The 57,312-nt window shown below is 66.0% G+C and carries 52 protein-coding genes (1 of these 52 only partly in view); 35 read left to right on the top strand and 17 right to left on the bottom strand.

Going from position 1 to position 57,312, the window contains the following annotated elements; all coding sequences use genetic code 11:
* On the bottom strand, positions 1-594 hold the beginning of the coding sequence (gene desA, locus HZR81_RS16935; protein ID WP_500128785.1) for a delta-9 fatty acid desaturase DesA. It extends 597 nt beyond the left edge of the window; 594 of the gene's 1,191 nt are visible here — the first part of the coding sequence; the start codon lies at positions 592-594; its stop codon lies off the left edge, out of view.
* Positions 595-910: 316 nt separating this feature from the next.
* On the opposite strand from desA, the gene HZR81_RS16930 reads away from it, so the two are divergent.
* From HZR81_RS16930 to HZR81_RS16885, 10 genes are all read left to right on the top strand, one after another.
* On the top strand, positions 911-3,868 hold the full coding sequence (locus HZR81_RS16930) for a PAS domain S-box protein (protein WP_500128784.1): 2,958 nt from the start codon (positions 911-913) through the stop codon (positions 3,866-3,868).
* Positions 3,869-3,918: 50 nt separating this feature from the next.
* Complete coding sequence (locus HZR81_RS16925; protein ID WP_063540303.1) at positions 3,919-4,305, top strand: response regulator; 387 nt, start codon at positions 3,919-3,921, stop codon at positions 4,303-4,305.
* A 75-nt stretch (positions 4,306-4,380) separates the two neighbouring features.
* Positions 4,381-6,792, top strand: coding sequence for a PAS domain S-box protein (locus tag HZR81_RS16920; protein WP_500128783.1), 2,412 nt, complete (start codon positions 4,381-4,383; stop codon positions 6,790-6,792).
* The gene (locus tag HZR81_RS16915) at positions 6,792-7,178 is read left to right on the top strand and encodes a response regulator (RefSeq protein ID WP_500128782.1); all 387 of its coding nucleotides are present in this window, start codon (positions 6,792-6,794) and stop codon (positions 7,176-7,178) included. Before HZR81_RS16920 ends, HZR81_RS16915 begins: the two co-directional genes overlap by 1 nt.
* On the top strand, positions 7,171-8,808 hold the full coding sequence (locus tag HZR81_RS16910; RefSeq protein ID WP_500128781.1) for a diguanylate cyclase: 1,638 nt from the start codon (positions 7,171-7,173) through the stop codon (positions 8,806-8,808). Before HZR81_RS16915 ends, HZR81_RS16910 begins: the two co-directional genes overlap by 8 nt.
* 132 nt (positions 8,809-8,940) lie before the next feature.
* A complete protein-coding gene (locus tag HZR81_RS16905) occupies positions 8,941-11,817 on the top strand; it encodes an ATP-binding protein (RefSeq protein ID WP_500128780.1) in 2,877 nt (958 codons plus the stop codon).
* Complete coding sequence (locus HZR81_RS16900; RefSeq protein ID WP_156245654.1) at positions 11,814-12,203, top strand: response regulator transcription factor; 390 nt, start codon at positions 11,814-11,816, stop codon at positions 12,201-12,203. The genes HZR81_RS16905 and HZR81_RS16900 overlap by 4 nt, the downstream gene beginning before the upstream one ends.
* On the top strand, positions 12,200-13,336 hold the full coding sequence (locus HZR81_RS16895; protein WP_500128779.1) for a YaiO family outer membrane beta-barrel protein: 1,137 nt from the start codon (positions 12,200-12,202) through the stop codon (positions 13,334-13,336). Before HZR81_RS16900 ends, HZR81_RS16895 begins: the two co-directional genes overlap by 4 nt.
* Positions 13,326-14,450, top strand: a complete 1,125-nt coding sequence (locus HZR81_RS16890) for a HEAT repeat domain-containing protein (protein WP_500128778.1) — start codon at positions 13,326-13,328, stop codon at positions 14,448-14,450. The genes HZR81_RS16895 and HZR81_RS16890 overlap by 11 nt, the downstream gene beginning before the upstream one ends.
* Positions 14,447-15,850 carry a glycosyltransferase family 2 protein gene (locus tag HZR81_RS16885; RefSeq protein WP_500128777.1) on the top strand — a complete coding sequence of 468 codons (1,404 nt, stop codon included), beginning with the start codon at positions 14,447-14,449 and terminating at the stop codon, positions 15,848-15,850. Before HZR81_RS16890 ends, HZR81_RS16885 begins: the two co-directional genes overlap by 4 nt.
* Before the next feature lie 101 nt (positions 15,851-15,951).
* Here HZR81_RS16885 and HZR81_RS16880 read toward each other — a convergent pair whose 3' ends face one another.
* Positions 15,952-17,445, bottom strand: a complete 1,494-nt coding sequence (locus HZR81_RS16880; protein ID WP_500128776.1) for an aldehyde dehydrogenase — start codon at positions 17,443-17,445, stop codon at positions 15,952-15,954.
* A 188-nt stretch (positions 17,446-17,633) separates the two neighbouring features.
* Between HZR81_RS16880 and aptA the strand changes: the two genes are divergently transcribed.
* The gene (aptA, locus tag HZR81_RS16875; RefSeq protein WP_500128775.1) at positions 17,634-18,959 is read left to right on the top strand and encodes an omega-aminotransferase AptA; all 1,326 of its coding nucleotides are present in this window, start codon (positions 17,634-17,636) and stop codon (positions 18,957-18,959) included.
* Between the two features lie 132 nt (positions 18,960-19,091).
* On the opposite strand, the gene znuA is transcribed toward aptA, so the two are convergent.
* Positions 19,092-20,147, bottom strand: a complete 1,056-nt coding sequence (gene znuA, locus HZR81_RS16870; RefSeq protein WP_500128774.1) for a zinc ABC transporter substrate-binding protein ZnuA — start codon at positions 20,145-20,147, stop codon at positions 19,092-19,094.
* 64 nt (positions 20,148-20,211) lie between these two features.
* Between znuA and zur the strand changes: the two genes are divergently transcribed.
* From zur to HZR81_RS16850, 4 genes are read left to right on the top strand one after another with little or no spacing between them, the layout of a single operon-like run.
* Positions 20,212-20,697, top strand: a complete 486-nt coding sequence (gene zur / locus HZR81_RS16865) for a zinc uptake transcriptional repressor Zur (RefSeq protein ID WP_063540294.1) — start codon at positions 20,212-20,214, stop codon at positions 20,695-20,697.
* Positions 20,694-21,467, top strand: coding sequence for a zinc ABC transporter ATP-binding protein ZnuC (znuC, locus tag HZR81_RS16860; protein ID WP_253751333.1), 774 nt, complete (start codon positions 20,694-20,696; stop codon positions 21,465-21,467). Before zur ends, znuC begins: the two co-directional genes overlap by 4 nt.
* An 8-nt stretch (positions 21,468-21,475) precedes the next feature.
* Positions 21,476-22,261, top strand: a complete 786-nt coding sequence (znuB, locus tag HZR81_RS16855) for a zinc ABC transporter permease subunit ZnuB (RefSeq protein ID WP_500128773.1) — start codon at positions 21,476-21,478, stop codon at positions 22,259-22,261.
* A 4-nt stretch (positions 22,262-22,265) separates the two neighbouring features.
* The gene (locus HZR81_RS16850; protein ID WP_101276617.1) at positions 22,266-22,778 is read left to right on the top strand and encodes a M48 family metallopeptidase; all 513 of its coding nucleotides are present in this window, start codon (positions 22,266-22,268) and stop codon (positions 22,776-22,778) included.
* A 42-nt stretch (positions 22,779-22,820) separates the two neighbouring features.
* Here HZR81_RS16850 and HZR81_RS16845 read toward each other — a convergent pair whose 3' ends face one another.
* Both HZR81_RS16845 and katE read right to left on the bottom strand, forming a co-directional pair.
* Complete coding sequence (locus HZR81_RS16845; protein WP_125897956.1) at positions 22,821-24,308, bottom strand: DASS family sodium-coupled anion symporter; 1,488 nt, start codon at positions 24,306-24,308, stop codon at positions 22,821-22,823.
* A 202-nt stretch (positions 24,309-24,510) separates the two neighbouring features.
* Positions 24,511-26,646, bottom strand: a complete 2,136-nt coding sequence (gene katE, locus HZR81_RS16840; RefSeq protein WP_500128772.1) for a catalase HPII — start codon at positions 26,644-26,646, stop codon at positions 24,511-24,513.
* 266 nt (positions 26,647-26,912) lie between these two features.
* On the opposite strand from katE, the gene HZR81_RS16835 reads away from it, so the two are divergent.
* From HZR81_RS16835 to HZR81_RS16825, 3 genes are read left to right on the top strand one after another with little or no spacing between them, the layout of a single operon-like run.
* The gene (locus HZR81_RS16835) at positions 26,913-27,920 is read left to right on the top strand and encodes a methionine ABC transporter ATP-binding protein (protein WP_500128771.1); all 1,008 of its coding nucleotides are present in this window, start codon (positions 26,913-26,915) and stop codon (positions 27,918-27,920) included.
* Entirely contained in the window at positions 27,920-28,585 is a 666-nt protein-coding gene (locus HZR81_RS16830) for a methionine ABC transporter permease (protein WP_063540288.1), read from the top strand. The genes HZR81_RS16835 and HZR81_RS16830 overlap by 1 nt, the downstream gene beginning before the upstream one ends.
* A gap of 58 nt (positions 28,586-28,643) precedes the next feature.
* Positions 28,644-29,417, top strand: coding sequence for a MetQ/NlpA family ABC transporter substrate-binding protein (locus tag HZR81_RS16825; protein ID WP_110778603.1), 774 nt, complete (start codon positions 28,644-28,646; stop codon positions 29,415-29,417).
* Positions 29,418-29,481: 64 nt separating this feature from the next.
* On the opposite strand, the gene HZR81_RS16820 is transcribed toward HZR81_RS16825, so the two are convergent.
* From HZR81_RS16820 to pbpG, 3 genes are all read right to left on the bottom strand, one after another.
* Positions 29,482-30,099: an eCIS core domain-containing protein gene (locus HZR81_RS16820; RefSeq protein ID WP_500128770.1), complete on the bottom strand. Its 618-nt coding sequence runs from the start codon at positions 30,097-30,099 to the stop codon at positions 29,482-29,484.
* 83 nt (positions 30,100-30,182) lie between these two features.
* Positions 30,183-32,252 (bottom strand): maltose alpha-D-glucosyltransferase, encoded by a 2,070-nt coding sequence (gene treS, locus HZR81_RS16815; protein WP_500128769.1) that lies wholly within the window; start codon positions 32,250-32,252, stop codon positions 30,183-30,185.
* Between the two features lie 403 nt (positions 32,253-32,655).
* The gene (gene pbpG / locus HZR81_RS16810) at positions 32,656-33,594 is read right to left on the bottom strand and encodes a D-alanyl-D-alanine endopeptidase (protein WP_500128768.1); all 939 of its coding nucleotides are present in this window, start codon (positions 33,592-33,594) and stop codon (positions 32,656-32,658) included.
* Between the two features lie 261 nt (positions 33,595-33,855).
* On the opposite strand from pbpG, the gene HZR81_RS16805 reads away from it, so the two are divergent.
* Positions 33,856-34,161: an ElaB/YgaM/YqjD family protein gene (locus HZR81_RS16805; protein ID WP_102839134.1), complete on the top strand. Its 306-nt coding sequence runs from the start codon at positions 33,856-33,858 to the stop codon at positions 34,159-34,161.
* 13 nt (positions 34,162-34,174) lie between these two features.
* Positions 34,175-34,786 (top strand): NAD(P)-dependent oxidoreductase, encoded by a 612-nt coding sequence (locus tag HZR81_RS16800; RefSeq protein WP_063540282.1) that lies wholly within the window; start codon positions 34,175-34,177, stop codon positions 34,784-34,786.
* 78 nt (positions 34,787-34,864) lie between these two features.
* Here HZR81_RS16800 and aroE read toward each other — a convergent pair whose 3' ends face one another.
* On the bottom strand, positions 34,865-35,677 hold the full coding sequence (gene aroE, locus HZR81_RS16795) for a shikimate dehydrogenase (RefSeq protein ID WP_500128767.1): 813 nt from the start codon (positions 35,675-35,677) through the stop codon (positions 34,865-34,867).
* Positions 35,678-35,719: 42 nt separating this feature from the next.
* A complete protein-coding gene (gene hemF / locus HZR81_RS16790) occupies positions 35,720-36,637 on the bottom strand; it encodes an oxygen-dependent coproporphyrinogen oxidase (RefSeq protein WP_500128766.1) in 918 nt (305 codons plus the stop codon).
* A gap of 153 nt (positions 36,638-36,790) precedes the next feature.
* On the opposite strand from hemF, the gene HZR81_RS16785 reads away from it, so the two are divergent.
* Positions 36,791-37,768, top strand: a complete 978-nt coding sequence (locus HZR81_RS16785; protein ID WP_500128765.1) for a quinone oxidoreductase family protein — start codon at positions 36,791-36,793, stop codon at positions 37,766-37,768.
* Between the two features lie 54 nt (positions 37,769-37,822).
* Here HZR81_RS16785 and tsaC read toward each other — a convergent pair whose 3' ends face one another.
* The 3 genes from tsaC to HZR81_RS16770 all read right to left on the bottom strand — a co-directional run bounded on the left by tsaC (position 37,823) and on the right by HZR81_RS16770 (position 40,736).
* Complete coding sequence (gene tsaC / locus HZR81_RS16780) at positions 37,823-38,380, bottom strand: L-threonylcarbamoyladenylate synthase type 1 TsaC (RefSeq protein ID WP_500128764.1); 558 nt, start codon at positions 38,378-38,380, stop codon at positions 37,823-37,825.
* Positions 38,381-38,520: 140 nt separating this feature from the next.
* Positions 38,521-39,624: a DNA-processing protein DprA gene (gene dprA, locus HZR81_RS16775; protein ID WP_500128763.1), complete on the bottom strand. Its 1,104-nt coding sequence runs from the start codon at positions 39,622-39,624 to the stop codon at positions 38,521-38,523.
* Positions 39,625-39,710: 86 nt separating this feature from the next.
* Positions 39,711-40,736 carry a LysM peptidoglycan-binding domain-containing protein gene (locus tag HZR81_RS16770; RefSeq protein WP_500128762.1) on the bottom strand — a complete coding sequence of 342 codons (1,026 nt, stop codon included), beginning with the start codon at positions 40,734-40,736 and terminating at the stop codon, positions 39,711-39,713.
* Between the two features lie 148 nt (positions 40,737-40,884).
* Between HZR81_RS16770 and def the strand changes: the two genes are divergently transcribed.
* From def to HZR81_RS16725, 9 genes are all read left to right on the top strand, one after another.
* Complete coding sequence (def, locus tag HZR81_RS16765) at positions 40,885-41,391, top strand: peptide deformylase (RefSeq protein WP_045632452.1); 507 nt, start codon at positions 40,885-40,887, stop codon at positions 41,389-41,391.
* Positions 41,392-41,443: 52 nt separating this feature from the next.
* A complete protein-coding gene (fmt, locus tag HZR81_RS16760) occupies positions 41,444-42,388 on the top strand; it encodes a methionyl-tRNA formyltransferase (protein WP_500128761.1) in 945 nt (314 codons plus the stop codon).
* A complete protein-coding gene (gene rsmB / locus HZR81_RS16755; RefSeq protein WP_161612300.1) occupies positions 42,385-43,707 on the top strand; it encodes a 16S rRNA (cytosine(967)-C(5))-methyltransferase RsmB in 1,323 nt (440 codons plus the stop codon). The genes fmt and rsmB overlap by 4 nt, the downstream gene beginning before the upstream one ends.
* A gap of 75 nt (positions 43,708-43,782) precedes the next feature.
* Positions 43,783-45,156: a Trk system potassium transporter TrkA gene (gene trkA / locus HZR81_RS16750; RefSeq protein ID WP_063540273.1), complete on the top strand. Its 1,374-nt coding sequence runs from the start codon at positions 43,783-43,785 to the stop codon at positions 45,154-45,156.
* Positions 45,157-45,493: 337 nt separating this feature from the next.
* Complete coding sequence (ehuB, locus tag HZR81_RS16745) at positions 45,494-46,351, top strand: ectoine/hydroxyectoine ABC transporter substrate-binding protein EhuB (protein ID WP_063540272.1); 858 nt, start codon at positions 45,494-45,496, stop codon at positions 46,349-46,351.
* A 121-nt stretch (positions 46,352-46,472) separates the two neighbouring features.
* Entirely contained in the window at positions 46,473-47,132 is a 660-nt protein-coding gene (ehuC, locus tag HZR81_RS16740; protein ID WP_200596956.1) for an ectoine/hydroxyectoine ABC transporter permease subunit EhuC, read from the top strand.
* Positions 47,129-47,788 (top strand): ectoine/hydroxyectoine ABC transporter permease subunit EhuD, encoded by a 660-nt coding sequence (ehuD, locus tag HZR81_RS16735; protein ID WP_102839122.1) that lies wholly within the window; start codon positions 47,129-47,131, stop codon positions 47,786-47,788. The genes ehuC and ehuD overlap by 4 nt, the downstream gene beginning before the upstream one ends.
* Positions 47,785-48,621 (top strand): ectoine/hydroxyectoine ABC transporter ATP-binding protein EhuA, encoded by an 837-nt coding sequence (ehuA, locus tag HZR81_RS16730; protein WP_500128760.1) that lies wholly within the window; start codon positions 47,785-47,787, stop codon positions 48,619-48,621. The genes ehuD and ehuA overlap by 4 nt, the downstream gene beginning before the upstream one ends.
* Before the next feature lie 145 nt (positions 48,622-48,766).
* Positions 48,767-49,084: a tetratricopeptide repeat protein gene (locus HZR81_RS16725; protein WP_014818499.1), complete on the top strand. Its 318-nt coding sequence runs from the start codon at positions 48,767-48,769 to the stop codon at positions 49,082-49,084.
* A 7-nt stretch (positions 49,085-49,091) separates the two neighbouring features.
* Here the strand turns inward: HZR81_RS16725 and HZR81_RS16720 are convergent, their stop codons facing one another.
* The 3 genes from HZR81_RS16720 to HZR81_RS16710 all read right to left on the bottom strand — a co-directional run bounded on the left by HZR81_RS16720 (position 49,092) and on the right by HZR81_RS16710 (position 50,945).
* Positions 49,092-49,358, bottom strand: a complete 267-nt coding sequence (locus HZR81_RS16720) for a PilZ domain-containing protein (protein ID WP_063540267.1) — start codon at positions 49,356-49,358, stop codon at positions 49,092-49,094.
* A 33-nt stretch (positions 49,359-49,391) separates the two neighbouring features.
* On the bottom strand, positions 49,392-50,279 hold the full coding sequence (locus tag HZR81_RS16715; RefSeq protein ID WP_125867581.1) for a lysophospholipid acyltransferase: 888 nt from the start codon (positions 50,277-50,279) through the stop codon (positions 49,392-49,394).
* 108 nt (positions 50,280-50,387) lie between these two features.
* Entirely contained in the window at positions 50,388-50,945 is a 558-nt protein-coding gene (locus HZR81_RS16710) for a DNA-3-methyladenine glycosylase I (RefSeq protein ID WP_482739168.1), read from the bottom strand.
* 108 nt (positions 50,946-51,053) lie between these two features.
* Between HZR81_RS16710 and glyQ the strand changes: the two genes are divergently transcribed.
* The 5 genes from glyQ to HZR81_RS16685 are packed head-to-tail and all read left to right on the top strand — an operon-like array spanning position 51,054 to position 56,763.
* Positions 51,054-52,001, top strand: coding sequence for a glycine--tRNA ligase subunit alpha (gene glyQ / locus HZR81_RS16705; RefSeq protein WP_003284253.1), 948 nt, complete (start codon positions 51,054-51,056; stop codon positions 51,999-52,001).
* Positions 51,998-54,052: a glycine--tRNA ligase subunit beta gene (gene glyS, locus HZR81_RS16700; RefSeq protein WP_500128759.1), complete on the top strand. Its 2,055-nt coding sequence runs from the start codon at positions 51,998-52,000 to the stop codon at positions 54,050-54,052. Before glyQ ends, glyS begins: the two co-directional genes overlap by 4 nt.
* Positions 54,053-54,056: 4 nt before the next feature.
* Positions 54,057-54,599 carry a D-glycero-beta-D-manno-heptose 1,7-bisphosphate 7-phosphatase gene (gmhB, locus tag HZR81_RS16695; RefSeq protein WP_500128786.1) on the top strand — a complete coding sequence of 181 codons (543 nt, stop codon included), beginning with the start codon at positions 54,057-54,059 and terminating at the stop codon, positions 54,597-54,599.
* On the top strand, positions 54,596-55,345 hold the full coding sequence (locus HZR81_RS16690) for a lysophospholipid acyltransferase family protein (RefSeq protein ID WP_500128758.1): 750 nt from the start codon (positions 54,596-54,598) through the stop codon (positions 55,343-55,345). The genes gmhB and HZR81_RS16690 overlap by 4 nt, the downstream gene beginning before the upstream one ends.
* A 47-nt stretch (positions 55,346-55,392) precedes the next feature.
* A complete protein-coding gene (locus tag HZR81_RS16685) occupies positions 55,393-56,763 on the top strand; it encodes a GGDEF domain-containing protein (protein WP_161612296.1) in 1,371 nt (456 codons plus the stop codon).
* A gap of 68 nt (positions 56,764-56,831) precedes the next feature.
* On the opposite strand, the gene HZR81_RS16680 is transcribed toward HZR81_RS16685, so the two are convergent.
* A partial coding sequence (locus HZR81_RS16680; RefSeq protein ID WP_500128757.1) for an FAD-dependent oxidoreductase occupies positions 56,832-57,312 on the bottom strand: 481 nt, incomplete at its 5' end.

The following is a 57,312-nucleotide window of genomic DNA, read 5'->3' as shown; positions in this document are numbered from 1 at the left end:
GATGCCCCAGGGTACGAGATTGGTCGCGGCATCACGGCATTCGAAGTTGCGGTAGCCGACCGCGTGACCCAGACCGTTGACCACACCGGCGGCCCAGAACGGGATCCAGATCATCTGCACCGCCCACACCGTCAGGCCGAGGGCGCCGAACAGGGCCAGGTCGATGGCCAGCATCAGCACGATGCCGAGGTTGGGGAAGCGCGAGTAGAGGTTGCGCTCGATCCAGTCGTCCGGACAGTTCTTGCCGTAGATGCGCAGGGTCTCCCCGTTCTTCGCCTCGGCCATGTACAGCTCGGCGCCCTTGCGCACGACGGTCAGCAGCCCCTTGTGCACCGGGCTGTGAGGATCATCCGGGGTTTCGCATCTGGCGTGGTGCTTGCGGTGGATGGCGGTCCACTCGCGGGTATTCATCGCCGTGGTCAGCCACAGCCAGAAACGGAAGAAGTGTTTGAGCGCCGGGTGCAACTCCAGCGAGCGGTGGGCCGAGTAGCGATGCAGGTAGACCGTGACGCTGACGATGGTGACGTGAGTCAGCAGCAGCGTGGTCGCGATGAGTTGCCAGACCGAAATGTCGAGTAAACCGGTGTGCCACATGATAACGGGGTGCCTCTTGCAGAACGGTGCGCCAACGACCTCCGCTGACGTTCACCTGGCCTCAGCCTAACACCAGGCGTCGGCGAGTCTAGGAAACGGCCCGACCGACCGTCTAAAAGCTGGTGATTTTTTAGCCAGATTCGGCTGCAATCGCTACGCTTCGGTACGTAGCGCAAGGCTGACGTGCGTTCCCGAAAGACGCTACCGGCCGCACTAGCATAGAGCTATCATTGTTTCTTTTTTGCCCTGGAAAGTTGCGGCTAATGCAAACGTCGTACAGCGAGCGCAGCACCTCGCGCCACTGGCCGGCCCGCCGATGACGAACGCCGGCATCACCACCCCCCACTGGATCTTCGCGCTCGGCAGCCTGCTGCTGGTGCTGCTGTTCGGCAGCCTGGCGTTCAACGATTACCGCGCGCGCGATGCCGCCTGGCACCTGGAAATCGACACCCACGGCGAACTGCAGAGCCTCGCGTTGCAGAGCGCGCAGCTCAATCAGCGGCGTCAGGCCGACATGGTCGCCACTGCGCTGGCTGGCAATGCCGAAGTGCTGCGCCAGTTACGCCAGATCGATACGGCGCTACGCGATGGCAGGGCCATGGACGATGCGCGCATCGAACTGGCACGCCAGCGTCTGCGTGCCGCGCTGAGCCCGGCCTGGAGCGCCATGCAACGCCACGGCGCACTGCAGTTGCAGATCTTCTGGAGCGACGCCGGGGTCGCCCTGCTGCGCATGCAGCAACCGGAGCGCTTCGGTGACGCAATGGCGGCGCAACGCCCAATGCTGCGCCGCGCGATAAGCGAAGGCAGCATGCAGTACGGCATGGAGGTCAATGCGCTCGGCGCCAGCAGTCGTGCCATCGTTCCGTTGCGTGCAACCGACAGCGAGTCCGGCGAGATCATCGGCGCCCTGGAAGTCGGCTACAACGTGCTGCCGGAACTGCCCGAGCTGGGCGACCAGCTGGCCGCCGGACTGGCGCTGATGGTCAATCGCCAGGCACTGCAGGCAGCCGACGTGGAAGCCCCCAGCGGCGTGCAACTGCGCAGCGACGGCGACTGGCTGCTGATCGAGCATTCGGCGACGCAGATTCTGCACTGGGCGCAGCAAGGCATGCTGCCCGAGCCGGAGATCGGCCTGGCCTTGCGCCTGCTGAGTGCCGACGGTCGCACCTATATGCTCAACCAGATTCCCCTGCACAGCGAACGCCGGACCCAGCCATCGACGCCGCTACTGGCGGCGGCACTGGTCTGGCGCGATATCAGCGCGATGCAGCAGGAGCACCAGCAGGCCGAACGCCGACTGTTGCTCAAATGGAGTCTGGCCTGGCTGATCGCCGAGGCGCTGCTGCTGACCCTGGCGGTGCTGCTGCAACGGCGCATCGGCGCGCAGCTGCAGCATCAGTTCAGCCAGCAACAGCAGGGCCGCCGCCGCCAGCGCCTGCTCGATCGCGCGCAGAAAATCGCCAGCCTGCTGCCCGGCGTGGTGTTCCAGCTCAAGCGGTTCGCCAACGGCCGCTATGCCTTCCTCTATGCCAGCGAGGGCGCACGTGACCTCTACGGTATCGACCCACAGCGACTACTGGTAGATGCTGCCCAGGCGCTGGCGCACGTTCATCCGCAGGATTTGCCACGGCTGAAAGCTGCGCTGCTGCGCCTGGCCGCGCAGTCGACGACCGGCTCGGTGGAATTCCGCATCCAGCATCCGCAACGCGGCCTGCTCTGGGCGGAAGGACGTGCCACCGCCGAACGTCGCCCTGACGGCACCGTGCTCTGGCACGGCTTCGTCACCGAGATCACCGAACTGATGGAAGCCACCCGCGCGCTGCAGAAGAGCGAGAGCCGCTACCGCGCCATGGTCGGCAACCTGCCGGGCGTGGTCTACCGCTGCCGCAACGACGGCCGCCGGCGCATGAGCTATCTGAGCAACGGCATCGAACGCCTGACCGGCTACCCGGCCAGCGATTTCATTGGCGACCGCATGCGCAGCTACGCCAACCTGATCCACCCAGACGACCTCGAGCTGGCCCGGCAACACGCCGAGCAGGACACCTTCGAGGGCATCTACCGGCTCATCAATGCCGAAGGCCGGACCGTCTACGTGCGCGAAAAGGCCCGCGTACTGCGCGAACGCGACGACCCGGTCGGCTGGTGCGACGGTTTCATCTGGGACGTCACCGACCAGGCACTGGCCAAGGAAGAGATGCAAGAGCGCGAACGCTACCTGAGCATGCTGATCGACAACGTGATCGACGCCATCATCATCATCGACGCGCGCGGCATCATCGAGACCTTCAACCACGCCGCCGAGCAGATCTTCGGCTACAGCAGTGCCGAAGTGATCGGTCGCAACCTGTCGATGCTCATGCCCGAACCGGACCGCTCCGCTCACGACGGCTACCTGGAGCATTACGCCCGCCGCGGCACCTCGCGCGCACTCGAACAGAACCGCGAGCTCACCGCCCTGCGCCGCACCGGCGAGACCTTCACCATTGAGCTGCGGGTCTCGCAGATCAGCCACCACGGCGAATGCAAATTCATCGGCCTGGTCCGCGACATCACCGAACGCAAACGCATCGAGCGGATGAAGAGCGAGCTGGTATCCATCGTCAGCCACGAACTGCGCACACCGCTGACCTCCATTTCCGGCGCGCTCGGCCTGATCGTCGGCGGCGCGCTGGGTGAGACGGCGCCGAACATGCGCCAGATGCTCAGCATCGCCCATCAGAACAGCCTGCGCCTGGGCCGCCTGGTGGACGACCTGCTGGACATGGACAAACTGGTCGCCGGCAAGATGACCCTTGACCTGCGCGCCCTCGCAGTGCCCGCGCAGCTGCAGCAGGCGATCGCCGCCAACCAGGGCTACGCCGCCAAGCACGACGTCACTCTGATTCTGCAGCAGGCGCCCGACGTAGAACTGGTGGCAGACGACGACCGGTTGCAGCAGGTACTGGCCAACCTCATCTCCAATGCGGTCAAATTCTCGCCGCCGGGCGGCAGCGTCTCGCTCGGCAGCGAGTGCCGCGGCGCCTGGGTGCGAATCTGGGTGCGCGACCAGGGCCCGGGCATCGCCCCCGAATTCCACACGCGGATCTTCCAGAAATTCTCCCAGGCCGACTCTTCCGACAGCCGTCAGAAGGACGGTACCGGCCTTGGTCTGGCCATCAGCAAGGAGCTGATCGAACACATGCACGGCCGGATCGGCTTCGATTCCGAGCCGGGCGAAGGCGCCTGTTTCTGGTGCGAACTGCCGATCGCACCGGCGGTGCAAGATTAACCCTGATGCTTCCGTGAGCGCGGACGCGTACGCAATCTTCTGGAGGCACAATGGCCGAGCTCAGGCGCATCCTGCACATCGAAGACGATCCGTCGATCCAGGCGGTGACCAAACTGGCGCTGGAAGCCATCGGCGGCTACGAGGTGCTGTCCTGCTCCTCCGGTGCCCAGGCGCTGGAGGAAGTCGAAGCCTTCGCCCCCGACTTCATCCTGCTTGACGTGATGATGCCCGGCATGGACGGCCCGCAGACGCTGCTCAGGCTGCGCGAGCGAATCGACCTGGAGCGGATTCCGGTAACATTCATGACCGCCAAGGTGCAGCCGAGCGAGATCGAACACCTGCGCAAGCTGGGCGCGCGCGACGTGATCGTCAAGCCGTTCGACCCGATGCAGCTGGCCGAGCAGATTCGCAGCATCTGGCTGAGTGGCCGATACTAGGCAGAACTGCTTAATCCCCCGGTCGTGAAACGCTGCCGACCCGGACGCCCCCCACCGAACCAGCAAGGCGCGACGATGGAGTCACCGCAACAAAGCACGACGCCGATGCCATCCACCGTCCAGCCGCGCGAGCTGTCACGCCTGGCGGCGTTACTGCGCTACGAAATCCTCGATACGCCGGAAGACTCGGTCTTCGACGACTTCACCAAACTGGCCTCACAGATCTGCGACACGCCCATCGCGCTGATTTCACTGGTCGACGATCGCCGCCAGTGGTTCAAGAGCCGCGTCGGCCTCGACGTCAGCGAGACCCCGCGGGAAATCTCCTTCTGCACCTACACCATCGCCGGCGAGGAGATCTTCGAGGTACCGGATACGCTGCAGGACCCGCGTTTTAGCAACAACCCGCTGGTGCTCGGCGACCCGCATATCCGCTTCTACGCCGGCACGCCACTGACCACGCCGGACGGCTACAACCTTGGCACCCTGTGCGTGATCGACCGCCAGCCACGTCGCCTCAGTGCCGAGCAACGCGAAATCCTGGAGCGCCTCGGCCGCCAGGTGATCCGCCTGTTCGAACAGCAGCTGCTGGCGCACCGCCACGCCGAACAGGCGGCACTGCAACAGGCCATCCTCGACAGCGCCTCCAGCGCCGTGCTGGTGACCCGCCCCGACGGTGTCGTCACCAGCGTCAACCCGACCGCCGAACGGCTGCTCGGCTACAGCGAACAGGCGCTGGTCGGCCATCCGCTGACCGCCGCGCTGTTCCGTCCGGAAGCGCTGCAGCGCCGGGCGCTGTTGCTTTCCAGCGAATTGCAGATGCCGCTCGAGGCCGATTTCTCGGTACTGACCGCGCCGCTGCACCGCGGCCGGCGCGACATGTCCGAATGGCGCCTGCGTCACCAGAACGGCAACGAGGTGCCGGTGCTGCTGGGCGTGACCGCGATCCATGACGAGCAGGAGCACCTGCGCGGCTACCTGGTCAATGCCTACGACCTGGCCTATCAGGAGCAGTTGCAACTGCGCCTGCAGCAGATCGCCGCGCAGGTCCCGGGCATGCTCTTCCAGTTCCATTGGCGCGCCGATGGACCGGCGTGCTTTCCCTATGTCAGTGAAGGGGTCGAGCAGATCTACGGGCTCAGCCCGGCGCAGCTGGCCAGCAGCTTTGCGCCGATCGTCGGCCGGGTCCACGGCCCCGACCGCAGCGCCCTGTTGCTCAGCATCCGCCAGGCGGCTCGTGAACTCACGCCCTGGCACAGCGAGCACCGTGTCGAGCACCCGCACAAGGGGCTGATCTGGGTCGAGGCGCGGGCAACCCCGCTGCAGCAGGTCGACGGCTCGGTGCTCTGGCACGGCTTCGTTACCGATATCACCGCGCGCAAGGCCGAGCAGCTGGAGCTGGACAAACAGCAGGAGATGAACCGGCGCCTGCTCGAGGCGCTGAGTGAAGCGGTGATCGCCTGCGATGCCGAAGGCAATCTGACCCTGTTCAACGAGAAGGCCAAGCAGTGGCATGGCGCCGATGTCGCCCCGTTATCGCCGAGCGAATGGGCCCGCCATTACCGGTTGTACCGCGCCGATGGCGTTACCCCGCTGGAACCCGAAGAGATTCCGCTGCGCCGCGCCCTCAATGGCGAGCACGTCATCGACCACGAGATGGTGCTGCTGAGCAATGGCGCACCGCGGCACGTACTGTCCAACGCCGACCCGCTGTACACCTCCGATGGCCAGCGAATGGGCGCGGTCGTCGTGTTGCACGACATCACCGAACGCAAGCGCATCGAACGCCTGCAGCGCGAGTTCATCTCCACCGTCAGTCATGAGCTGCGCACGCCGCTGACGTCCATCACCGGCGCGCTGGCGCTGATCTGCTCGAACGTCATGGGCGAAGTGCCCGAGTCGATGCACGAACTGCTGGAGATCGCCCAGCAGAACAGCCAGCGCCTGAGCGCCCTGATCGACGACCTGCTGGACATGGACAAGCTGCACGCCGGCAAGATGCGCTTCGACATGCTCGAACAACCGCTGCAGCCGCAGCTGGAGCTGGCCCTGCGCAGCAACGGCAGCTATGCCGAACGGCATGGCGTGCAGCTGCACCTCGGCGCCTGCCCGGCAGTGAGCGTGACGGTCGATGCTATGCGCCTGCAGCAGGTATTGAGCAACCTGCTGTCCAATGCAGCGAAGTTTTCCCCTGCCGGAGAACGGGTCGATCTGTCGGCGCGGGTCAGTGACGGCAAGGTTCGGGTCAGCGTCCGAGACCAGGGCCCGGGAATTTCCGATGAATTTCGTGCGCGGGTATTCCAGAAGTTCGCCCAGGCAGACTCGTCCGACAGCCGCCAGCAAGGCGGAACCGGGCTGGGCCTGGCGATCAGCAAGGAGCTGATAGAGCACATGGGCGGGCAGATCGGCTTCGAATCCGAGCCCGGCCAGGGCGCCTGCTTCTGGTTCGAACTACCCGCACAAGACCAGGCCAAGGAGAGCCCGTGATGAAACAGCTCAAGCGCATCCTGCACGTCGAAGACGTACCGTCCATCCAGGTAGTGACGCGCATCGCCCTGGAAAAGCTCGGCGGCTTCGAAGTGCTCAGCTGTCAGTCAGGCCAGGCCGCGCTCGACCAGGTGCAGGGCTTCGCTCCGGACCTGATCCTGCTCGATGTGATGCTGCCGCAGATGGACGGCATCGAGCTGGTTCGCCAACTGGCCGATCTGGTCGATCTGCAGCAGACGCCCGTGGTGTTTCTCACCGGCCACCTGCAGCCCGAACGGCTGCAGGAGCTGCGCCAGCTCGGCGTGCGCCAGGTGCTGGGCAAGCCCTTCGACCTGCTGCAACTTGCCACCCAGTTGCGGCAGATCTGGGAGGCCGAGCATGGATGATCGCACCCGCCTGGCGCTGCAAGAGCAGCTGGCGCAGCTGGAACAGCAGTTCGGCGAGCGCCTGCTGGCCGACCTGACCGACCTCGCCACGCTCACCCAGGATCTGCAGCAGACCCGTGCCACCGCCAGCCGCCGGCTGGTGATGCTGAGCATCCGCGAGCGCCTGCATCGGCTGGCCGGCGCCGCCGGCACCTTCGGCTTCGCCAAGCTCGGGGAGCGCGCCAGGCAGTTGGAGCAGCGGGCTGACCGCTGGCTGGATTCGGCCAAGCCGGGCAGCCGCGCCGCCGAGGCCTTCGCCCGCGCGGTGCTGCAGTTGGCCGGCGAAACCCCTGGCCAGGAACGCGACGGCGCGGCGGAACTGCCGGAGCACCACGAGGAGCCTGCACCCGGCTGTCGCATCTACCTGATGAAGGCCGATCCGGTCGCGGGCGCCAGCATGGCGGTGACCCTGCGCAACTTCGGTTATCTGGTCAGCCAGTGGCCCAACTTCGCCGCACTGCAAGCGGCCGTGGCCGATGAACTGCCCGACGCGCTGATCGTCAGCGTGCAGCAGGACAGCGATTTCGACGCGCTCGCCGCTCTGCAGCAAGGCCTCGAGCAGCCACTGCCGCTGCTGGTCATCCATGACCGGGCCGATTTCGCCAGCCAGCTGGCCGCGGTGCGTGCCGGCGCCCAGGGCTTCTTCGTCCGCCCGCTGGATATCACCCAGCTGGAGAACAGCCTGGAGCGCTGCCTCGATCGGCAGCAGGGCGAACCCTTCCGCGTGCTGATCGTCGATGACGACGCCGAGCTGGCCGCACGCTACAGCCTGGTGCTGCGCAACGCGCAGATGCAGGTGCAGATCCTTACCGAACCGACCCGCGTGCTGGAGACCATGCGCAGCTTCAACCCCGAGGTGTTGCTGCTGGACGTCAACATGCCGGACTGCTCCGGGCCGGAACTGGCGCAGATGATCCGCCTGCATGACGAATGGTTGCGGGTGACCATCATCTACCTTTCCGCCGAGACCGATACCCACCGGCAGATGGCGGCGCTGCTCAAGGCCGGCGACGATTTCATCACCAAGCCGATCAGCGATACCGCGCTGGTGGCCGCGGTGTATTCCCACGCCCAGCGTGCGCGCTCGCTGAGTACGGCGCTGGCCCGCGACAGCCTGACCGGCCTGCTAAAGCACGCCGATATCAAGGAACAGCTGGCGTTGGAAGTGCAGCGCACCACCCGCACCGGAAAACCCGCCAGCGTGGTGATGCTCGACCTCGACCATTTCAAGCAGATCAACGACACCTACGGGCACGCCGCCGGCGACAACGTCATCCGCGCCCTGGCCAACCTGCTACGCCAGCGCTTGCGGCGTATCGACAGCCTCGGCCGCTACGGGGGCGAGGAGTTCGTCGCCGTGTTGCCCGAATGCTCGGCCCTGCAGGCCCGACGCATTTTCGACGAAATCCGCGTGCGCTTCGCTGCGCTGAGCTTCAATGCCGGCGACCAGGAGTTCCGCGTGACCTTCAGTGCCGGCATCTGCGAGACCGACGGCCACAGCGCCTCCGGCCTGCTGCTCGAGCATGCCGACCAGGCGCTGTACGTGGCCAAGCACAACGGCCGCAACCAGGTGCAGATCGCCCAGCGCTGAGCGCCCGGCCCTTTCGGCGGCGAACCGCTGTGGTTCGTGCAGGTCTGACTACACTGAGTTCATCCCGGTGACCACGCGGTAGCGAGGCAACTGGGGATTCTGTGCAGTCATCCCCGGCGGAAGGAGTCCGATTTGCCCGCAAGACTCGCGATCGGTTGGCATTCAATCGCCTTTCTCGCTGCGTTTCTGTTGCTCGTCGCGCTTGGCTGGCAAGGCAAGCGCACGCAGGAAGCGCTGTTGCAGACCAATCGCTCGGTCAGCCACAGCCTGGAAATCATCACCTCGGTCCAGGCGATCTTTTCTTCGTTACAGGACATCGAAACCGGTTCGCGCGGTTTCATCCTCACCGGCGACCCCACCTATCTCGAACCCTACGAGCGTGGCCTCAGACAACTGGAAGGCAACCGACGCAGCCTGCAGCGCCAGGTCGAAGGACGTGATTATCCCGACCGACGCTGGTTCCGGACCCTCGATGCGACCATCGCCGACCGCCTCGAAGTTGCCGCCGGCAACATGCAAACCCGCCGCGAGGCCGGGCTGCAGGCTGCCGTGGAGCGTCTGCGCGAGGCCGGCGGGCACCTGCTGATGGACCGCCTGCGCGCACGGCTCAACGCCGTCGAGCAGCACGAGCGCAGCCACCTGGCCGCCGCCAGCGCAGCCGTGGCACGCACCACCGAGCGCGCGCAGCAACTGGCACTGATCGGCACGCTGGTGGTGATCGGGCTGTTTCTGGCGGCCTTCTGGGCCTTGCAGCGGAATCTGCAGATTCGCCAGCAGCTCGCCCGCAGCGCCCAGGCCGGCGAGGCACGCCTCGGGGCGCTGCTGCAGGCCATCCCGGACCATCTCTACGCGGTCGATAAGCGGCAGCAGGTGTCGAGCATTTCGCGAGGCACCCCGCGCCGCGCACCGCCGCCGGAAGCGATCGAACCCTTGCTCATCGAGCTGCTCTATCAGACCGACGAAGGCGCGCTGCGCCAGAAAACCTGGTGCGAGGTGCAGACCCAGCGCACCTTCGAGGTTCGTCTGATGCCCACCGGGCTGGGCGATCATCTGGCCATCGCGCGCGACGTTAGCGAACTGCAGCGCAACCGCGACAGCCTGCACGACCAGCAGGTCTTTCTCCGCCGCGTGGTCGACACCGACGATAACCTGATCTTCGTTCGCGACGCCCAGGGCCGCTTCCTGCTCTGCAATTCGGCGCTCGCGGCCCTGCTGGACGTGCGCCCGCAGGACATCGAGCAGCGCCGCCCCGACGAGGTGCCGTCTGCCGTGCGGCTGCAACCGCTGCTGCTGGGTGACGAAGAGCTGGCCGAACTGGCGGGAGGCAGCGGCGATCTGCGCAGCACCGAGGTCGCGCTGACCGACGCCCATGGCGCGGAGCACTGGTTCCAGGTGGTCAAGCGCCCGCTGCGGATCTCGACACGTACCTGTCATGTGGTCACGGTGGCGGTGGACATCTCCCTGCGCCGACGCATGGAGCAGATGAAGACCGAATTCATCTCCACCGTCAGCCACGAGCTGCGCACGCCGCTGACCGCCATCCGCGGCGCCCTCGGTATGCTGATCGGAGGCATTGCCGGACATATCGGCGACGACGCCCGCCCGCTGCTCGGCATCGCGCACAAGAACAGCGAACGGCTGGTGCGCCTGATCAACGACATTCTCGACATCGAAAAGCTCGAAGCCGGCCGCCTGGCCTTCAACTTCGCTCGCCACGACGTGCGCGCGCTGGTGCAGCAGGCGCTGTCGGACATCACGCCATACGGCCAGGATTACGGCGTCAGCCTGGAATTTCTGGATGATCCAGAGCTGCCGACCAGCGAGGCGACCCTGGACCCCGACCGCTTCGCCCAGGTGATGGCCAACCTGCTGTCCAATGCGATCAAGCACTCGCCAGCCGGCGGCTGCGTGACGGTGGAGCTGCGCCACAGCGGCGAAATGCTGGAGATTGGTGTGCAGGATCGCGGGCCCGGCATTCCGGAAGCCTTTCGCTCGCGCATCTTCGAGCGTTTCGCCCAGGCCGACTCCTCCGACGCCCGCCAACGCGGCGGTACCGGGCTGGGGCTGGCCATCACCCGCTCGCTGGTGCAGCAGATGCACGGGCAGATCGGCTTCGACTCACAACCCGGTCAGGGCAGCCGCTTCTGGCTGCAACTGCCGCTGGAGAGCAACGAACAGGCGGCTCGGCCACAGACCCCGGTCCAGCCAGTCGGCGCGGCGTCGCCAGCGGAGCAGGCCACGCCGATCCTGATCCTCGAACCCGACAGCCATGCCGCCGAGCAGCTGGCCGAGGCGCTGCACCAGCACGGCTATGCCACGCTGATCGCACACGCTGCCGCCGAAGCACGCGAGCTGCTCGATCGACACCGAGTGCAGGCGCTGACCCTCAGCCCGGCGCTGCACGACGAGAACAGCGTGGCCTTCCTGCAGAGCCTGCGCAGCCAGCACCACTACCGCAATCTGCCAGTGCTCATCGTCAGCCTGCAGCCGCAGCGTCGGGACGAGGATGACGGCTTGCTGCGCGGCGGCGCGGTGGGCGTGATCGACTGGCTGCACAAGCCGATCGACCCGTCGCGGGTCATGGAAGTGATCCACGCCTGCCTGCAGCTCGGCGGGTCGAAGCCGCGCATCCTGCACGTGGAGGATGACGACGATCTGCGCGTGCTGCTCGCTCGACAGATCGCCATGCTGGACGTCGAGCTGGTCGGAGCGGCTACCCTGCATGAGGCCCGCCAGCTGATCGCAGCGCAGCCGTTCGATCTCGCGGTGATAGACCTGATGCTGCCGGATGGCGAGGGCACCGAACTGTTCGATCAACTGGCATCGAGCGTTCCGCCGCCCCCCGTGATCATCTTTTCCGCACTCGACACCCCGATCCAGGACAGCCGTTTGGCGCTGCGCCAGCTGGTGAAATCTCGTCACGACGGCGACGAACTGGCCAGGCTGATCCAGCACCTGTTGCAGCACTGGCCACCGGGCCACACACATTCTGACGAGGTTCATGCATGAGCGAATCCGCCAGCCAGCGCATCCTCATGGTGGAAGACGAAGAAGACATCGCCTTCCTCATCCGTTACATGCTCGAACGCCACGGCTTCGTCGTCGAGCATGCCGCCGACGGCCGCCAGGCCCTGGAGCACTTCGCCCAGGCCGAGCCGCCGGACCTGACTCTGATGGACATCATGCTGCCCTATCACGACGGCCTCGAGCTGATCGAACGGCTGCGGGCGCAACCCGGCTGGGACAGCGTGCCGGTGCTGATGCTGACTGCCAAGGCGCGCGAGGTGGACATCGTTCGCGCTTTGGAACTGGGCGCCGACGACTACGTGACCAAGCCCTTCCAGCCGGAGGAACTGCTGGCGCGTATCCGTCGCCTGCTGAGGGGCCGCCGATGAAGCGAGCGGTCATGCTGCTTGCCCTGGCGCTGCCTTGCGGAGCGGCGCTGGCGGATGTCGCCACCGCCGAGCGGCAGGTCCAGGCGCAGCGACTGGACGCGGCCGAAGCGACCCTGCGCGCGCACCTGGCGCAGCGCCCGGATGACGCCGAAGCAAAGTTCCTGCTGGCCCGCGTGTTGAGCTGGCAGGGCCGGCCGGAACAGGCCTTGCCGATCTATCGGCGATTGCTGCGCCAGCAGCCGGACAATGCCGACTACCTGCTCGGCGAGGGTCAGGCGCTGCTCTGGGCCGGTCATCCGCAACGCGCCCTGGTCGCGCTGGAGCGTGCCGCGACACTCGCGCCGGACTATGTCGAAGTACAGCAGGTGATCCAGCAGGCCCGCGCCGCGCTGACCGTGCCCAGCACCGCGGCGGCGCCCGTGCCGGTGGTCGACGCCGCGACCAGGCGCCGTCACGAGCTGGAGATCTCGGCGCGTCAGGACTGGCTCGATAGCGGCTTCGACAACTGGCGCAGCCAGCGCCTGGACTACGCCTCGACGAAGCCGGAGAGCCTTGGCTGGTATGGTGCGCTCACCCGCGAGCAGCGCTTCGGCGAGTGGGACGAGGGCGTCGAAGCCGGTGCGGTGATTCCGCTCGACGACAACTGGACGCTGCAGCCAGAGGTCGGCTATCAGCCTTCACCCTATTTCCTGCCCGAGTGGCATGCCGATCTGCGCCTGCAGCGGCGGCTGCCGGACGGCTACCTCGGTGCCGTCAGCGTTCGCCGCACCGAGTACGAGACCACCCGCGTCGACCGCCTTGCGCTGAGCGCCGAGCGTTACTGGAACGCCTGGCGCGCCGGCTACACCCTGAACGTGACCGACGTGGCCAACGCCGGCACGCCGATCGGCCACGACCTGGCGCTGGACTACTACTACCGGGGGCTGAGCTACGCCGGCCTGCGCTTGACCGTGGGCGAGGAAGAAGCGGTGGAAGAGCAGCAGCTGATCACCAGCGACGTGCGCGCCATCAGCCTGCAGGGCCGTCACTGGTTCGACAGCCGCTGGGCGCTGAGCTGGGAAGTCGGCTATCACCAGCAGGGCAGCTACTACGACCGACAGTGGCTGCAGATCGGCCTGCGCCATGCGTTCTGACCTGCTGGCCGGCTGCCCGCCCTGGCTGTGCGAGGCGCCCGCTCGGCTCTGGCTGCACGTCTGGCCGGAAGACCGCATGTTGCAGCTGGCGCTGTACTGCGCCTTCGGCCTCGGGGCGTTGACGCTGCTGGTGCTGCTGCAGGTGCTGCTGCTCGGCGAGCTGTCGCGCCGGCGCGCCGTGCGCCGGCAGCAGTTCAACGAACAGTGGCGGCCCTACTTCGCCCTCTGCAGCCTCAGCGATGAACTGCCAGCCAGCCATGCGCCGCTGCCACGACGGCATCAGCTCTGGTTCCTGCTGCAGTGGAACCGTACCCAGCTGCAGCTGCGTGGCGCCGCGCGCGAGCGCATGAACCGCGCGCTGGTCGCGCTGGGTATGGATCGTCAGGCGCTGCTCCTGTTACGGGGGCGGGTGCGCAGCAAGCTGATCGGCCTCACCTGCCTGCGCCATCTGGCCGACCCCACCCATTGGGACGCGGTGCAGCCGCTATTGCTCAGCCGCAACGCCATCGTCGCCCTGGCCGCCGCGCAGACGCTGGTGGCCATGGACCCGGCAAAGGCCATGCAGCTGATCCTGCCGGCGGCGGTGGAACGCCCCGACTGGGCGTTGCCGCGCCTGGTCAGCCTGTGCCAGCAGGCCGGTGAGCAGGCAGTGACCACGCCGCTACTGATCGTGCTGTCCAGCTCGCCAGACCCGCGCCGCGAGCGACTGGTCGGCCTGCTGGTGCATGGCGACCCGCGCCATGCCGCGCCCTGGGCGCGGGCACGGCTGGACCAGGGGGCGCCTGTCGAGCAGCTGCAGGTGGCGCTGCGCTGCCTCAGCGAGCTTGGCGACCCACGCGACCGCCCACGCCTGCTGCGCGCCCTCGGCCACGAACAGGAGGGCGTGCGCCTGGCCGCCCTGCTGGCGCTGCACAAGCAGGCACGCCGGGAAGACAGCGAGCTGTTCCTGCCGCTGCTCGCCGACCGCAGCTGGTGGGTGCGCCAGGCCGCCGCCGATAGCCTGGCGACGTTGCCCGGCGCATCCCCGGACGCGCTGCAGCAGCTGCTCGAGCAGGTGCACGACCGCTACGGCAGGGACGCCCTGCGCCGGGCCATCGCGGAGGTGCGCCGGTGACGGTCGACTGGCTGTGGTGGCTGCAGGTCGCCTTCATCCTCTATTTCCTGCTGCTCAACGGCATGTACCTGCTGCTCAACCTGCTGTCGATGGGCAGCCTGATGGGTTACATCCGCCAGCGCGCAGAAACCGGCGAGCTGGCGCCTTATCTCGGCGTCGAACCGCCGGTGTCGGTGCTCATGCCGGCCTTCAACGAAGAGGCGACGATCCGCACCTCGGTGCGCTCGATGCTGCAGCTGCAGTACCCCGAATTCGAGATCGTGGTGATCAACGACGGTTCGAAGGACCGCACCCTGGCCGTGCTGATCGAGGAATTCGACCTGGTGCCGCACCCCGAGCCGTTGCGCCAGGCCGTCGCCCACCAACCGGTGCAGGCCATCTACCGCTCGCGCCGCTACGCCAACCTGCGCGTGGTCGACAAGGCCAACGGCGGCAAGGCCGATGCGTTGAATGCCGGTATCAATGCCGCGCGCTATGGCCTGTTCTGTGGCGTCGACGCCGACTCCATCCTGCAGCGCGACAGCCTGCTGCGCGTGGTCCAGCCGTTCCTCGAAGACGAGCGCACCATTGCCGCGGGCGGCACGGTGCGCATCGCCAATGGCTCGCAGGTACGCGGCGGCTTTCTGATCCAGGCCGGGCTGCCAGGCAACTGGCTGGCGCGCTTCCAGATCGTCGAGTACCTGCGCGCCTTTCTCTTCGGCCGCCTCGGCTGGTCGCCGCTCAATGCCGTGCTGATCATCTCCGGCGCCTTCGGCCTGTTCGATCGCGAGCGGGTGATGGCGGTCGGCGGCTATCGCACCGATACCGTTGGCGAGGACATGGAGCTGGTGGTGCGGCTGCACCGTTATCACCGCGAGAAGCGCATCCCCTACCGCATCCGTTACCTGCCGGACCCGATCTGCTGGACCGAATGCCCGGAAGACCTCGGCACTCTGGGCCGCCAGCGCAGCCGCTGGCAACGCGGCCTGGCCGAAAGCCTGAGCCGGCATGCGCGGCTGGCCTTCAGCCTGCGTGGCGGCACGCCGGGCTGGCTGGCCTGGCCGTTCATGGCGCTGTTCGAATGGATCGGCCCGCTGATCGAGCTGGTCGGCTACGGCTTCATGCTCGCCGGCTTCGCCTTCGGTGCGGTGTCCTACGCGGCGCTGGCGGCCTTCCTGCTGGTGGCGATCGGCATGGGCATCCTGCTGTCGGTCAACGGCCTGCTGCTGGAAACCATGTCGTTCCGCGTCTACAGCCGTCGGCGCGACATGCTGCAGCTGTTTCTGATGGCCGTGCTGGAGAACTTCGGCTACCGCCAGCTGAATACCGTCTGGCGCTGCCGCGGCCTCTGGCAATGGTTCTCGCGACGCAAGCACCAGTGGGGGGTGATGCGCCGCAGCGGGCAGTGGGGGCAAAGCTAGCTGAACGCTCAAAAAACCGTAGGGTGGATCACGCTTCATCGATCCACCATGGCTGTGCAACAAGGTGGATGTAAAAGGCGACATCCACCCTACGGATGTCGTCAGAGCTGAATCCAGGTCGCCTTGAGCTCGGTGTACTTGTCGAAGGCATGCAGCGACTTGTCGCGGCCGTTGCCGGACTGCTTGAAGCCGCCGAACGGCGCGGTCATGTCGCCGCCATCGTACTGGTTGACCCACACGCTACCGGCGCGCAGCGCCCGGGCGGTGCGGTGCGCCTTGGACAGGTCGGCGGTCCACACCGCGGCAGCGAGGCCGTAGGGGGTGTCGTTGGCGATCGCGATCGCTTCCTCGGCGCTGTCGAAGGTGATGACCGAGAGCACCGGGCCAAAGATTTCCTCCTGGGCAATCTTCATCGCGTTGCTGACGCCATCGAAGATGGTCGGCTCGACGTACAGCCCGCCGGTTTCCTCCAGCGTACGCTGACCGCCGATCAGCACCTGCGCGCCGGCCTGGCGCCCGGCGTCGATGTAGCCGAGCACGGTGTTGAGCTGTTGGCTGTCCACCAGGGCGCCAACGTTGGTCGCCGGGTCCAGCGGATTGCCCGGCTTCCAGCCCTTGAGCGCCTCCACCACCATGGGCAGGAAGCGCTCCTTGATCGATCGCTCCACCAGCAGCCGCGAACCGGCAGTGCAGACCTCGCCCTGATTGAAGGCGATCGCACCAGCCGCCGCCTGGGCAGCCGCCTGCAGGTCGGGCGCATCGGCGAAGACGATGTTCGGGCTCTTGCCGCCCGCCTCCAGCCAGACGCGCTTCATGTTCGACTCGCCGGCGTAGATCATCAGCTGCTTGGCCACCCGCGTGGAGCCGGTAAAGACCAGCGTGTCGACGTCCATGTGCAGCGCCAGCGCCTTGCCGACGGTGTGGCCGTAGCCTGGCAGGACATTGAGCACGCCGGCCGGAATGCCGGCGTCGATCGCCAGCTGGGCGATGCGGATGGCGGTCAGCGGCGACTTCTCGGACGGCTTGAGCACCACCGAGTTGCCGGTGGCCAGTGCCGGGCCGAGCTTCCAGCAGGCCATCATCAGCGGGAAATTCCACGGCACGATGGCCGCCACCACGCCGACCGGCTCGCGGGTGACCAGGCCCAGCTGGTCGTGGGGCGTTGCCGCCACCTCGTCGTAGATCTTGTCTATCGCCTCGCCGCTCCAGCGCAGCGCCCGCGCGGCGCCTGGGATGTCCACCGTCAGCGAGTCGCCGATCGGCTTGCCCATGTCGAGGGTTTCCAGCAGGGCCAGTTCTTCGCGGTTGGCTTCCAGCAGATCGGCGAAGCGAATCAGCACCGCCTTGCGCTTGGCCGGTGCCAGGCGCGCCCAGCTGCCGGCATCGAATGCGGCACGGGCACTGGTCACCGCGCGCTCGGCGTCGGCCTGGTCGCAGCTGGCGACCTGGGCCAGCACCCGCCCGTCCACCGGGCTGATGCAGTCGAAACGGTCGCCAGCCTGCGCCTCGGTGTATTCGCCCTGAATGAAAGCGCGACCTTCGATACGCAGGTCACGGGCACGCTGTTGCCAATCGGCGAAGGTCAGGCTGGGCATGGTGCTTCCTCTCTCTCAGGTCTTTCGGGCTATGGAAAAGGCACCCTAAACCAGCGGCGCGGACCCTATCAATATTTTTTACGAACGGCCGGTCAATCGCCTTGTTTTGTTCGTTTTATTAAACATAGACTCGAGCAAAACGCTGCGGCGCCGTCGCAGCATAGTCGCTCGTCGCCGGAGCCAGCCCCATGTCACAGGATTTCCATCCCAACGCCTCGCCTGATCACTTCTGGATGCCCTTCACCGCCAACCGCCAGTTCAAGGCCACCCCGCGCCTGCTGGAGAGTGCCGAAGGCATGTACTACACGGCGAGCGACGGCCGCCAGGTGCTCGACGGCACCGCCGGGCTCTGGTGCTGCAATGCCGGCCATGGCCGACGCGAGATCAGCGAGGCGGTGAGCAAGCAGATCGCCAGGATGGATTTCGCCCCGACCTTCCAGATGGGCCATCCGCTGCCCTTCGAGCTGGCGGAGAAGCTCGCCGCCATCAGCCCCGAAGGGCTGAACCGGGTGTTCTTCACCAACTCCGGATCGGAGTCGGCGGATACCGCGCTGAAGATCGCCCTGGCCTATCAGCGCGCCATCGGTCAGGGCTCGCGCACGCGGCTGATTGGCCGCGAGCTGGCCTATCACGGCGTAGGTTTCGGCGGCATGTCGGTCGGCGGCATGGCCAACAACCGCCGCGCCTTCGGCCCGATGCTGCCGGGCGTCGATCACCTGCCGCACACTCTCGATCTACAGCGCAACGCCTTCAGCAAGGGCCTGCCGCAGCATGGCGTGGAGCGCGCCGATGAACTGGAGCGGCTGGTGGTGCTGCATGGCGCGGAGAACATCGCCGCGGTGATCGTCGAGCCGATGTCCGGCTCGGCCGGGGTCATCCTGCCGCCGGTGGGCTATCTGCAGCGTCTGCGCGAGATCACCGCCAAGCACGGCATCCTGCTGATCTTCGATGAGGTCATCACCGGCTTCGGCCGTGTCGGCGAAGCCTTCGCCGCCCAGCGCTGGGGCGTGACGCCGGACATCCTCACCTGCGCCAAGGGACTGACCAACGGCGCGATTCCCATGGGTGCGGTGCTGGTCGCCGACCACCTGTTCGATGCGTTCATGAAGGGACCGGAGAGCGTCATCGAGTTCTTCCACGGCTACACCTACTCAGGGCATCCGGTGGCCTGCGCGGCGGCACTGGCGACCCAGCAGATCTATCAGCAGGAGAACCTGTTCCAGAAGGCCATCGACCTGGAGCCCTACTGGCAGGAAGCACTGTTCAGCCTGCGCGACCTGCCCAACGTGATCGACATCCGCACCGTCGGACTGGTCGCCGGTATCCAGTTCGCCGCCCATGCCGATGGCGTCGGCAAGCGCGGTTACGAAGTGTTCCGCGAGTGTTTCGAGAAGGGCCTGCTGGTACGCGCCAGCGGCGACACCATTGCGCTGTCGCCGGCGTTGATCGTCGAGAAGGCCGAGATCGACCAGATGATGGAGTTGCTCGTCGACGGCATTCGCAAGGCCGGCTGAGGCTTATCCGACCTGACGAGCCATTCTCGCCGTATTTGCAGGGAAAACCGGTGGGCTGAAGCCCACCCTACAGGGGCGGCGGTGGCGTTCGGTAGGGTGGGCTTCAGCCCACCAATGCCATTGGGCGCGGTCTCAGAGCGATTCCAGGCAGTCGGCCAGGGTGTCACCGAGATCTTCCAGCAGCTTCTCGTAACCCTGCGCATCGGTCGCCAGGCCGACGCCCAGCACGTCCAGTTCCGCCATCTTCACCGGCAAGCCGGCGGTCAGCGTCTCGACCAGGCGCGGACGCGCCGGCGGTTCGCTGAACACGCAGCTCGGACCGGCCTGCTGCAGCCGCTCGCGCATCGCCGCCACATGCCGCGCGCCGGGTTGCGACTCGCCACCGGCACTGAACACGCCGGCATGGCGCAGACCGTAGGCCGCCTCGAAGTAGTCATAGGCCTCGTGGAAAACGAAGAACGGCTTGTTCTGCACCTTGCTGAAGCGCTGCTTGAGGCGGGCGTCGAGCGCCTCGATGCGCTGGGCGAAGGCCGCCGAGTTGGCCTGGTAACGCTGTGCGTTGGCCGGGTCGGCGGCGGCCAGGTCAGCGGCCATGCGCTCTGCGATGATCAGGGCGTTGGCCGGCAGCAGCCACAGGTGCGCATCGAGCGTGCCCGGCCGATGGTTGTGGTCATGCTCGTCGGCATGGGCGGTCTCGCCATGTGCGGCCGCTTCATTCCCGTGATCACCATGGTCATGGCCGTCGTGATCGTGCTCGTCGGCATGGGCGGCGTGGTCGTGCTCATGCCCGTCATGCGCGTCATCGTGGTCGTGATCGTGATGATCGTCCTCGGCATGTGTGTGCGCATCGCCGAAGCGCCGCAGGGTCAGCTTCGGCAGGTCCTGCACGGCCACCGTCGTCCCTTCACGAGCGCTCAGCGCGCGCGGCAGGAAGCTCTCCAGATCCGGACCGATCCAGTAGAACAGCTCGGCATCGCGCAGACGCCGCACGTCGGACGGGCGCAGCGAATAGTGGTGCGCCGAGGCGCTGGCCGGCAGCAGCACATCGGGCTGGCCGACGCCGTCCTGCACCGCCGCGGCAATCAGCTGCAAGGGCTTGATGCTGGTCAGAACGCGCACTTCGGCCTGGGCGGACGCAACGCCAGCGAGCAGCGCCGCCAGCAACGGAAGGGAGAAAAGACGATTCACGGGCATCACTCGAAAGGGTTGAATTGGTACATAATAACGTCTCTCCCCCAACACGTCGCCGCCCATGTCCAAGACCCCGCTGGCCTGCACGCCCCATGACCACGACCACTGCGTCAGCCACGCGCTGGCCGAAGCCGACAGCCTCTGCGCGCGCCAGGGCGTGCGCCTGACCGCGCTGCGCAAGCGCGTGCTGGAGCTGGTCTGGCAGAGCCACAAGCCGCTCGGCGCCTACGACATTCTTGCCGTGCTGAGCGAGCAGGACGGCCGACGCGCCGCACCACCCACCGTTTACCGCGCGCTGGACTTCCTCTTGGAGAACGGCCTGGTCCATCGCATCGCATCGCTCAATGCCTTCGTTGGCTGCAATCATCCGGAGCATCCGCACCAGGGCCAGTTCCTCATCTGCCGTCTCTGCCACACCGCCATCGAACTGGAGCGTCCGGCCATCGCCGAGGCCATCGACAGCGCCGCCAGTAGTGTCGGCTTCACCGTCGAAGGTCAGACCGTGGAAGTCGTCGGGCTCTGCTCGAACTGCCGGAACGCCGCATGAGTGAAGTACTGCTGCGGCTGGATGACATCCACGTGCGCTTCGCCAACCAGAACGTGCTGGAAGGCGCACAACTGCAGGTGCATCGCGGCGAGATCGTCACCCTGATCGGCCCCAACGGCGCCGGCAAGACCACCCTGGTGCGCGCCGTACTCGGACTGCTGAAACCCGATCGCGGCCAGGTCTGGCGCAAGCCGAAGCTGCGCGTTGGCTACATGCCGCAGAAGCTGCACGTCGACCCCACCCTGCCCTTGTCGGTGCTGCGCTTTCTGCGCCTGGTCCCCGGCGTCGACCGCGCCCGCGCCCTCGCAGCGCTGGGTGAAGTCGGTGCCGAGCATGTGATCGACAGCCCGCTGCAGAAGATTTCCGGCGGCGAAATGCAGCGTGTGCTGCTCGCCCGCGCCCTGCTGCGCGAGCCGGAGCTGCTGGTGCTCGACGAACCGGTGCAGGGCGTCGACGTCGCCGGCCAGGCCGAGCTGTACCGGTTGATCGGTGTGTTGCGCGACCGCTACGGCTGCGGCGTGCTGATGGTCTCCCACGACCTGCACCTGGTGATGAGCGCCACCGATCAGGTGGTCTGCCTCAACCGCCACGTCTGCTGCTCGGGGCACCCGGAGCAGGTCAGCAGCGACCCGGCCTTCGTCGAGCTGTTCGGTCAGGACGCGCGCAGCCTGGCGATCTACCACCACCAGCACGACCACAGCCACGACCTGCACGGCAGCGTGGTGACCGGCAAACCCCACGTCCACGGCCCGAACTGTAAACACGGATAGCCCGCGCAATGCCCGATTTCCTTCTCAACGCCCTGCTCGCCGGCCTGGCCCTGGCGCTGGTCGCCGGCCCGCTCGGCTCCTTCGTCGTCTGGCGGCGCATGGCCTATTTCGGCGACACCCTGTCCCACGCCGCGCTGTTCGGCGTCGCCCTCGGGCTGATGCTCGACGTCAACCTGACGCTGGCGGTGACCGTCGGCTGCGTGCTGCTCGCCCTACTGCTGGTGACTCTGCAGCAGCGCCAGCCACTGGCCTCCGACACCCTGCTCGGCATCCTCGCGCACAGCACGCTGTCGCTCGGCCTGGTGTCGCTGAGCTTCATGGATGACGTGCGCATCGACCTGATGGGCTATCTGTTCGGCGACCTGCTCGCCGTGGGGCCGAGCGATCTGGCCTGGATCATCGGCGGCAGCGCCCTGGTGCTGCTGATGCTGGTCCCGCTGTGGCGTCCGCTGCTGGCGATCACCGTGCACGAGGAGCTGGCCAAGGTCGAAGGGCTGCCGGTGGCCGGCATCCGCCTGGCGCTGATGCTGCTGATCGCCGTGGTGATCGCCGTGGCGATGAAGATCGTCGGCGTGCTGCTGATCACCTCGCTGCTGATCATTCCCGCCGCCGCGGCCCAACGCCACGCGCGCACACCGGAGCAGATGGCCCTTGGCGCCAGCGTGCTGGGTATCGTCGCGGTGTGCCTGGGGCTGACGCTGTCCTGGTTCGAGGACACCCCGGCCGGGCCGTCCATCGTGGTCAGCGCCGCCGCGCTGTTCCTGCTCAGCTTCGCCTGGCCTCGCAGGGCCTGAGGCCATGACTGATCTGAAGTACCTGCGCGGTTACCCGGAGCCGCTGCTGGCGCAGGTTCGCCAGCTGATCGCCGAAGAGCGCCTGGGTGACTATCTGCAGCGTCGTTACCCGGCACGGCACGAAGTGCAGAGTGACAAGGCGCTGTACGGCTACGTGCAGAAGCTCAAGCAGGACTATCTGAAAAGCGCGCCGCCGATCGACAAGGTGCTCTATGACAATCGCCTGGACCTGACCCATCGCGCGCTGGGCCTGCATACCGCGGTGTCACGGGTGCAGGGCGGCAAGCTCAAGGCGAAGAAGGAGATCCGCGTCGCCGCACTGTTTCGCGAGGCGGCGCCGGAATTCCTGCAGATGATCGTGGTGCACGAACTCGCCCATCTGCGTGAGAGCGAGCACAACCGTGCCTTCTACAAGCTGTGCGAACACATGCTGCCCGGCTACGGGCAGATCGAGTTCGATCTGCGCCTGTTCCTGCACTGGCGCGAGCTGGAGGCGCTACCGGGCAAGAACGCCTAGCGCATCAGTGCTGCCAGGCGTCGATCCAAATGGTAGGGCTGCTCAGATCCAACCCAGCCAGCGCCACCAGGTCATCGCGAACAGCAACATGCTCAGATAGCCGATCAGCGTTACCAGCACGCCGACCTTGGCGAATTGCCGGGCGCTGAAGGTCTCGGTGCCCAGGCAAACCATGTTCTGCGGCGCGTTGATCGGCAGGATGAAGCCATAGCTGACGACAAAGCCGAGCAGCATGGTCATCCCCAGCCGGCTGAAATCCCCTGGCAGGCTGAGCAACACCGAGATCAGGATCGGCAGCATCGCCGATGTCAGCGCTGTGGCACTGGCAAAGCCCAGATGGATCACGATGAGGAAGGCGCCGAGAATGGCGAAGATGCCCAGCGGCCCCACCACGCCAAGCCCGGTGTGAGCGACCACCTGCGCGCCGAGCCACTGTCCGGCCTGAGTCGTGAGCAATACCGTGCCGAGGCTGATACCAACACCGAAGACGATCACCGTGCCCCAGGGCACCCGCGCCTGAACCTCCTTCCAGTTCATTACGCCGATGCGCGGCAGCATCAGGATCACCAGGCCGGCATAGGTGGTGCTGGTGGTGTCGAAACTGTGCAGCTTGCCCTCGGTGGCCCAGCACAGCAGCAACCCGATGGACACGGCGAGCAGGCGCTTCTGCGCCGACGTCATCGGCCCAAGTTCGGCGAGCGAGCGTGCCACGGCTTCCTTGCCACCGGCTATCCGCTCGGTTTCCGGCGGCAGCAGCTTGAGCACAATGAACAGCAGGACGAAGGACATCAGCACGGCCCAGGGCGCGCCGGCGATGAGCCAGTCGATCCAGCTGACTCGTTCACCCAGCAGCTTGTCCATGAAGCCCACCAGCAGCAGGTTCTGCGCCGCTGCGGTCTGGATGCCGATGTTCCAGATGCTGGTGCCCTGGGCGACGATGATCATCATGCCGGCGGCGAAGTTCGAACGCTTGTCGATCCCGAATGCGGTGATGATGCCAAGCATGATCGGCACCACGCAGGCGGCGCGCGCCGTGGCGCTGGGTACCACCAGGCTGAGCAGGACGATGACCACCAGTGTGCCGCCGAGGATATGCCGCGAACTGGTGCCGACCCTGGATAGGGTCATCAGCGCAATGCGTCGGTCGAGCCCGGTCAGGGTCATCGCCGCAGCGATGAACAGGGCTCCGGCTACCAGCGCCAATGCCGGATTGGCGAAGCCGGAAAGCCCCATGCCGATCGCCTTTGAGGTGCCGTAGACGACCTCGGGGTTTTCCAGCGTAGGCGCAGTACCGATGAGGAACGCCAGCAGCGCGGTGATCATGATCGCGCTGACCTCATAGGACACCGCTTCGGTGATCCACACCACCACCGCGAACACCAGGATCGCCAGCACTCGCTGGCCGGCCACGGGCAGGTCGGCAGGCAGTGGCATCAGCAGCACGCCAATCAGCGCCAGTACGGCCACCAACAGACCGATCGGGATGCCAAGCAGACCCTGGCGAAGGGCTACGTTAGGGGTATCGCTCATGGTATGGCTCCATCCGCTGACAGACGCCTTCAGCATGGGCAAGCCAGATCAGCGAGACCATGACCTGTGTCTATTGCGGGCCTTTGCGGCGAGTTAACCAAGTAAAAAAAAGCAGAACGCCGGCATGCGCCGGCGCTCTGTGGTCGATGGTTCGCAGCACGTTTCGAGCGGGCTGGCGCCCGCGCCGAACCTTGCGCAAACCTCAGGCGGGAATTGCCTCCGCCGCGGCCTCGCGCGCCCAGACCCGATGCTGGCCAAGCGCCTGGGCGAAGTTGCCGAACACACCGTCCACATCGTCACCTTCCAGCAGGCCGCTGTCGGGTTGCAGGCCGAGCGATGCCAGCAGCGGCCGCGCGGCGCCGAGCATGACGATGGGTTTCAGGTGTTTGTAGGCCTCCAGCACGTAGTGCTTGGCCTCGCCGGACTTGGCCATGGCCGCCGCCGCATCGGCACCGCCGGGGACGAACACCGCGTCGAACATCACCGACGGCATGCCGTCCATCGCGGCATCGACCGCCAGCATCTGGCCGTCCGCGGTTTTCACCGGGGCCGGCGACGGGCCGATGACCTTGGCTAGCGCGCCCTGCTCGGCCAGCTTGGCCTTGAATGTATCGATCGCCGCACCATCGACGCCGTTGGCCACCAGGATCGCCACCTTGCGCGACTTGATATTGCCCGGTACGTGATTCATCAGGCTCAGCGCCGGCGAACTCTGCGGGGTTGGCGTCTTCGGCGTCACGGTCGGCGCGCTCGGGACCGGCAGGCCGAGGTTCTCGGCAACGCGGCGGGCCAGCTCCAGGTCGATGTTGGCGAGGATTTCGTTGACCTGCCGCTCGCGGATGAACACCCGCTCCACCTTGCCCAGCTCGAAGGTGTAGGCGCCGATGATGTGCTCCTTCTCCGGCTCGCTCATGCTGTTCCAGAACAGCGTGGCCTGGGAGAAGTGGTCGCCGAAGGATTCGCTGCGGTTGCGGATCTTGTGCCCCTCGACCCGCTCGGGATAGCTCTCGAAGCCACCGCCCTGGGCCGCCGGCGGGGTTTCCTTGGGCCAGCCGCTGTCGATCGAGTTGGGCTCGTAGTTGGCGCGGCCCTTGTTGATCGTCTGGCGATGGAAGGCATCGCGCTGGTTGTTGTGAAACGGGCACAGCGGGCGGTTGATCGGGATCTCGTGGAAGTTCGGCCCACCGAGACGCAGCAGCTGGGTGTCGGTGTAGGAGAACAGCCGGCCCTGCAGCAGCGGGTCGTTGGTGAAGTCGATGCCCGGCACGATGTGGCCGATGTGGAAGGCGGCCTGCTCGGTCTCGGCGAAGAAGTTGTCCGGATTACGGTTGAGGGTCATCTTGCCGAGCTTCTGCACCGGCACCAGCTCCTCGGGGATGATCTTGGTCGGGTCGAGCAGGTCGAAGTCGAACTTGTGCTCGTCAGCCTCTTCCACCACCTGCACGCCCAGCTCCCACTCGAAGTAGTCGCCCATCTCGATGGACTCCCACATGTCGCGGCGGTTGAAGTCCGGATCCTTGCCGGCGATCTTCAGCGTCTCGTCCCAGACCAGCGAGAAGGCGCCGGCCACCGGCTTCCAGTGAAACTTGACGAAGCGGCTGACGCCCTCGGCATTGATCAGGCGGAAGGTGTGCACGCCGAAGCCTTCCATCGCCCGATAGCTGCGCGGCAGGGCGCGGTCGGACATGGTCCAGAGCACCATGTGTGCGGACTCAGGCGTCAGCGAGACGAAATCCCAGAAGGTATCGTGGGCCGATTGCGCCTGCGGGATCTCGTTGTGCGGCTCGGGTTTCACAGCGTGGACGAAGTCCGGAAACTTGATGGCGTCCTGGATGAAGAACACCGGCATGTTGTTGCCGACCAGGTCGAAGTTGCCCTCGTCGGTGTAGAACTTGGTGGCGAAGCCGCGCACGTCGCGCACGGTGTCCGCCGAGCCGCGCGAGCCCTGCACGGTGGAGAAGCGCACGAATACCGGCGTCTCCTTGCCTTCGGCAGCGAGAAAAGAGGCCTTGGTCAGCCAGCTGTGGTCGGCGTAGCTCTGGAACACGCCGTGCGCCGCGGCACCGCGCGCGTGCACGATGCGCTCGGGAATGCGCTCGTGGTCGAAGTGGGTGAGCTTCTCGCGCATGATGAAGTCTTCGAGCAGCGAGGGCCCACGGCCGCCGGCCTTGAGTGTGTTCTGGTTGTCGGCGATCTTCACGCCCTGATTGGTGCGCAGCGCCTCGCCAGAGGCGTCGCTGCGAAACGCTTCCAGCTGATCGAGCTTGGCGTTGTGGTTGGCGCGGTCGACGGTATCGGTGCCGGCGAGCTCGCTCTGTTTGGGAGTCTTGTGCGTCATGATGGGCCTCGGTTAGCGGGTGAGCTGAACCGCGAACGATCGGGCCATGATCTGGACCTGATACGTGATCGATTCACGGCGTACCGGGTTAGTGACCCCATTGATCGGCGCAAGGTTGCCGCCTGCGACGATTTGCTTTGCCTATCAGCGCCATGGATTTGCTCAATCGCAGCGGCGCAGGCGAGCGACGTCGCCGGCAAACGGGTAGAATGCCGGGCTTTCGCCGATCATCCCGGCAACAAACGTCGCACCCACAAGGTTCGCCCGTGATCGAATTCCATCAAGTCCATAAAACCTATCGGACCGCCGGCCGCGATATTCCCGCGCTGCAACCGACGCAGCTGGAAATCGCCTCCGGTGAAGTGTTCGGTCTGATCGGCCATTCCGGCGCCGGCAAGAGCACGCTGCTGCGCCTGATCAACCGCCTCGAGGAGCCCTCCGGCGGACGCATCCTGGTCAATGGCGAGGACGTCACCGCGGTGGATGCCGACGGCCTACGGCGCTTCCGCCAGCGCGTCGGGATGATCTTTCAGCACTTCAACCTGCTGATGTCCAAGACGGTGGCCGACAACGTCGCCATGCCGCTGCGCCTGGCCGGCATCCGCTCGCGCAGCGAGATCGACGCCCGCGTCGCCAGCCTGCTCGAACGCGTCGGGCTCAAGGACCATGCACGCAAGTACCCGGCACAGCTCTCCGGCGGCCAGAAGCAGCGCGTCGGCATCGCCCGCGCGCTGGCCACCGAGCCGAGCATCCTGCTCTGCGACGAGGCCACCAGCGCGCTGGACCCGCAGACCACTGCCTCGGTGCTGCAACTGCTGGCCGAGATCAACCGCGAGCTGAAGCTGACCATCGTGCTGATCACCCACGAGATGGACGTGATCCGCCGCGTCTGCGACCGCGTGGCGGTGATGGATGCCGGTGCCATCGTCGAACAGGGGCCGGTCACTGAGGTGTTCCTGCACCCGAAGCACCCGACCACCCAGCGCTTCGTGCTGGAAGACGAGGCGATGGACGAAGGCGAGTTGCACGACGATTTCGCCCATGTGCCGGGCCGCATCCTGCGCCTGACCTTCCAGGGCGACGCCACCTACAAGCCGCTGCTGGGCACCGTCGCCCGTGAAACCGGGGTCGACTACAGCATCCTGTCCGGGCGCATCGACCGCATCAAGGACACCCCCTACGGCCAGCTCACCCTGGCGCTGATCGGCGGTGACATGAGCGCGGCGATGAGCCGCCTGCAGGCGGCCGACGTGCACGTGGAGGTACTGCGCTGATGGATGCTCTGTTCACCAACGTAGATTGGTACGAAATCTGGCTGGCCACGCTGGACACCCTGCTGATGCTCGGCGGCTCGCTGCTGTTCACCATTCTGCTCGGCCTGCCGCTGGGCGTGCTGCTGTTTCTCAGCGGTCCGCGCCAGCTGTTCGAGAACGGCCCGCTGTACGCCGCGCTGTCGTTCGTGGTCAACGTGCTGCGCTCGCTGCCGTTCATCATTCTGCTGATCGTGATGATTCCCTTCACCGTGCTGATCACTGGCACCTCGCTGGGCGTGGCCGGAGCCATCCCGCCGCTGGTGGTAGGTGCCGCGCCGTTCTTCGCGCGGCTGGTGGAGACCGCGCTGCGCGAAGTGGACCGCGGCATCATCGAGGCGACCCAGGCGATGGGCGCGACGACGCGGCAGATCATCTTCAGCGCATTGCTGCCGGAAGCGCGTCCGGGCATCATCGCCGCCATTACCGTCACGGCCATCACCCTGGTGTCCTACACCGCGATGGCCGGTGTGGTGGGTGCCGGCGGCCTCGGCGATCTGGCCATCCGCTTCGGCTACCAGCGTTTCCAGACCGACGTGATGGTGGTCACCGTGGTCCTGCTGCTGGTACTGGTGCAGGTGCTGCAAAGCGTCGGCGACAGGCTGGTCACCCACTTTTCGCGCAAATGAACCGCAACCAGGGCGAGCGAACCTTCGCACCCCGCTCAACTCCTGAAGGAACCGAACGATGAAGAAACTGATTGCCGCCCTGGCCACCGTCGCCGCATTTTCCGCACAGGCCGCCGAAACCCTGACCGTCGCCGCCACCGCCGTGCCGCACGCCGAGCTGCTGGAATTCGTCAAGCCGCAGCTGGCCGAGCAGGGCGTCGAACTGAACGTGAAGGTCTTCACCGACTACGTGCAGCCAAACATCCAGGTCGCCGAGAAACGTCTGGACGCCAACTTCTTCCAGCACCAGCCGTATCTGGATGAGTTCAACAAGGGCAAGGGCACCAATCTGGTCAGCGTCGCTGGCGTGCACATCGAGCCCTTCGGCGCCTACTCGAGCAAGGTCAAGTCGCTGGACGAGCTGGCCAACGGCGCCACCGTAGTCATCCCCAACGACGCCACCAACGGCGGCCGCGCCCTGCTGCTGCTGGCCAAGGCCGGCGTGATCACGCTGAAAGACGGCGCCGGCATCACCGCCACGCCGAAGGACATCGCCGAGAACCCGAAGAACATCAAGATCCGCGAACTGGAAGCCGCGACCCTGCCGCGCGTGCTGACCCAGGTCGACCTGGCGCTGATCAACACCAACTACGCGCTGGAAGCCAAGCTGAATCCGACCCAGGACGCCCTGGTCATCGAAGGCAGCGATTCGCCGTACGTGAACATCCTGGTCGCCCGTCCGGACAACAAGGACAGCGACGCCATGCAGAAACTGGCTGCCGCGCTGCACAGCGAACAAGTGCGCCAGTTCATCGAGGAAAAGTACAAGGGCGCCGTGGTCCCGGCGTTCTGAACCTGACCGCGCAAGCTGCGTCAGAAACCCCGCCTCGGCGGGGTTTTTCATTTCCGGACGGATGTTATTGCTGGGGTGAGCGCCGCGCTCCCGCCTCGCGCAAGGCCTCTTCCACCTCACGCTCCAGCGCATAGGCCGGGCGCTCCACGGCACGGAAATCCTGCGTATAGCGCCGGGCGAATTCGGCGACGCCCCAGTCCAGATATTGCTCGACGTGCTTGAGCTCATGGGCCCAGAGCGCGACGTTGTCCCGGGCATCTTCCTCGTGGCGGAAGACGATGACGTCGATCAGGGTCACGGCATTGACGTCCGGGTTGCGCAGCAGGGTGTTGCCGGCATTCAGCACCACCTCATCGCCGACGCGAAAATGCGCACTCTCCAGCACGGCAAGATCGAAATACGGCTCGAGCTGCGAGCGGATGTGCAGCGGTATCGGCTCGACACCACCGGCCACCAGGCGGTCGCGCGACTGCTGGATCCAGCTCTGCAGACCCAGCGTGGCCATGCGCTGCACCCGGTCGTAGACGGCCTGAGGATCGCTGGCGGCGGCGGGCATGCAGAGGCAGGCGCCGCTCAGGCAGATTGGCTGCTGCCCGGGCGGGCAGGCGGTCTGTGCCCAGACGGGTGCGGCAAGCAGCGCCAGCGGCAGCAGCGCAAGGCGGAAAAGCGAAGTGAACGACACGGGATGGTCTCGACGGCGAGGGCGATGCGCGCCCCAGGCGCTGCGCACTATAGCCGTGCGGCCGGGGCACGCGAAGAGGGCGCTCAGATCACCGGCGGCGCGGCGCTCACCACACGCAGGGCGAGGCCCTCGTACGGATCGAGATTGATCTGCAACTCGCAATCGTCGCTGAGGTCACCCTCCACGCTCTCATGGATGATGTCCACCACCGCGCCGGGCGCCACGCCGGGCAAGCAGATGGTCTCGCTGATCGGCTCGGCGCCGAAGTTCAGCGCGGTGAGCTGTACGCCCCTGCCGGCAGGCAGCTCGTGAATCATCACCAGGAGTCCTGGCGCCTGCACATCGGGAATCAGGATCTGCTTGCTGGCGGCGATATCGTAGGCCTGGCGCACGCTGAGGATGCGCTTGAGCTGGCAGGCGAAGGACCCAGGGCGCTGCAGCTGCTCGGCCAGGCTGCCGTACAGCGAACGGGCCTTGGGCAGGCCTTCGGCGGAGACCGACGCCTCCGGCGCCAGATCGGCGAGGTCATAGCCGCCGCGATTGATCCAGCGGGTATCGCCGTCGCCCATCAGGTGTTCGACCTGCTCGGGCGCCAGCGGCAGGGCGCCGACCAGATCCCAGCCGGAGAGGGCGAACACGCCGGGCTGCATGGCATTGAACATCACCAGCAGAATGTGCAGACGCTGGATCTGCTCCACCTCGGCCGGGCCGATGGCGTCCAGATCACGGATGTTAAGCGCCGCGGCGATCACGCTGGCGGTGGTGCAGGACACCCCGTTGGTGACGAACTTGAGGTTGTACGGCGCGTGTTCGCCGGTCAGCCGCTCGTACATTTCCTCGCGGATATGTTCGCGCAGGTGGCCGCCGGGCAGGGTCTGGCCCTTGTAGTGGTAATGGTCGTAGGCGTGCAGCGTCCAGAAGTGGACCAGCTCCAGCGTCAGCTCGTCATGGTTCTGCAGCGCATGGATCAGCGACGCCGGGTCGATGCCGAAGGCGTGCACCTCGCGCAGCATCATGCGCAGGAACTCGGTATCGCCGGTGAGCAACGCGTGGTGATAGGCCGGGCGGGTGATGAAGTCGTAGGACAGATCGGCCCCGCCGTGGGACATGGCGGCGATGTCATCGATGGTCAGGTTCAGCTCCTGGAAGCTGAAGCCGCCGGCCTTGCGGATCGCCCCGGCGAGCAGCTGGTTGCCGGTGACGGACAGCGGATGGCCCTCCGACCAGGCAGTGCCCTCGGCGCGCCGTTCCACGCCGAGGAAACCGTTGGCGTCCAGGCGCAGCACCCGGGCGCCGGCGACGTCGATCGCATGCAGCGCATCGCCAATGATCAGCTGCTGCGCGGCGAAGGTCGGGTCGAGCCAGTTCAGCGACGGCTGGCCCTCCTTGAAATAATGCAGATAGACCCAGCGGCGCACCTTGCCGTCGACCCCGGTGACCTCGCCGGTGACGCTCCAGTCGGTGTCCTTGATGCCCGGCTCGAAGAAGATCACTCGCTGCAGCTGGCCGACGATGTAGTGCTTTTCCTTGAGCCGGTCGACCACCGGCGGCAGCAGGTTGACCGAATCACGCCCGGCCGGCACCTCGGGCAGCAGCTCCCAGTCCTCCTCGCGGATTTCCACCATGTGGTACAGCCCGGGGTAGTCGCCATAGGCCATTTCCGCGAGGCGAAAGTCGGCACCCTTGCCGGTGTGTGCCGGCACGATGTCGTCGATGACGATGGCGTTGTGCGCCGCGGCCACCCGGCTGAGCTGCAGCATCTGCTCCTCGGTCCCCAGGCTCGGGTCGATATCGAAGCTGATGCGGTCGAAGTTGCCGTCGATGGTCGGGGTGAACTCGCGTCCGCGCAGGCCACCGGAACGCTTCATCGGCCCGTTGTGGATGCCCTGCACGCCGAGTTCGGAGAGCGCACTCCAAAGGCGGTCGTCGCCGAGGGCCTCGAGTACCGTGCCGCCTTCCGGGGTGATGATGGCCGCCGGATAGGCGGTGAACCACACCGAGGCGATGGCGCTGGCATCGCGCGGGCGGGCCTGGGCATAAGGCCGCTGCCAGAGACGCGCCTGGCCGGCGTAATGACGCGACCGCTCGCGGGCCGCATGCAACATGGACTGGTCCACCAGCCATTGGATATAGCTATCGTCTGGGGTGCTCATTCGACGTCGGTTCCCACTCTGCTAAGGGAAATGTAGTCGTTTGAGTCAGCTGCACCGTCATCGTTGCATAGGATCATCTGCCGGGGTTGTTCGGGACGGCCGGGCATCCCGCGCGACCCGAGACCTGACGCGCCGTGGCCGAACACGCAAGCGCCGCCAGCCCAGCAGCACGCCGCTGAAGGCAATTACCAGCATGCCGGCGCCGAAGACCAGCAGGGCAGACCAGGCGGGGAACGACGGCGTCGTCATCGGCGATCCGATCAGGCGCGGGTGCGATGGCGTTCATGACAGGAACGACTCTCAGCAAAAACGAGTTGCGCAAACTCAAGAATGCTCGCTGATCGTCAGGTCAGTCGGTCAGGTTCGCTGCGCGACGCCATCGTCACGCAGCGAACGGCGGACCTCAGCGGGCGTCGAGCAGCGCCTGCGCCGCATCGGCGGGCTGGCCGGCCAGTTGGCGCTGCGCCTGCTTCTGCTGCTTGTAGGCCAGCGCCGCGGCTGGTACCGGCGTCACGGTGCCGGTTTCCAGCCACTTCTTCAGCCGGTTGGCGTCGGCCATGTGGGTGTACTTGCCGAACGCGTCGAGCACCACGAAGGCCACCGGGCGCTGCTTCATGGTGGTGCTCATCACCAGGCAATGCCCGGCTGCATTGGTGAAGCCGGTCTTGCTCAGCTGGATGTCCCAGTTGTTCTTGCGCACCAGGGCATTGGTGTTGCGAAAGCCGAGGGTGTAATTGGGCTTACGGAAAGCCACGGTCTTCTCGCCGGTCGTGCTGAACTGCTGGATCAGCGGGTACTGGCGGCTGGCGCGGATCAGCTTGACCAGGTCGTTGGCACTGGAGACGTTGCGTTCGGAAAGGCCGGTGGGCTCGACATAGTGAGTGCGGCTCATGCCCAGCGCCCGCGCCTTGGCATTCATCGCCCGGATGAAGGCCGAGTAGCCGCCCGGGTAATGGTGGGCGAGGCTCGCGGCGGCGCGGTTCTCGGAAGACATCAGGGTCAGCAGCAGCATTTCGCGGCGGCTGATCTCGCTGCCGATGCGCACGCGCGAGAACACGCCCTGCATTTCCTTGGTCTCACGGATGGTCACCGGCAACGCCTGGTCCAGCGGCAGCTTGGCATCGAGCACGACCATGGCGGTCATCAGCTTGGTTACCGAGGCGATCGGCACGACCATGTCCGGATTGCTGGAATAGAGCACTTCGTTGGTCTTCAGATCGACCAGCAGGGCGCTGCCGGAAGCGAGTTCCTGCATGGCCGGCTTGGCGGCCTGGACATGGGCAAGCGGCAACGTGGCCAGGCAGGTGAACAACAGGCTGGCCAACGTACGACGAAATTTCACGATTGGTTTCCCCGCGATGAAGGGGCACGGGACGCGGAATGCGCCGCTGTAGACGACCCCTGTGGACAATGTGACGCAGTATAGGGAATCGCCTGGCGACTCGCCTGCAGCCGATGAACGGTTCGTCGGAAGCAGCACCGGCGTAACGGCCGAACCGAGACACCTTGCCGCGCCATTCGGGCTGCCGGGCCAAGGCCCCGGGCCGCACCTCTGCGGATTTTCGAGGTCAAACCCTCACACTTACCGAGGGGAGGTCCCGCCATGTTCAGCCACAAGCCCACCACCCGCGAAGAAGTCCAACGCGAGATCGACAGCCTGATGCGTGCACTCGACGAGCTCAAGCACGATGCCAGCCGCGACTCCCGTCATCGCCTCAACACCCTGCGCTCGCGCGCCGAGTCGCTCTGGCACGACCAGCACTGGGACGAGCACTATGCCGACCTGTCCCGGCGCACCCGTGAAGCCAGCCGCGCCGCGCGCGACTGTGCCAAGGAGCATCCGCTGGGCACCCTGGCCCTGGCCGCCGGCGCCTTCGCCCTGATCGGCTACCTAGTCAGCCGCCGCTGACCGGCCACGCGCCATGCTCAACGCCGAAACGCCACGGCTCAAGTTCGCCGTCTACGGTGCGCATGACGATCTCGGCAGTGCGCTGCTGGTCGAGCTGCTCAGCCGCCAGCACGAGGCCGTGGCGCTATTGGACGATCTCAACTCCTTATCCGCCCGGCCGGGTCTGCGGACCAAGCCGGGCGACCTGTTCGATCCACTGAGCGTCAGCGAAAGCGTGGCAGGGATGGATGCGGTGATCTGCCTGTACCACACGCCGCGCCTGCCCAGCACCGATGCCATCACCGGCGAGTCGCCGCGGCGCGATTTCTACCAGGCGGTGGAGGCATTACTGCTCGGGCTGCAGCGGGTCGGCGTCGAGCGGCTGCTGCTGATCGCCGACTTTCCGGCCATCGAGCGGCAACCGGAAGTCGAGGCCGCCCTGCAGCGACTCGCTGCCCACCCCCTCGACTGGACACTGGTGGATGCGCCGCCGGCCGGCAACCAGCTGACCGTCGAGGCACTAGCCGAGGCCGCTGGCAAGGGCGAGGCCAATCCCTACCGCGACTTGCAGCGCATCGCCGCCGGCATCGTCGACGAGCTGGAACGTCCGCAGCACCTGCACCAGCGCATCCATTTCCGCAGCTAGCGGCCGTTCTGTCAGTTGCTCATGGTCCAGGATTGAGCAGCGCAACGGTCAGCGAGACGTGACCGCGCCAAAAGTTCTTCAGCCCAACTGCCGCCGTAGTTCGGCCAGTACCGGCGAGGTATTCGGGCGCACGCCACGCCAGAGCTCGAAGGCTTCCGCCGCCTGCTCCACCAGCATGCCCAACCCGTCGCGGGTGGTCGCGCCCAGCGCCGCGGCCCAGCGGCAGAACGGCGTCGGCTCGGCGCTGTACATCATGTCGTAACAGAAGGTCCGGCCGGTATTGATCAGGCTGTCGGCCAGCGGTGGCAGCTCGCCGCCAAGGCTGGCCGACGTGCCGTTGACGATCAAATCGACCGGTTCGGCAAGTTCGGTGAAGCCGCGGGCGGACAACGGCCCGAGTTCGGCGAACTCCTGCACCAGCTGCTCGGCCTTGCTCGTCGTGCGATTGGCAATGATCAATTCAGCCGGCCGATGCGCCAGCAGCGGTGCCAGCACGCCGCGCACCGCGCCACCGGCGCCGAGCAGCAGGATGCGCTGCCCGCTCAGGGCCAGGCCGGCATTGAGCAGGTCGGCGACCAGCCCGGCGCCATCGGTGTTGTCTCCGAGCAGGCGCCCATCCTCCAGCTTCTTCAGGGTGTTCACCGCACCGGCGCGGCGGGCGCGCTCGGTCAGCTCATCGGCCATGCGATAGGCCTGCTCCTTGAACGGCACGGTCACGTTGGCGCCTAAACCGTCGCGAAAGAAGGCCCGAGCGTACGCCGGGAAGTCATCCAGCGGCGCCAGCAGCGGCTCATAGCTCAGCGCCTGGCCGGTCTGTGCGGCGAACAGCGTGTGAATCTGCGGTGACTTGCTGTGGCCGATGGGGTTGCCGAAGACGCCGTAGCGGTCCATGGGTGAATCCTTGCTGTGTGGGGTGCAGGTAGCAGTCGAAGGTCAGGGCTGCTCGGCCAGCCAGTCGCGGTCCTTGAGGAAATACTCGGTCAGCCGCGCTTCCGGCGAACCCGGCTCGGGGTGCTTGTCATAGCCCCAGGCCACCTGCGGCGGCAACGACATCAGGATGGATTCGGTGCGCCCGCCGGACTGCAGGCCGAACAGCGTGCCGCGGTCGTAGACCAGGTTGTATTCGACGTAGCGGCCGCGGCGCAGCAGCTGGAACTGCCGCTCGCGCTCGCCGAACGGCGTGGCCTTGCGCCGCTGGACGATGGGCAGGTAGGCGTTGAGATAGGCATCGCCAACCGCGCGCATGAAGGCGAAACTGGTGTCGAAATCCCACTGGTTCAGGTCGTCGAAGAACAACCCGCCGACGCCACGCGGCTCGTGGCGGTGCTTGATGTGGAAATAGCGATCGCACCATTCCTTGTAGCGCGGATAGACATCCGCACCGAAGGGGGCGCAGGCGTCCCGCGCGACCCGATGCCAGTGCACGCAGTCTTCCTCGGCGCCGTAGTAGGGCGTCAGGTCGAAGCCGCCGCCGAACCACCAGACCGGCTCCTCGCCTTCCTTCTCGGCAATGAAGAAGCGCACGTTGGCATGGGAGGTCGGCACGTAGGGGTTGTGCGGATGGATCACCAGCGACACGCCGAGCGCCTCGAAGCTGCGCCCGGCCAACTCCGGGCGATGGGCACTGGCCGAAGGCGGCAGGCTGTCGCCATGCACATGGGAGAAGTTCACTCCGCCTTTCTCGATCAGCGCGCCATTCTCGATCACCCGCGTCCGGCCGCCACCGCCGCCAGGCCGCGTCCAGGCATCCTCGACGAAGCGCGCACCACCGTCTTCGGCCTCCAGTGCGGCACAGATTCGGTCCTGCAGATCGAACAGATAGGCTTTGACGGCTTCGGTCCTGTCGTTCACGAAATCACCTTGCGAATGACCGCACGCAGCCAGCGGCGCATGGCTGAGCGGTGCTTGAAACGGGGGTCGGCCGGCAAGCATAGCATCAGCCCGATTGACGAACGCAGCCCCGGCGGGTTGGATAGGCGCTCTTTCAACGTCCAGGAGCCAGACATGTCTCAGCGCATCCAATTCAGCCAGCACGGCGGTCCCGAAGTCCTGGAACAGGTCGATGTGCCTCTCGGCGCGCCGGCTGCGGGCGAGATACGGGTGCGCAATCACGCCATCGGCCTGAACTTCATCGACACCTATTTCCGCAGCGGCCTGTACCAGCCGCCGAGCCTGCCGTCCGGCCTGGGCACCGAGGGTGCCGGCGTGGTCGACGCGGTGGGCGAGGGCGTGCAGCACCTGCAGCCCGGCGACCGGGTCGCCTATGCCACCGGCCCGCTGGGTGCCTATGGCGAGTACCACACACTGCCGGCTCGGCACCTGGTCAAACTGCCGGACGCAATCAGCTACGAGCAGGCGGCCGCGGTCATGCTCAAGGGCCTGACCTGCCAGTATCTGCTACGCCAGATCCATCCGTTGCAGGCCGGCGAGACAGTGCTGTTCCATGCTGCCGCCGGCGGTGTCGGATCGATCGCCTGTCAGTGGGCTCGCGCACTGGGCGCACAGTTGATCGGCGTGGTCGGCTCGGCTGAAAAGGCCGAGCGGGCCAAGGCCCTCGGCGCCTGGGCCACCATCGATCGCAGCCGCGAGGACGTGGTGCAGCGCGTGCTGGAGCTGACCGAAGGCAGGAAGTGCCCGGTGGTCTATGACTCGGTGGGCAAGAGCAGCTGGGAAGTTTCCCTCGATTGCGTCGCCCCGCGCGGCCTGCTGGTCAGCTTCGGCAACGCCTCCGGCGCCGTCACCGGGGTCAACCTCGGGGTACTGGCGCAAAAGGGCTCGCTGTTCGTCACCCGGCCTACCCTGGCCGGCTACGCCGACACGCCGGAGCGTCTGCAGGCCATGGCCGATGAACTGTTCGAGATGATCGGCAGCGGCAAGATCCAGGTCGAGATCGGCCAGCGCTACCCGCTCAGCGAAGCGGCCGAAGCCCAGCGCAAACTGGCGGCGGGGGAAACCACCGGCTCGACAATACTGCTGCCCTGACGCCGCTCCGGCTGTCCTTATAGGGGCAGCCGCTCAGCGGGTTTCAGCGCCGGTTCAGGCCGGACGAATCACTTCGCCGGTGCGCAGATCGCGAATGACGCTGGGGTTGCGCCGTCCACCCAGCGGGCCGGTGAACACGGCGTCGAGCTGACGCGGGAAATACTGCTCGACCCGCAGCCGCGAGCGCGCCGCGGGCCGACCGGCCGGGTTGGCCGAGGTCGACACCAGCGGCCCGGTCAGCGCGCAGAGACGCTTGACCAGCGGATGATCGGTAACGCGCAGCGCGACGCTGTCGTGCCGCCCGGTGATCCACTCCGGCAAGCGACCGCGATGCGGCACCAGCCAAGTGTTCGGCCCCGGCCAGGTTCCGGCCAGGCGATCGAGCCAACGCTCGGGCAGATCCTCCAGCAGGAAATCGAACTGCTCGATGCTGTCGGCGATCAGGATCAGGCCCTTTTCCACCGGCCGCTCCTTGAGCGCCAGCAAGCGCATCACCGCCTCTTCGTCCCACGGGTCGCAACCGACGCCCCAGACCGCTTCGGTCGGGTAGGCGATCACTCCGCCGGCGCGAACCACCCGCGCCACCTGCTGCACACGCCAATCGCCAATCATGCCGACCTCTGCCTGGATGAAAAGCCGGCAGTGTACCCAACGCGCCTTGTACCGAGCAGGGGGCGCCTGAACTGTTTCGCAACAAGCTGCAACTGGCAGGCGGCACCTGAACCAGCAAACGGATCAGGCCGCACCCATCGCTACGAAGGGTAGGGCACAAGCACCGACCAGAGGCCGTTGTCGCAAGCGACCCGGCCTTCCACCTCGAGCTCGGTCAGCTGCGCCAGCAACTGGCCCAGCGGCTGATCGAGCGCCATGGCCAGTGCTTCGCTGCTACGCGGCGCGGCCAGTAGCTCGCGTAACAGCGGGTTGTCCGGTGTCGGCGCTGGGTCTGCGCCGGCAGGCAACTCGACGCGCTGCCAGCCACGCAGGGCTTCGAGCACATCGTCGACCGACTCCACCAGCGCGGCACCCTGGCGGATCAGCTGATGGCAACCACGGGCGCCGGGATGATGGATCGAACCGGGAATCGCATAGACTTCACGGCCCTGCTCGGCAGCGAGTCGCGCGGTGATCAGCGAACCACTGGACGGACTCGCCTCGACCACCAGCACACCCAGCGAAAGACCGCTGATGATGCGATTGCGCCGCGGAAAGTTGCTTGCCTGCGGTGGGCAGTCCAGCGGTAACTCGGACACCAGCGCACCACCTCCGTCGAGGATCTGCTGGGCAAGGCCGACGTGACGCTGCGGATACAGCCGTTCGAGGCCGGTACCGAGCACCGCGACGGTCTTGCCGCCCGCTTCCAGCGCGCCCTGGTGCGCGGCGCCGTCGATGCCCAGCGCCAGACCGCTGGTGATGACGAAGCCACCAGCAGCCAGACTGCGTGCGAACGCCCGGGCATTGTCCAGACCGTGGCGCGAGGCGCGACGACTACCCACCATCGCCAGCTGCGGTCGCTCGAGCAGGGCCGGATCGCCAGCGATGAACAGCAGGGGTGGCGCATCCGGCAATTCAGCCAGCAGGGCAGGGTAGTTGGGATCGTCCCAACAGAGCAGATGCCGGTCCGGCTGCTCCAGCCAGGCGAGGGCGGCACTGGCGCGCTCGCGAATCTCACTGCTGCGGCGCGGTTCGGCGCAGCTGGCCGGCAGGCCCAGCGAGCGCCAGGCGCTGGCCGGTGCGCTGAGTGCCGAAGCGGCATCGGGAAAGGCGCTCAGCAACTTGCGCAAACGACGCGGTCCCAGCTCGGGCAGCAGATGCAGACGCAGCCGAGCTTCCAGCTCGGCAGGGGATATGGCAGGCATGGTGAACACTCCTTGTCTCGTTGCACCGCATCCGTGCGGTGTTTGGCACAGCATGAAAAAGCCCCGCTTTCGCGGGGCTCTCTTGTTCAGGGGTTACGAACCTTGTCGCTCACTGCCAGCGAGCGGGTGGCCTGCAATATCAGGCCGTAGCTGAGCTTGTCGTAGGTGCGGAACACCATCAACAGACCGGAACGCTCGTCCGGAATCTTCACGTTCTCGCCGGTCACGCGATCGCGCACGGTTTCGCCGGTCTTGTACACCGCCAGCACGTTGCCGTCCTGCAGACCGTCGCGAGCACCCTTGTTCAGCGTGACCACGTGGAACTGGCCGATCTGGGTGACGCCACGCGGTACATCGAGAATCACACCTTCGACCTGGGTGGACGGGGCGCTCGGCATGAAGGTGGAGTTGACCGCACGCTCCTCGCCGGGGAACAGGCGATCACCGATGCGCGCTTCCTGGGTGGTACGGGTCAGCTGCATGGTGGCGATGTCGCCTTCGATCTCGAGGATCTCGACGGAGCCGACATCGTCGGCGTTGATGCCGAGGAACTCGCCGGTTTCCGGATCGAGGTAGGTCTTGCCCTGGCGGAAGATGCCGTAGGCCGGCATGTTCGCCTCGAATGCGCCGCGGCCGTAGATGCGATCACCGGCACCGCTGATCACCCGCTCGGCATTGCCGGCGACGATGTACGGCGCGCCCTGGAACTGCTCGGCAGTGTCGATGATGCGGTTGCTCAGCAGGAAGCTGTTGATCGCCTCCAGTGGGATGGTCGGGATGGCTTCGGCCATTGGCGTGGTGCGCACGGTGGGCGACAGTTTGATGGTGCCGCGCGAGGCGCCGCGGTCCAGAACCAGTCGCGGCTGGCCGTCAACGTAGACCAGGCTCAGGGTGTCGCCGGGATAGATCAGATGAGGGTTGGCGATCTGCGGGTTGGCATGCCACAGCTCCGGCCATTTCCACGGCTCGCGCAGGAAGCGGCCGGAGATGTCCCAGAGTGTGTCGCCCTTCACCACGGTATAGCGCTCCGGATGATTGTCCTTGAGCTGCACCGCGGCCTGCGCGAGCCCGCCGACGGCCACCAGGAGCAGGGCGAGTAGTGATTTCCTCATGTGGTGAATCCCTTTATTATGTGCCTTCACGTAAAGCGCCCTAGCGCCGCGGAACCCTTGTGGATCGCGGCATTAAGCCGTTTTCCATGCTGCTCGGCATCTTAGCAGCGGCTTTTGACTTTATTCCATAAGTGCATCACAAACGCATATGGCCATTCTGAACATCCTTGAATTTCCCGATCCGCGGCTGCGCACCATCGCCAAACCGGTGGATGTGGTCGATGACGAGATCCGTCAGCTGATCGATGACATGTTCGAGACCATGTACGAGGCTCCGGGCATCGGCCTGGCCGCGACGCAGGTCAATGTGCACAAGCGCGTGGTGGTGATGGACCTGTCCGAAGACCGGTCCGAGCCGCGGGTTTTCATCAATCCCGAATTCGAATCGCTGACCGACGAGATGGACCAGTATCAGGAAGGCTGTCTGTCGGTCCCGGGCTTCTACGAGAACGTCGATCGTCCGCAGAAGGTGCGCATCAAGGCACTGGACCGCGACGGCAAGCCCTACGAGCTGGTCGCCGAAGGCCTGCTTGCGGTGTGCATCCAGCACGAATGCGATCACCTCAACGGCAAACTGTTCGTCGACTACCTGTCCAGCCTCAAGCGCGACCGGATCAAGAAGAAGCTGGAAAAGATCCACCGCCAGCAGGCTTGATCCCCGAACCTCGAAGGCTTGCTACGGCAAGCCTTTTTCTTAGCGAGCCCCCATGACCCAGCCCTTGCGCATCGTTTTCGCCGGCACCCCGGAATTCGCCGCCCAGCACCTGCAGGCACTGCTCGATGCGGGCAAGTCGATCGTTGCTGTCTACACCCAGCCGGATCGCCCCGCCGGTCGCGGCCAGAAGCTGATGCCCAGCCCGGTCAAGCAGCTCGCGGTGCAGCACGACATCCCGGTATTCCAGCCGCAGACCCTGCGTGACCCGGCTGCGCAGGCACAGCTGGCAACCCTGCAGGCGGACCTGATGGTGGTGGTCGCCTACGGCCTGATCCTGCCGCAGGCGGTGCTCGACCTGCCGCGCCTGGGCTGCATCAACAGCCATGCCTCGCTGTTGCCGCGCTGGCGTGGTGCCGCGCCGATCCAGCGCGCCATCGAGACCGGTGACAGCGAATCCGGCGTCACCGTGATGCAGATGGAAGCGGGCCTGGACACCGGTCCGATGCTGCTCAAGGTCAGCACGCCGATCGGTGACGACGACACCGGCGGCTCGCTGCACGACCGTCTCGCCTTGCTCGGCTCGCAAGCCGTGGTGCAGGCCGTCGACGCCCTGGCCGCTGGCACCCTGACGCCCGACGTACAGGACGACAGTCTGGCCACCTATGCGCACAAGCTGAGCAAGGACGAGGCGCGCATCGACTGGACGCGCCCGGCCGTCGAGCTGGAGCGGCTGATCCGCGCCTTTCATCCCTGGCCGATCTGCCACAGCACGCTGGCCGGCGAAACGCTGAAGATTCACGCGGCGCGGCTCGGCGAAGGCCGCGGCGAGCCCGGCCGCATCCTCGAAGCGAGCAAGGAAGGACTGACGGTTGCCTGCGGCAGCGGCGCCCTGCGCCTGACCCGCCTGCAGCTGCCTGGCGGCAAACCGCTAGGCTTCGCCGACCTGTACAACAGTCGCCGCGAGCAGTTCGCCCCCGGCCTGGTGCTCGGTCAATGAACCCGCGTCTGGCCGCCGCCCGTGCGCTGAGCGTCGTGCTCTCGGGCAAGGCCTCGCTGGGCAGCAGCCTGCCGGAGGTCTTGGGCAAGGTCGACGCCCGCGACCGCGGCCTGACCCAGGAGCTGGCCTTTGGCACCGCGCGCTGGCAGCCACGGCTGGCCGGGCTGGCCAACAAACTGTTGCAGAAGCCGTTCAAGGCCGCCGACCGCGATGTCGAAGCATTGCTGCTGGTCGGCCTCTATCAGCTGCTGCATACCCGCATCCCAGCCCATGCCGCCATCGGCGAAACCGTCGGTTGCGTCGACAAGCTGAAGAAGCCCTGGGCCAAGGGCCTGCTCAACGCCGTGCTGCGCCGCGCCCAGCGCGAAGGCGAAGCGCTGCTGGTAGAACTGGAACACGACCCGGTGATTCGCGTCGCCCATCCGCGCTGGTTGCAGAAGGCGCTCAAGGCGCACTGGCCCGAGCACTGGGAAGCGATCTGCGCGGCCAACAACGCGCACCCGCCGATGATGCTGCGGGTCAATCGCCGGCAGGTCAGCCGGGACGGATACCTGGCCGAGCTGCAAACTGCCGGCATCGAAGCCCACCCCTGCGAATTCAGCGAAGACGGCATCCGGCTCGCCAGCCCCTGCGACGTGCAGCAGCTGCCCGGCTTCGCCGAAGGACGGGTCAGCGTGCAGGACGAGGCCGCCCAGCTGGCGGCCGGACTGCTCGATCTGGCGCCCGGCCAGCGCGTGCTGGACGCCTGCTGCGCGCCGGGCGGCAAGACCTGCCACCTGCTCGAGCGCGAGCCGCAGTTGGCCGGACTGATCGCTCTGGATCTCGAGCCCAAGCGTCTGGCACGGGTGCAGGAGAATCTCGCACGCCTGCAGCTCGATGCCGAGCTGGTCGCCGCCGATGCCCGCGCTACCGCGCAGTGGTGGGATGGCAAGCCGTTCCAGCGCATCCTGCTCGATGCGCCGTGCTCGGCCACCGGTGTGATCCGCCGGCATCCGGATATCAAGCTGACCCGCCAGGCCGAGGACATCGCTCCGCTGGCCGCCCTGCAGGGCGAGATGCTCGATGCGCTGTGGCCGACTCTGGAGGTCGGCGGCGTGCTGCTCTACGCCACCTGCTCGGTGCTGCCGACCGAGAACCGCGAGGTGATCGGCGCCTTCCTCGAGCGCACACCGGGCGCGCGCGAGCTGGATCTGCCGCCTGGCTTCGGCCTGACGCAGCCGCACGGCCGCCAGCTGCTGCCGCAGCAGGACGGCCACGACGGCTTCTACTATGCCAAGCTGATCAAGATCGCGGCGCAGCCACGTGGCGTCAGTGGCTGAGTCGAAACCCCAGCGCAATGCGCGCGGGCCAAACATGGAAGCGGCGGCAAGCGCCCGCCTCTCAGGAGTGATCGCGTGAAGATCATCATTCTCGGCGCCGGCCAAGTCGGCGGTACCCTCGCCGAGCACCTCGCCAGCGAAGCCAACGACATCACCGTGGTGGACACCGACGGCGATCGCCTGCGCGATCTCGGCGACCGCCTGGACATCCGTACCATCCAGGGCCGCGGCTCTTTTCCCACGGTGCTGCGCCAGGCCGGTGCCGACGACGCCGACATGCTGGTGGCGGTGACCAACAGCGACGAAACCAACATGGTCGCCTGTCAGGTCGCCTACACCCTGTTCCATACGCCGACCAAGATCGCCCGGGTGCGCGAAGCGGCCTATCTGGTGCGCTCGGGCCTGTTCAACAACGAAGCGATCCCGGTCGACGTGCTGATCAGTCCCGAACAGGTGGTCACCAACTACATCAAGCGGCTGATCGAGCACCCCGGCTCGCTGCAGGTGATCGACTTCGCTGAAGGCAAGGCGCAACTGGTTGCCGTGCGCGCCTACTACGGCGGACCACTGGTCGGCCAGGAGCTGCGCCAGCTGCGTCGCCACATGCCCAATGTCGATACCCGTGTAGCCGCCATCTTCCGTCGCAACCACGCGATCCTGCCGCAGGGCGACACGGTGATCGAGGCCGATGACGAGGTGTTCTTCATCGCCGCCCGCGGGCACATTCGCGCGGTCATGAGCGAGATGCGCCGGCTCGACGAGAACTACAAGCGCATCGTCATCGCTGGCGGCGGGCACATCGGCGAGCGCCTGGCCGAGGCCATCGAGAGCCGCTACCAGGTCAAGATCATCGAGATGAACCCGGCGCGCTGCCGCTACCTCTCCGACACCCTGGACAGCACCATCATCCTGCAGGGCAGCGCCTCGGACCGCGACCTGCTGGTGGAAGAGAACATCAACGAAGCGGATGTGTTTCTCGCCCTGACCAACGACGACGAGGCCAACATCATGTCCTCGCTACTGGCCAAGCGCCTCGGTGCGCGCAAGGTCATGTGCATCATCAACAACCCGGCCTACGTCGACCTGGTGCAGGGCGGCGAGATCGACATCGCCATCAGCCCGCAGCTCGCCACCATCGGCACCCTGCTGACCCACGTGCGCCGTGGCGATATCGTCAGCGCCCACTCGCTGCGCCGCGGCGCGGCCGAAGCCATCGAGGTGATCGCCCATGGCGACTCGCGTTCGAGCAAGGTCGTCGGCCGTCCCATCAGCAAGATCGCCCTGCCACCCGGCGCCACCATTGGCGCGGTGATCCGTGATGAGCAGGTGCTGATCGCTCACGACAACACGGTGATCGAGTCGGGCGACCACGTCATCCTGTTCCTGGTCGACAAGAAGCACATCCGCGACGTCGAGCGCCTGTTCCAGGCTGGCCTGACCTTCTTCTGACCTTCCTATCTCCGAACGAACGGCCCGCCTCCTGGCGGGCCGTTTTGTTTTCTCAATCGACAACGCTTGCGGACGAAACTCGGCTCGGCAACAGCTTTCTATTCAATCGAGCCAATTCGAGCCAGATAGGCTCAGATTTCCATTTTATGTCCAGCTTTTGTACCCTCCGGACTGGTTGCCAGATGCTTCGCTCGATTGATGCAGACTATCGACGCGCAAATACCTGCGGCACCTTGGCGCTTCGCAGGCGTCCTTAACTACGGTCCATGCAGTTACCACTCCTAGACAGATAACGATCCGATTCCTCGGGTCTCTACAAGGAACAGGAGAAACTCCCATGAGGAACAGCACTATCACGACACACTCCCGACGGCTGCTGATCAGCTGTGCCGCCCTGGCCAGCATCGGTCTCGCCGGCCTCACCCAGGCCGATACCCTGGAAAAGATCAAGGACAGCAGCAGCGTACGCATCGGCTACGCCAACGAGACGCCGTTCGCCTACACCGCGCTGGATGGCAGCGTCACCGGCGAATCGCCGGAAATCGTGCGCAAGGTTTTCGAGCGCATGGAGATCGACACCATCAAGCCGGTACTGACCGAGTGGGGCTCGCTGATCCCCGGTTTGCGTGCCGGTCGCTTCGACCTCATCGCCGCCGGCATGTACATCACCCCCGAACGCTGCAAGCAGGTGCTGTTCACCGACCCGCACTACCGCCTGCTCGACACCCTACTGGTGGCCGAGGGCAACCCGAAGAATCTGCGCAGCTACGAGGACATCGCCGGCAATCCCGAGGTGAAGATCGCCATCATGTCCGGCACGGTGAACCTGGGCTACGCGCGCAAGGCCGGCATCAAGGATTCGCAGATCCTCCAGGTGCCCGATACCACCTCGCAGCTGCAGGCGGTGCGCAGCGGCCGCGCCGACGCCGCCATCGGCACCCAGCTGACCATGCGCGGGCTTGCGCAGAAGGCCGGTGACGATGTCGAAGCCATCGATGACTTCCAGGACGATCCGTCGCGGGCCGGCTATGGCGCACTGGCATTCCGTCCGCAGGACGAAGCGCTAAGGGATGCGGTCAACGCCGAGTTGAAGAAATGGCTGGGCAGCGACGAGCACCTCGAGACCATCGAGCCGTTCGGTTTCGATCGCTCCAATCTGACCGACAAGACCGCCGCCGAGCTCTGCGGCGCCTGAAGCCCGTCGGGGCGGCTGGTTGGCGCGACTGACCCACTGTCCCGCCTGTGAACGCTGACCAAGGCTTCGTAGCACGCTGCGCAGCCTCGGTCAGCGCTCCGGAAAACCGGATAGCGCCATCATGATCGAATTGCTTCCTCTGCTCTGGCAGGGTGCCTGGATCACCGTGAAGGTGACGTTCTTTGGCTCCCTGCTGGCCATTGCCTGCGCGCTGATTGCCGCGCTGGCCCGACTCTCGCCACTGGCGCCGTTGCGCTGGCTGGCCATCGCTTACATTGAGGTATTCCGCGGCTCATCGCTGCTGGTGCAGCTGTTCTGGCTGTACTTCGTGCTGCCGATGCCGCCGTTTAACATCGCCATGAGCGCCTTCGCCGTGGCCGTGGTCGGCCTGGGCCTGAACATCGGCGCCTATGGCGCCGAGGTGCTGCGCGGTGCAATACGCTCGGTACACCAGGGCCAGCATGAGGCCTGTCAGGCGCTGAACATGACGCCGCTGACGCGCATGCGCCGAATCATCCTGCCGCAGGCACTGCTCGCGGCGATTCCGCCCGGCACCAACCTGCTGATCGAATTGCTGAAGAACACCTCGCTGGTATCGCTGATCACCCTGTCGGATCTGGCCTTCCGTGCCCGTCAGCTGGATCAGGCGACGCTGATGACGCTGGAGATATTCGGCCTGGCGCTGGTCATCTATTTCATCCTGGCACAGGCGATCAACTTCGGCATGCGCCAGCTCGAACGCCGCCTGGCCCGCGGACGGATGCGTGGAGGCCTGTCATGAACTTCTTCGACTGGCAGTTCGCCCGCGAGATCCTGCCGCGTCTGCTGGACGCCTCGCTGACTACCATCGGCATTGCCCTGGCCGGTTTCGCCATTGCCGTGGTGCTCGGCCTGTTTCTCGCCATCGCCCGCCGCAGCCGCCAACGCTGGCTGTCCTGGCCGATCACCGGGCTGATCGAGTTCATTCGCAGCACCCCGCTGCTGATCCAGGTGTATTTCCTGTTCTACGTCTTCCCCAACTATGGCCTCAATCTCAGCGCCATGCAGGCGGGGATCATCGGCATTGCGCTGCATTACGCCTGCTACACCGCCGAGGTCTACCGCGCCGGTCTGGATGCGGTGCCGCGCTCGCAGTGGGAAGCCGTCACCGCGCTGAACATGAAGCCCTGGACCGCCTACCGCGATGTGATCCTACCGCAGGCGTTGCGCCCGGTACTGCCGGCGCTGGGCAACTACCTGATCTCGATCCTCAAGGACACGCCGGTGCTTTCGGCGATCACCGTGGTCGAAATCATGCAGCGGGCCAAGAACATCGGTTCCGAAAGTTTCCGCTACCTGGAGCCGATCACCATGGTCGGCGTGTTCTTCCTCATTCTCAGCCTCGGCCTCGCCTGGTGCGTGCGCCGCCTGGAAAACCGCATGGAGCTGGCCCGATGAATACGCCAATGCCTGCCACAGAACAACTGAACACCGCTCACGAACCAGCCGAGGCAGCGCAACCGATGGTGCGCTTCGCCGGCGTGAGCAAGCACTACGGCGAGCTGACCGTGCTCGATCGGCTCGATCTGGAGATTCGCGAGGGCGAGAAGGTCGCGATCATCGGCCCCAGCGGCTCGGGCAAGTCGACACTGCTGCGGGTGCTGATGACACTGGAAGGGATCGACGACGGGCTGATCGAGGTCGACGGCGAGCCGCTGACGCACATGCCCGACGCCAGCGGCCAGTTGGTCCCGGCCAATGCCCGTCACCTGCGACGGGTGCGTGGCAAGGTCGGCATGGTGTTCCAGAGCTTCAACCTGTTCCCCCATATGAACGCCTTGCAGAACGTCATGGAAGCGCCGGTCCAGGTGCTCGGCCTGAGCAAGGCCGAAGCCCGCGAACGCGCCGAAGAACTGCTGGCCATGGTCGGCCTGGAAGACAAGCTCGAACACTTCCCGGCGCAACTCTCTGGCGGTCAGCAACAGCGCGTGGCGATTGCCCGCGCACTGGCGATGCGGCCGAAGGTGATGCTGTTCGACGAAGTGACCTCAGCGCTGGACCCGGAGCTCTGCGGCGAAGTGCTCAATGTCATCCGCCGCCTCGGCGAGGCGCACAACCTGACGATGCTGATGGTGACCCACCAGATGGGCTTCGCCCGTGAGTTCGCCGATCGCGTGTGCTTCTTCCATCAGGGCCGGATTCACGAACAGGGCAGCCCGGACGAGCTGTTCAACAACCCGCGCGAGGAACGCACCCGGGAGTTTCTCAGCGCGGTCAACGAGGCCCACTGAGCCGCTTGCGACCCAGCCCACACGAAGACGGCGAAAGCCCCGCAGCAGCTAAGACCAATGGCGTATGCTGCCGCTATTGCCCGGCGGCGGCGATGCACTAAAGTGAGGAAACGCCCCGGAGCGCTGCACCGAAAAGGTCTTCAAGATGCTCGAATCGCTGGAAAAAATGCTTTCCCAAGGCATGGACAATCCGATGCTGCGTTTCGGCCTCGGTAAGGGCTACATGGATGCCGGGCAGCCGGGGCGGGCGGCAGAGCACCTGCGCCGCTGCGTCGAACTCGATCCGAAATACTCCGCTGCCTGGAAACTGCTGGGCAAGGCGCTGCAGGCCGACGGCGACAAGCCCGGCGCCCATCAGGCGTGGGAGCGCGGAATCGCCGCGGCGAACGCCCAGGGCGACAAGCAGGCGGAAAAGGAAATGACCGTATTCCTGCGCCGTCTCGACCGGCTGACGCCCGACTGACGCGCGCTCAGTCTTCGCGCAGAAACCGCAGGCCGACCCCTTCGGCATCCACCCGCATCACCACCATCCGCAGTTCCGGCGCCGGAATCGGCAGGTCCTGCACCTGGCCGGTCACCTCGTCGCCGGGATGCAGCACCACCAGCTCCGGATGTCGGACATAGACACCGCCATCAGATAGATCACGGGTCTGCGCAAAGACCTCGCCAAAGGCTGGATGCGTGATGCGGATGCGGCACTTCATGTTGGTACGCGGATGCTGTCTCTGGTTTTGCATGCGCTCGTCCCTGTCGTTGTTGTTTGAGCCTGATCAGTACCAGCGCTTCTCGCCGGCGGGGCGTTTCTTGAAGCGCTTCATGGTCCACATGTACTGGCTGGGATAGGCGCGCACGTACTTCTCGATCATTGCGCTCATCGCCGCTACGCCAGTTTCCGCATCTTCGCTGTACATCCCTTCGGGCGCGGCCTCGAGGACGACCTTGTAGCCGGAACCATCCTCCAGACGCAACGCATGAAGGAACACCCCAACCGCCTTGCCGCCGGCGAGCATGCCGGGCACGAACTTGCTGGTCAGCGCCTGGGTGGCGAAGAAGGGCACGAAGATACCACTGCCTTCGCTCGGCTCGGGGTCGGCCGGAATGCCCACCGCACCGCCACGGCGGACTTCCTTGATGACGCTGAGAATGCCCTCGCGGGTCGACGGCGCGACCCGGTTGCCCAGCTGCACGCGCTGCTGTTGCAGCAACTCGTCCACTGCCTTCAGCTTCGGCGGGCGGTAGAAGATGATCGGTTTGCATTGCGCGCAATAGAAGTGGTTCAGCACCTCCCAGTTGCCCAGGTGGCTGGTAATGCCGACCACGCCCTTGCCCGAGGCCAGCGCCGCCTGCAGCACCTCGAGACCCTCGACCTCACGAACCAGTCTCAGGGTCTTCTCCGCCGGCCAGATCCAGGCGCAGGCGCTTTCGGTGAAGGTCATGCCGGTTTCACGCAGGGTGCGGCCGAGCAGGGCGTCGAGCTCCGCCGGGTCGAGCTCGGGGAAGCACTTGTGCAGGTTGATACGCGCCACCTCGCGCGAGCGGTTCGGCAGCTTCCACATCAGCCAACCGATCGCCGAGCCCAGGCCCTGGACCATGCGCCAGGGCAGTCGAGCGAAGAGTCGCAGGGAGCCGACGACCAAGGCACCTTTGAGCTTTTCCACACCGCACTCCGAAATTTTCAGGTCGCCTAGTCTACCTGCAACCGTCGCCGGCTTTCAGGCGCAGCGGCGGCAACGACGCACATCCTGGCAGCTCAGGCGTGCAGCGTTTCAAACGTCGCCGGCCAGGTCGGCGTAGCGCTCGCAATCGGTCAGGTGGTCCATGACCATGCCGCAGGCCTGCATGTAGGCGTAGCAGATGGTCGGGCCGACGAAGCTGAAGCCGGCCTTCTTCAAGGCGCGGCTCATCGCCTCGGCCTCGGGCGAGACCGCCGGCACCTGATCGATGCGCTCGAAGCGATTGATCTTCGGCTCGCCGCCAACGAAGGACCAGACGAAACCCACCGGGTCCTCCAGCTGCAACCAGGCACGCGCGTTGCTGCGCGCCGCCTCGAGCTTGCGCCGGTTGCGGATGATGCCAGGGTCCAGCATGCGCTCATCGATCTCGGCATCGCTCATGCGCGCCAGCCGCTCGGCATCGAAACCGAACAGCACCTGCCGGTAGCGCTCGCGCTTGCGCAGCACGGTGATCCAGGACAGCCCGGCCTGGAAGGCTTCGAGCAGCAGAAATTCGAACAGCACCTGCGGATCGCGGGCCGGTACGCCCCATTCGCGATCGTGGTAGTCGATGTACAGCGGGTCCGTGCCGCACCAGGCGCAACGTGGCATGTGGTCTCCTTGTGCAGACCACGTCTGGCTGGCCGAAACCATCGCAAGCGCAGCCATGCGGGGGGTATACTCCGAGGCTTTCTGTCGAAGCCCAGCACAGGTGAAATTTTGAGCCAGACTACGCCTGCCGTGCGCACCTTCCAAGACCTGATCCTCGCCCTGCAAAGCTACTGGGCCGAGCAGGGTTGCGTGGTCCTGCAGCCCTATGACATGGAAATGGGCGCCGGTACTTTCCACACCGCCACCTTCCTGCGCGCCATCGGTCCCGAGACCTGGAACGCCGCCTACGTCCAGCCTTCGCGGCGCCCGGCCGACGGTCGCTACGGCGAAAACCCCAACCGCCTGCAGCACTACTACCAGTTCCAGGTGGTGTTGAAGCCCAACCCGGACAACATCCAGGACCTGTACCTGGAGTCGCTGCGCCGCATCGGCGTCGACACCTCGGTGCACGACGTGCGTTTCGTCGAGGACAACTGGGAATCGCCGACCCTCGGCGCCTGGGGCCTGGGCTGGGAGGTGTGGCTCAACGGCATGGAAGTCACCCAGTTCACCTACTTCCAGCAGGTCGGCGGCGTCGAGTGCTACCCGGTCACCGGTGAGATCACCTACGGTCTCGAGCGCCTGGCCATGTACCTGCAGGGCGTCGACTCGGTCTACGACCTGATCTGGGCCGACGGCCCGTTCGGCACCGTGACCTATGGCGACGTGTTCCACCAGAACGAGGTGGAACAGTCGACCTACAACTTCGAGCACGCCAACGTGCCGAAGCTGTTCGAATTGTTCGACTTCTACGAGAGCGAAGCCAACCGGCTGATGGCCGCCGAGCTGCCGCTGCCGGCCTACGAGATGGTGGTCAAGGCCTCGCACACCTTCAACCTGCTCGATGCCCGTCGCGCCATTTCGGTCACCGCGCGCCAGCAGTACATCCTGCGCGTGCGCAGCCTGGCGCGTTCGATCGCCCAGAGCTACCTGCTGGCCCGGGCCAAACTCGGCTTCCCCATGGCCACCCCCGAACTGCGTGACGAAGTGCTGGCCAAGCTGGAGGCTGCAGAATGAGTGCACTGGATTTCCTCGTCGAACTGGGTACCGAAGAACTGCCACCGAAGGCACTAGCCAAGCTGGCCGAAGCCTTCTGCGCCGGTATCGAGAAGGGCCTGAAGGACGCCGGCCTGAACTTCGCCAAAGCGCAGGCCTACGCCGCGCCGCGCCGTCTGGCGGTGCTGGTCGAGCAGCTGGCGACCCAGCAGCCGGATCGCAGCATCAACCTCGACGGCCCACCGCTGCAGGCCGCCTTCGACGCCGAAGGTGAGCCGACCCAGGCCGCCCTGGGCTTTGCCCGCAAGTGCGGCGTAGACCTGGCCGAGATCGATCGCAGCGGGCCGAAGCTCAAGTTCAGCCGCACCATCGAAGGCCAGCCCGCCAGCCAGTTGCTGCCGGGCATCGTCGAAGCCTCGCTGAATGATCTGCCGATCCCCAAGCGCATGCGCTGGGCCGCACGCAAGGAAGAGTTCGTCCGCCCGACCCAGTGGTTGGTGATGCTATTCGGTGAGCAGGTGATCGATTGCGAGATTCTCGCCCAGCGCGCCGGTCGCGAATCCCGCGGCCACCGCTTCCACAGCCCAGGCCAGGTGCACATTTCCAAGCCGTCCAGCTATCTGGAAGACCTGCGTGGCGCCCATGTGATCGCCGACTTCGCCGAGCGCCGCGAGCTGATCGCCAAGCGCGTCGAGCAGCTGGCTGGCGAGCAGAACGGCACGGCCATCGTGCCGCCGGCGCTGCTCGATGAAGTGACCGCGCTGGTCGAGTGGCCGGTGCCGCTGGTCTGCTCGTTCGAGGAACGCTTCCTCGAAGTGCCGCAGGAAGCGCTGATCACCACCATGCAGGACAACCAGAAGTACTTCTGCCTGCTGGACGCCAACGGCAAGCTGCTGCCGCGCTTCATCACCGTGGCCAACATCGAATCGAAGGACCCGGCGCAGATCGTCGCCGGCAACGAGAAGGTCGTGCGTCCGCGCCTGACCGACGCCGAGTTCTTCTTCAAGCAGGACAAGAAGCAGCCGCTGGAACGCTTCAACGATCGCCTGAAAAACGTGGTGTTCCAGGCCCAGCTCGGCACCGTGTATGACAAGGCCGAGCGCGTCTCGCGCCTGGCCGGGCTGATCGCCGAACGTACCGGTGGCGACAAGCAGCGCGCCGCGCGCGCCGGCCTGCTCTGCAAGTGCGACCTGGCCACCGAAATGGTTGGCGAGTTCCCGGAAATGCAAGGCATCGCCGGCTACTACTACGCGCTCAACGACGGTGAGCCGGAAGACGTGGCGCTGGCATTGAACGAGCAGTACATGCCGCGCGGCGCGGGCGGCGAACTGCCGAGCACACTCACTGGTGCGGCCGTGGCCGTGGCCGACAAGCTCGACACCCTGGTCGGGATCTTCGGTATCGGCATGCTACCGACCGGCTCCAAGGACCCCTACGCCCTGCGCCGTGCCGCCCTCGGCGTGCTGCGCATCCTCATCGAGAAGCAACTGGACCTGGATTTGGTCGAAGCGGTGAACTTCGCCATCGGCCAGTTCGGTACGCAGGTCAAGTCGGCCGGGCTCGCCGATCAGGTGCTGGAGTTCATCTTCGACCGCCTGCGTGCGCGCTACGAGGACGAGGGTGTCGACGTTGCTGCCTACCTCTCGGTGCGTGCCGTGCAGCCCGGTTCGGCGCTGGACTTCGATCAGCGCGTGCAGGCGGTGCAGGCCTTCCGCACATTGCCGGAAGCCGAGGCGCTGGCCGCGGCGAACAAGCGCGTCTCCAACTTGCTAGCCAAGTTCGAGGCCAAGCTGCCGGAAGCGGTCGAGCCGCGCTGGTTCGACAACGCCACCGAGTTCTCGCTGTATTCGGCGATCCAGCAGGCCGAACAGGCCGTGCAGCCGCTGGCCGCCGCACGCCAGTACCGTGAGGCGCTGGAGCGTCTGGCGCACCTGCGTGGTCCGGTGGACGCCTTCTTCGAGGCGGTGCTGGTGAACGCCGAAGACGCTTCGGTACGCGCCAACCGTTACGCCTTGCTGGCCCGGCTGAGAGGATTGTTCCTTGGCGTTGCCGATATTTCCGCACTTGGCTAAGCCCGTGAAGCTGATCGTGCTGGACCGGGACGGCGTGATCAACGAGGACTCCGACGAGTACGTCAAGTCGGTGGACGAGTGGATTCCCATCCCGGGCTCGCTGCAGGCGATCGCACGGCTGTGCCAGGCCGGCTGGACGGTGGCGGTGGCCACCAACCAGTCCGGCGTGGCGCGCGGCAAGTTCGACCTGAGCACCCTCGGCGACATGCATTTCAAAATGCAGCAGCTGGTGATGGAGCAGGGCGGGCGCATCGACCTGATCGTGCATTGCCCGCACGGTCCGGATGACGCTTGCGACTGCCGCAAGCCCAAGCCCGGAATGTTCCGCACCATCGCCGAGCACTTCGGCCTGGCGGATCTCAAGGGCGTGCCGGTAGTGGGCGACAGCCATCGCGACCTGCACGCTGGCATGCTGCTGGGCGGCGTGCCGTACCTGGTCAGGACCGGCAAGGGCCTGCGGACGCTGGAAGGCAGCTTGCCGCCCGGCACACAGGTCTTCGATGACCTCGCCGCCGTAGTCGATCATCTACTCGAGAGTTCTCGATGAGCCTCCTGTTCCCCCTTCGCATTGTCCTGTTCTATTTCCTGCTGGCCTTCACCGCGTTCGCCTGGTGCCTGGTCAGCCTGGTGTTCGCGCCCTTCATGGCGTTTCGTGCCCGCTATCGCTTCGTGGTGCAGAACTGGTGTCGTTGCGCCGTCTGGCTCGGCAAGACCCTGGTCGGCCTGCACTACGAGGTGCATGGCGCGGAGAACGTGCCGACTCGCCCTTGCGTGATCCTGGCCAAGCATCAGAGCACCTGGGAGACCTTCTTTCTCTCGGCGTACTTCGAGCCGCTGACCCAGGTACTCAAGCGCGAGTTGCTGCGAGTGCCGTTCTTCGGCTGGGCGATCATGCTGCTCAAGCCCATCGCCATCGACCGTGACAACCCGAAAGCGGCGCTGCGCCAGGTCGCCAAGCAGGGCCACGAACGTCTGGAGCAGGGCGCCTGGGTGCTGATCTTCCCCGAGGGCACCCGCACGCCGGTCGGCCAACCCGCGAAGTTTTCCCGTAGCGGTGCGGCACTGGCAGTCAACGCCGGGCTGCCGGTGCTGCCGATCGCCCACAATGCCGGCATGTTCTGGCCGAAGGCTGGTTGGGGTAAGCGCCCCGGCACCATCCAGGTAGTTATCGGCCCACCGATGCTGGCCGAAAGCGAAGGCCCGCGCGCGGTGGCCGAACTCAACCAGCGCGCCGAAGACTGGGTCAACGCGCAGGTCAGTCAGCTCGAAGCACAGGGTCGCCCGACCCCCTGATCAACACCGGGGCCGGCAGGGACGCCCGCCCATCCTAGCGAGTCCCTATGCAGCAAATACCCAACCATCAGCTGGTCGCCGAATGGCTGCGCCTGCTGGACGGCTATCCCGCCGAAGCTGCCGCCGCGTTGCAGGCGGTGTCGGCCGAGAAGAGTCAGGAACTGGCCGAGCACTTCTATTCGCAGATGCTCGCCGATCCCCATTCGGCCAGTTTTCTCAGCCATGAACAGGTCAAGACCCGTCTCGGCCAGTCCATGCAGAAATGGATCGTCACGGTCTGTTCTTCGACGGCCCACAGCGACCTCGACGCGGTAGTCGACCTGCAGCGCAAGGTCGGCGATATCCACGCGCGCATCGAGATACCGGTCAGCCTGGTGCTGCGCGGTTCCAGGCTGCTCAAGGGGCGCCTGCGCCAGCTGCTGGAACAGCGTGAACTCGACGAGCCGGTCAGGCGCAAGGCCGCGCGCATGGGCGCCGATCTGATCGATCTGGCGGTGGAGATCATCTGCTTCGCCTATTCACAGTCCCACGACCGCAATTCGCGGGCGGAAGAGGCCTATCGGCTGTTTTCGGTTTCGCAGAACATCGGTGTCGAGAAGGAGCGCCAGCGCGCCGCACTGCTGGATTGGGAGAACCAGCTGATGTTCGACCTGGCCATCGGCAACCTCACCGGTGCACTGCCGCAGCTGGCCGGTTCCGAATTCGGCCTGTGGTTTCGCCACAAGGCATCCCATGCCTTCCAGGGTTCGCCGGAAAGCGCGAGCATCCTTGATTACATCGCGCAGATCGACGAAGAGCTCAAATCCATCGCCACGCTGGAAGATGCCGCCGGACGCCTGAGCAAGCTGCACCAGATCCGCGAGCAGACGCGCTCGATCAAGTTCCTGCTCGACAGCCTGTTCGAGCAGGCCAACGACCTGGAGGCCGGCCGTGACGTGCTGACGCGGCTGCTCAACCGCAAGTTCCTGCCGGTAGTGATGGCCAAGGAAGTGCTCTACGCGCGCCAGTCGAATAACACCTTCGGTGTGCTGGCGATCGACGTCGATCACTTCAAGCGCATCAACGACACGCACGGCCACGATGCCGGCGACCAGATCCTGCAGCAGGTTGGCGCGCTGCTGGCGAGCAACACCCGCGGCGGCGACTATGCGTTCCGCCTGGGCGGCGAGGAATTCCTGCTGGTGCTGGTGGACATCGATGCCAACAAGGCGCTGGCGGCGGCGGAGAAGCTGCGCGAGCGCATCGCCCGCGAGCACTTCCGTCTGTCCGGCGGCGACGTGCTGCAGGTGACGGTCAGCATCGGCATGGCCGTCCATGACGGTCATCCGGACTATGAACGCCTGCTGCAACAGGCCGATCAGGCGCTTTATCAGGCCAAGCACGGCGGGCGCGATCGCTGCGTGCTGCACGCCGGCTGAAAGCAGACTCCCGTAAAAACAAAAGGGGAGCAACCTCGCGGTTGCTCCCCTTCTTTTTCGCGCTTCGATCAAGCCGGCGCGGAGCTGCGAATCAGGTGATCGAAGGCGCTCAGCGAAGCCTTGGCGCCTTCACCGACGGCGATCACGATCTGCTTGTACGGCACCGTGGTCACGTCACCGGCAGCGAACACGCCGGGGATGCTGGTCTGGCCCTTGGCATCGACGATGATTTCGCCGAAGCGCGACAGCTCCAGGGTGCCTTTGAGCCACTCGCTGTTGGGCAGCAGGCCGATCTGCACGAAGATGCCTTCCAGCTCGACTTCGTGCATCTCGTCATTGTTGCGGTCCTTGTAGACCAGGCCGGTGACCTTCTGGCCGTCGCCCTTGACCTCGGTGGTCTGCGCCATCTTCAGCACGCGGACGTTGGGCAGGCTGTTGAGCTTGCGCTGCAGCACGGCGTCGGCACGCAGGTCTTCGCCGAATTCCAGCAGGGTCACGTGGGCGACGATGCCGGCCAGGTCGATGGCCGCTTCCACACCGGAGTTGCCG

Source organism: Pseudomonas sp. LM13 (assembly GCF_041381355.1).
Lineage (GTDB): Bacteria > Pseudomonadota > Gammaproteobacteria > Pseudomonadales > Pseudomonadaceae > Stutzerimonas > Stutzerimonas frequens.
The sequence above is the reverse complement of the archived record's forward strand: the minus strand, read 5'-3'. Positions and strand labels throughout refer to the sequence as shown.

Bases quoted from the DNA above. Each gene is read 5' to 3' on its own strand.
- ehuB (WP_063540272.1), top strand. From the start codon at position 45,494: ATGAGGAACAGCACTATCACGACACACTCCCGACGGCTGCTGATCAGC.
- HZR81_RS16710 (WP_482739168.1), bottom strand. From the start codon at position 50,945: ATGCCACGTTGCGCCTGGTGCGGCACGGACCCGCTGTACATCGACTAC.
- ehuA (WP_500128760.1), top strand. From the start codon at position 47,785: ATGAATACGCCAATGCCTGCCACAGAACAACTGAACACCGCTCACGAA.
- HZR81_RS16930 (WP_500128784.1), top strand. From the start codon at position 911: ATGACGAACGCCGGCATCACCACCCCCCACTGGATCTTCGCGCTCGGC.
- tsaC (WP_500128764.1), bottom strand. From the start codon at position 38,380: ATGATTGGCGATTGGCGTGTGCAGCAGGTGGCGCGGGTGGTTCGCGCC.
- treS (WP_500128769.1), bottom strand. From the start codon at position 32,252: ATGAGCACCCCAGACGATAGCTATATCCAATGGCTGGTGGACCAGTCC.
- HZR81_RS16910 (WP_500128781.1), top strand. From the start codon at position 7,171: ATGGATGATCGCACCCGCCTGGCGCTGCAAGAGCAGCTGGCGCAGCTG.
- HZR81_RS16830 (WP_063540288.1), top strand. From the start codon at position 27,920: ATGGATGCTCTGTTCACCAACGTAGATTGGTACGAAATCTGGCTGGCC.
- HZR81_RS16685 (WP_161612296.1), top strand. From the start codon at position 55,393: ATGCAGCAAATACCCAACCATCAGCTGGTCGCCGAATGGCTGCGCCTG.
- zur (WP_063540294.1), top strand. From the start codon at position 20,212: ATGTCCAAGACCCCGCTGGCCTGCACGCCCCATGACCACGACCACTGC.
- znuC (WP_253751333.1), top strand. From the start codon at position 20,694: ATGAGTGAAGTACTGCTGCGGCTGGATGACATCCACGTGCGCTTCGCC.
- rsmB (WP_161612300.1), top strand. From the start codon at position 42,385: ATGAACCCGCGTCTGGCCGCCGCCCGTGCGCTGAGCGTCGTGCTCTCG.
- HZR81_RS16925 (WP_063540303.1), top strand. From the start codon at position 3,919: ATGGCCGAGCTCAGGCGCATCCTGCACATCGAAGACGATCCGTCGATC.
- katE (WP_500128772.1), bottom strand. From the start codon at position 26,646: ATGACGCACAAGACTCCCAAACAGAGCGAGCTCGCCGGCACCGATACC.
- HZR81_RS16720 (WP_063540267.1), bottom strand. From the start codon at position 49,358: ATGCAAAACCAGAGACAGCATCCGCGTACCAACATGAAGTGCCGCATC.
- glyS (WP_500128759.1), top strand. From the start codon at position 51,998: ATGAGTGCACTGGATTTCCTCGTCGAACTGGGTACCGAAGAACTGCCA.
- HZR81_RS16800 (WP_063540282.1), top strand. From the start codon at position 34,175: ATGCTCAACGCCGAAACGCCACGGCTCAAGTTCGCCGTCTACGGTGCG.
- HZR81_RS16690 (WP_500128758.1), top strand. From the start codon at position 54,596: ATGAGCCTCCTGTTCCCCCTTCGCATTGTCCTGTTCTATTTCCTGCTG.
- HZR81_RS16895 (WP_500128779.1), top strand. From the start codon at position 12,200: ATGAAGCGAGCGGTCATGCTGCTTGCCCTGGCGCTGCCTTGCGGAGCG.
- HZR81_RS16915 (WP_500128782.1), top strand. From the start codon at position 6,792: ATGAAACAGCTCAAGCGCATCCTGCACGTCGAAGACGTACCGTCCATC.
- ehuC (WP_200596956.1), top strand. From the start codon at position 46,473: ATGATCGAATTGCTTCCTCTGCTCTGGCAGGGTGCCTGGATCACCGTG.
- fmt (WP_500128761.1), top strand. From the start codon at position 41,444: ATGACCCAGCCCTTGCGCATCGTTTTCGCCGGCACCCCGGAATTCGCC.
- dprA (WP_500128763.1), bottom strand. From the start codon at position 39,624: ATGCCTGCCATATCCCCTGCCGAGCTGGAAGCTCGGCTGCGTCTGCAT.
- HZR81_RS16785 (WP_500128765.1), top strand. From the start codon at position 36,791: ATGTCTCAGCGCATCCAATTCAGCCAGCACGGCGGTCCCGAAGTCCTG.
- HZR81_RS16725 (WP_014818499.1), top strand. From the start codon at position 48,767: ATGCTCGAATCGCTGGAAAAAATGCTTTCCCAAGGCATGGACAATCCG.
- HZR81_RS16825 (WP_110778603.1), top strand. From the start codon at position 28,644: ATGAAGAAACTGATTGCCGCCCTGGCCACCGTCGCCGCATTTTCCGCA.
- HZR81_RS16845 (WP_125897956.1), bottom strand. From the start codon at position 24,308: ATGAGCGATACCCCTAACGTAGCCCTTCGCCAGGGTCTGCTTGGCATC.
- HZR81_RS16805 (WP_102839134.1), top strand. From the start codon at position 33,856: ATGTTCAGCCACAAGCCCACCACCCGCGAAGAAGTCCAACGCGAGATC.
- aroE (WP_500128767.1), bottom strand. From the start codon at position 35,677: ATGGACCGCTACGGCGTCTTCGGCAACCCCATCGGCCACAGCAAGTCA.
- znuB (WP_500128773.1), top strand. From the start codon at position 21,476: ATGCCCGATTTCCTTCTCAACGCCCTGCTCGCCGGCCTGGCCCTGGCG.
- ehuD (WP_102839122.1), top strand. From the start codon at position 47,129: ATGAACTTCTTCGACTGGCAGTTCGCCCGCGAGATCCTGCCGCGTCTG.
- HZR81_RS16770 (WP_500128762.1), bottom strand. From the start codon at position 40,736: ATGAGGAAATCACTACTCGCCCTGCTCCTGGTGGCCGTCGGCGGGCTC.
- HZR81_RS16890 (WP_500128778.1), top strand. From the start codon at position 13,326: ATGCGTTCTGACCTGCTGGCCGGCTGCCCGCCCTGGCTGTGCGAGGCG.
- HZR81_RS16900 (WP_156245654.1), top strand. From the start codon at position 11,814: ATGAGCGAATCCGCCAGCCAGCGCATCCTCATGGTGGAAGACGAAGAA.
- def (WP_045632452.1), top strand. From the start codon at position 40,885: ATGGCCATTCTGAACATCCTTGAATTTCCCGATCCGCGGCTGCGCACC.
- HZR81_RS16920 (WP_500128783.1), top strand. From the start codon at position 4,381: ATGGAGTCACCGCAACAAAGCACGACGCCGATGCCATCCACCGTCCAG.
- HZR81_RS16850 (WP_101276617.1), top strand. From the start codon at position 22,266: ATGACTGATCTGAAGTACCTGCGCGGTTACCCGGAGCCGCTGCTGGCG.
- aptA (WP_500128775.1), top strand. From the start codon at position 17,634: ATGTCACAGGATTTCCATCCCAACGCCTCGCCTGATCACTTCTGGATG.
- HZR81_RS16880 (WP_500128776.1), bottom strand. From the start codon at position 17,445: ATGCCCAGCCTGACCTTCGCCGATTGGCAACAGCGTGCCCGTGACCTG.